Here is a 48,259-nt window from a genome sequence, read left to right as displayed (position 1 = left end):
GCCCAACATCCCGCTGCTCTATGGGTTATGAAATAAGCAAGTTTCGATTGTTGGGTATTATTTTAAGAACTCTATAAAAAAGGCCGGACAGCAGTGTAAATCAATCCCAAATTTTATATAAGTAAGTCAAGTTCACTTGGGACTTGACCCACCAGTTGAATAGGTCAAACCTCAAGTAGGCTTGACCTACTGGGCAATGAATCGGTACCATTCTTAACGTTAAATGTTCAAAATAATTCCGAATATTTTTTATATATTTGTAATTCTACTGCAAAATACGGGTTAGTAGTCGAGCTTTTTAACCTCGCCGCGAACATAGAAAACTCGATTATTAATTTTGAATTATAAAAAGGAGATATTTTAGTAAAAACTCTATAAGAATTTGCATTGACTTTGTAATTCTTAATCAATATTTTCAGGCCAGATTATTATGAGTATGGATACTGATTTAATATTTAAGCCAATAGCTAATCATATCGAAAGATATGACGCGCTGCTAAAAGAGATGCTTGAAACCGACTCGGAGTTTATTTTCAAGATTACCAAGCATCTGTTTTCTCGAACCGGCAAGCGTTTGAGACCAGCTCTGCTTTTTCTTTCGGTTGGCCGCACGGATAACCCCGCCGCAGTTTATGCGGCTGTGGCTATTGAACTTATCCATGCCGCAACCCTTTTGCATGATGATGTTATCGATGAATCTGATGCCAGACGCGGTATTGAAACAGTTAATCATCGTTGGGATAATTTAGTTTCCGTTTTAATGGGCGATTATTTATTTTCGAAATCTTTCAAACTTCTCGTCAAATCAGGTTTTCAGAAGCTTCTTGAGGGATTTGCGGCGGCAACTGAAAGAGTATCTATCGGCGAACTAAACCAGGTTTATTTAACCGGCAATTTTGATATTGATGAAGACCAATATTTAAGAGTTCTCGCTGATAAAACCGCCTCATTATTTGCTTGCGCCTGTGAGTCTGGGGTTATTTGCAATGGCGGCGATGAGGAAAGAATGAAAAACATGCGTGAGTTCGGAGAAAACTTAGGCATTGCCTTCCAAATCACTGATGATATTCTTGATTTGGTTGGCGAACCGACTAAAACCGGCAAAAAGCTTGGTTCCGATATCCGTGAGGGATGGGTTACTTTGCCGATGATTCATTCTCTTAGAAATAGCGACGGTTCATATAAAGATAAGATTATCAAGCTGTACAATAGCGAATTTACCAATGATGGTTTCGAAAAGGTTATAAAATTCATCAGTGATAACGACGGGATTGATTATGCCGACCAGAAAGCCCGCATGTTTAGCGAAAGAGCCAAAGAAGCATTAGCCAAAGCTGATGGACTCGATTATAAAGAAAATCTTCTAAAACTCGCTGATTTTGCTGTTGTTAGAGACAAATAGAACAAAATTGTATTTCGGAAGTATCAATAACCAAGCTGGTTTAGAATATGAATGATGTTTTCACTTTAAGTTTTCAGAGCGGTAATATTATTTTTTATATACTTTTGGGACTGTTATCGATGTTAATGGCCTGGAGGAGTTATACCAATGTTGCTCCTCAAATATCACCTTTGAAAAAATATCTGCTGTTATGTCTTCGAAGCTTGGGCATATTTTTAATTAGTATTTTGTTATTAGAACCTTTAATTACGGTATTCTCCGAAAAAATTACAGGCTCTAAACTTGGTGTGATAGTCGATGTCTCATCAAGCATGAATATTAATGAGGAAAGCGGTCAAAGACGGCAAATAGCAGAAACCGAGATTGAAAAGCATCTTCCCCGTAATATTCCCGCTAAGTATTGCGGTTTTTCTGATACCCTGATAGAATTAGATGGCTTTCCCGATTCAGCGATATTTAACGGACAGGCAACTGACATTACGAAAGCTTTAAGCTTACCGCTTGCTGATGCTTATAATTTTGGTGGATTATTAATAGTTACCGATGGCGCCGGCAATATTGGTTTGGACCCTCTTCAAGCCGCCTCGAAAATTGATATGCCGGTTTATTCATTGGTAACTGGAGGCGGCGTCAGTCTAAAAGATGTAAATATTTCCGGTATAGAATATCCGGCGGTTGAGTATATAAATACCGAGTTTGCCATTGAAGTTGAAATCGGAGCAACCGGCTACCAGGGGCAGGGCGGGCAGCTGGAAATCAAGGATGGTAAAAAGACGATTGGTTCAAAAAAAATAACTTTCCCGCCGGATGGCGCATATACTTCTGCCGAATTCAAGTTTTCGATTGCCGATGATGGCGTTAAGAATTTGCGGGCTGTGCTATCGGGTTTTGATGATGAGACTTATGATGACAACAATATCAGAAATTTCAGTATAAAGCTTCTTAAAGATAAGATCAATGTGCTGATATTGTCATCCTCCCTTAACTGGGAATTTACCTATTTAAAAAAAGCGCTGGATAATGACTGGCGTCTTAATATCACCACGGCTATTGCAAATCGTAAGGGCGGCTTCAGAGCCAATGAACTGCCGGCAAATCTTGAAGCCTGGCAAAAGCTTGAATTGGTGATAGCTATCGACCTTAACTCACGGGTTCTTGGTTTACAGCTTAATAACCTGATTTCGGCGGTTGAGGCTGGCACAGGTTTTCTGTATATATCCGGTGATAGAAGCATGACTGTAAATCTTGACGGCTGGGAAAATATCCTACCGGTTGAATCCGGCTCGAAAGCTAAAACAGAGTTTGGCGAGTTTTTCCCTATTCCGGGAAAACAACCGGGAGCACGTTCCGTTATGAATATCAAGGGCTTGAATTGGGAGGGATTACCGCCGCTGAAAGCTTTTATATCAAACCTGAAGCTAAAAAATGAGGCGTTGATTTTCCTTGATATAATAACCGAACGAGGACAACGTCAGCCGGTCTTGTTTGGGGGACGGTATCAACGCGGCAAAACCGCAGCAATCACTGGTTATCCCTGGTGGCCAAGATATTTCAGGCCAAGCTCCAATCAGGTTGAAATTGGCTATATTGAAAAATTCTGGGGCAACCTTGTTCGATGGCTAGTAGTTCGGGATGATTTGGAAAAATTTAACTTAGCATCAGACAAAACGGTTTACAAACTTGGCGAGCCGGTAAATTTTTTGGCGACAGTTTTCGATGAAAACTATAACCTTGTAAGCGAAGCCAGAGTTGAAGTGGTTATTACCGATACCGAAAGTGCCGAGCGTGAATTTCAGCTAACCGTAAACAAACCTGGGCGTTATTGCGGCAATTTTGGTTCGCCGGCGGCAGGCAAGTATAATTATAAAGCGTATGCTGTTATTAATGGCGATACTGTGTCATCAGTAAACGGAAGCTTTTTCGTTGAATCATTTAGCCTTGAATCAGAAAACACATCCGCAAATTATGCCCTAATGGAGCAGATTGCCTCGATAACCGGAGGCAAAAGCTATACTGTAAATAATTTTGACCAATTCGCTAAAGACCTTAGATTAAAAACGAAAAAGGCAGAGGTTTTTAAGGAATACCGCCCAACAGGCAATACTTATCTGCTTGTTATAATTATTTTGCTATTTACGCTTGAATGGGGAATACGGAAATTCAGCCAATTGGCATAGCAACAAATCCAACTTATGTTATTTTATAATGCTACAGCTTGACTTGTTAATATTATAAATGCTATTTTATAACCTATATTCAATATGATACATATGCAAATAGCCAAGTATTCGTTAGCTCTTAGATGACAAGGACTTATTATTTTCTTTTAAGCAGGTCATCTAATACAATTTCGAAAAGTAAAATTTATACGTAAATTTATTTAGCTGTTGTCAGCTCTTGCTAATACTTCAAATTGCTCATCTTGTTTTTATTCAAATCTAAAAAATGATGCTGTAAATTATTTGGCTAATTAGCCGATGTAATTGTCAATGCTGTTATAGTGAAATATTATTAAATAAAAGGTAAAAAGTATCGATAATATACTATCAGATAAAAGTAATTACCTAAGTATTAGCTAATTGCATAACAAAGGAGGTGGTTATAGCAATAAAAGAATTTTTCAAAATAGAATAGCATGAAACAAATAACTTGTACAAATAATAATCTTTTGGAGGAGTACATGAAGATTTTATTAACCATTTCCTGTGTAATTTTACTTGTCGGTTCAGCATTCGCAATTGATAGTTATGTTCCCTATGAACCGGGAGTATATCTTCAGGGATACCCGACCTACATGACAGCATCAAACTGGTATGATTCTGATGGCGAATCAGCTGATATGGGAGGCACATGGAGTCTTCTGCGGTTTGGTTTTGAGCCTACATATTTCGGTATGATGGGTGATAAGCGTTGGCAGGCAAGCGCGTCTATTCCGTTTATGTCTTACAGCCCGTCACTTGGCGATTCGAAATCGGGCTTGGGCGACCTTCAGTTGTCAGCTGCCTACTGGGTTATTGATGACCATAAGAAAGGAACTTATCTGTCGGTCTGGTTCTGGGCTGACTTGCCGACCGGCGGCGATGGCTTAAGCAATGACCAGATGAATCTTCGTCCCGGACTTGCCTGGGCTATGGAAAAAGCTCCTTATCAGTTTGAGGTTTCCGCCTGGTACAATCTCCGTATGGAAAATTCGGATACCAATTATAAGCCAGGCAATGAAATCTGGGCTAATATGACTTTTGGTTATCATGCCAATGAACAGATGACGCCGGGCTTGGAAATTCAAACCGGCTGGGGCAGCGATGATACATACAGCGATGTTACCTGGCCAGACAGCAAAACGCAATGGTTCAAGGTTGGTCCTTCGCTGGAGTATAATATCAATCCGAAAGCAGCGTTTAAGGTTGAAGGTCTCTACACCGTTATGGGTAAGAATACTACCCAGTCGATTGATATCGGCGCCCGCGTAACTTGGGCTTTCTAAGCTGAAAATATAAAGTAAACTTCAACTCCCGGTCGATTTTGATCGGGAGTTTTTTTATGTTCCAGCTGCAAAATATAAGATTATTTATTAACTGAGGCTTTCCGCTTTGGTTTTTTCTTGCCCATCTTTTTAAATCTTTTCTCAGCAAATTTAAGCAGTTCAAAGGGGCAAGTAAAAGTTAAATCCGGTTCATAAATGCCGTCATATTCGCAGTTGTCATCAGTATGGTCGCGGCAGGCTTGGAAGCGTTTTTCATAGACATCGCATTTATTATCATCATTAAGATAGCGGCATTTGGTATTAATAGCCAAGTACCATTGCTTGCCATCCTTATAAATAGCCAGATTTTCATGAGCTAAATACCAGGCATAATTATCGAAATCGAGCCTGCTTCTGGGAGTCGGCAAATCGACTAAAGTATAACGGCAGCATTTGCCGCTGCAGTGAACGCATTTACCGGAAGTCGAGCTATCTCCGTTATTGTTTGAGCTGTTTTTTTTCATGGGAGTAGAATATATACTTATGTCTATATAAAGTCAAACACTACAAAATTTATCACTATAACTTGCTTCATTGACAGTGGCAGTCGATTTATGATGTGATTCTCTTTTTGAATATGTTATGCCATTTATAATAATAAAACAATCCTCCCCAGATAAGAATAGGTACTAACTGGCCATCCAAGCGGGCTAATATTCTTTTACCGTATACAAGCGTTTTCCAGACAATAGCAGGATATAGCCGCTCACCGCTGGCTATCCTCATGTTTTGGCCATAGTAATTAAAGACATAAATTGCCAACCTCAATATCTGAATTGGGAATAATAAAATTAAGCCGATTAATAATATTTTTATACGTAATTTATATTTGATGCCCGGAACAGCCATAATCAAGGCGATTAGAAAAACAGTATTGAAAGTATAAATATTATATTTGGTAACCCGGGGTTTGCCATCAGGCGAAGGAGCATAGTTTACCACTATATATTTACCTTTAGCTGTCATTGATTTGGTAAAGTTGTTAGCATCAAAAAGCATAACAACTTTCTCGCCGGTGAAAGTGAATATCTTATTGGCAATTGGCGCGCTGTAAGACCAAATCAAATAGGCTAAAATGAAAAATAATGGAAACCTGAGAAAAAACAGCCATCTGTCAGAGATTTTTCGCCGTGATTTTTCGCGACCAGAAGTCCCAGATGAAGATCGCCCAGAGGATGATGATCGGCTGCCAGACATAAACATGAACCTCCTGAAATATGTCAGGGAAATATTGACCTAAGTAAAACAGGCTTATTACTCTTATTAGGTTAAGAACAAATATCGCAAACGTTCCAAGCAATATGCCATAAAGACGGTGTATAATTTTCGACGGGTAGGCAATTACACCCGATATCAGTATTGCTGTGGCATAGATTCCATTGCAGCCATCCACGACATTTATTCTGAAATTAACGGTAAAGAGATTATTATCTGTTACCTGTGCGCCGGCTCCTAAGGCATTCATTAACAGGCTGGAGCAGATGGCAACGAATTCTGTAAACGGCACGACTACAGCATGATGAACCGCTTTGATATGAAAAGCGATGACGAAAAGAATAATCATCCCGCCAAAGCTCAAGTATAATTTGATTAGTGATTTTATTACCGGCTTTTTAATCTTCATAAATTCGCCTTATATTTCGGCTAAAGGGCTAATTACAGGATATCCCGAAAAAGTTGCTTCAATTTAGTATTAATTATAAAAAAATATAGTATGTTTGCAAGACATTATTGTTTTTATATAAGAAGAATTATAAGCTTTATTATTTACTTTCCGGCTCAATATGTACTATAACATCTATCACGCGTTTATCTTTATTTTTTATCATATATTTGATTCCGGCGGCGATTTCATGTCCTTCCCTAACTGATATGTCGGGATCAACCTCAATATGTACTTCCATATAAATAGTATTGCCGATATATCTCATTTTCAGATTGTGGGGGTTTTTAACGCCGGGATATTCTTTTATCAAAGTTAGCGTTTTATCAACATATTTAGCAGGCGGCGCGGTATCAATGATTTTTCGGCAGCCTTCCAAAGCGATTTGCCCGCCAACTTTGAAAATCAACAGAGATACAACCAAGCTGACGATAATATCCATAAAAGCAAGGCGAGGCGATATCTGAGTAAATACTAAGCCTATTAGCACGGCCACTGATGAGTAAGCATCGCTTCGATGATGCCAGGCATTTGCTATTATAATCCGGCTATCGCATTTCTTGCCAACCCGTTTTGTCCATTGAAACAGTCCTTCTTTCAACAGGATTGATATTACAGCCGCTATTAATGTTATCCTTGTGGGGTGGTTTATTTTATTTAGCCATATTGCCGCGCCCGAGTCATAAGCTAATTTTATAGCAACTCCTATTAAAATCATGCCCAGGATAATTTCAGTAGCCGTTTCGATTTTTTTATGACCATAATGATGGTTTTCATCAGGGGGTTGTTCTCCGAAATGAAGCCCTAAGATAACAACAATATCAGAGGCAAGGTCGGAAGCAGAATGAACAGCATCGGCTATAAGCGCTCGGCTATTGCCGATAATTCCGATAACGAATTTCAATATCGCCAGAAAAATATTGATTGCCGCGCCAAATATTGTAACTCTCATTCCGGGCGACAGCTTTTTCATATAACTACTCATTACATCATATATTTGCTATATTTCCCTGAAATCCACAACTATTTTAATATAAAAATTATCACTACATCATAATTATTAATTTTTCATTATTAGTTATTGCACCCATTCCGGCATGACTGCGCTATAGCCCCATGACGGCAAAACGAAATAATAAACAAAGCAGCCAACTATAAAAGCAACAACTAAATTCAAAATCAACCCGGCGCGAACCATCTGCGACATTTTAATTTGTCCCGAGGAAAATACTATAGCATTAGGCGGTGTCGCCACGGGAAGCATAAACGCCATAGAGGCCGAGATAGTAGCCGGTATCATCAGTAAAAGCGGATTGAGATTCAGGGCAATCGCTGTACCTTTCATGATAGGAAGCAAAGCAGCGGTAGTAGCAGTATTTGATGTCAGCTCCGTTAAGAATGTTAACAGCAAACATATTATAAAGACAATAATTAAGGGATGAAAAACCAAGTATGGTTTCAAAATCATGCCTATCTGCTGGTCTAATCCCGATATTGTAAATCCGCCGGCTATTGCGAAACCGCCGCCAAAAAGAAGTAATATGCCCCAGGGCAATTTTATGGCAGTTGGCCAATCCATTAGAAATTGTCCGGGATATTTTTTACCGGCGGGAATTCCAAATAGTAATATTGCCATTATTATAGCCACAGTAGCATCATGAAAATACTTGGGATTCGAGAATAAATTTGACCACCCGGGAATAGTAAAGAACCCCAGCTTAATATCGGATCTGAATATCCAGAGAAGGGCAGTAGTTATAAATACTATTAAAATTCTTTTCTCAGCAGTGCTCATCGGACCAAGTTTCTTTAATTCATCATTAATTAAATTTCTGCCTGTAGTTGTCTTATGAGATATTGGAAATACCACTTTAGTAATGATAACCCAAGCTAAAGGAAGCAGTATTAAAGCTAACGGGAAAAAGACTTTTATCCAGTTAAAAAAGCTGATTTCCGGAGCGCCGGGGAAACCTCTTCCATACTGTCCTAAAAACTCAATATTCGGCGGTGTACCAATCGGAGTGGCAATTCCGCCAATCGAGGCGCCATAGGCGATTCCCAGCATCAAAGCAACAGCGAATTTGTTTTCCTTGACGGTTGTTCTAACTGTTTCGGAAATAACCGCCATACCAATCGGGAGCATCATCATGGTGGTGGCTGTATTAGAAATCCACATCGATAAAAATGCGGTGCCGCACATAAAACCCATAACTATTCTACTTTGTGATGTTCCCAGAAGCGAAGTGATAAAAAGCGCAATACGCCGATGCAAACCCCATTTTTCGATAGCTAAGGCGACAATAAAGCCGCCCATAAACAGGTAAATATTATTGTTAGCGTAGTATTTGATTATAGTACCTGAGCTTGCTACTCCCAGTAACGGAAACAACGCTATCGGCAGCAGAGAAGTTACCGGTATCGGCAGGCATAAAGATACCCAGAAGCAAGCCATTAACAGAACGATACCGGCAGTAACAGCGGCTGGCGGGGATATATTAAGGTTAAAGAGGTTAAAGGCAAAGATTATAAATAAGACAATACCCAGAATTAAGCCAATCAGCTTACCTTTATCAAATTTACTATTTGAATTTGAAGCCAATGCCGCCATGAGAATATCTTATCACATTTTTATTTTGATGTAAATATATTTGATTTTTTTCAGATGTAATTCATATATTACCTGTATGATTGATATGCCGCCGCTAAAAGCAGATTACCGTCTGGCAAAATGCTGTAAACCGGTAGTTGATGACGAAATTGTCGGTTTCTTAAAAATCGATTCGCCTATAATATCGGTTCATCGGGCAGACTGTATAAATCTCGCCAAAGTAGCTAAAGAGAGGCTGGTTACTCTAACCTGGAATGAGATTATCGAGGAAAATAGCAAACCGGATTTGTTGCTCAACCCCGAATACACTGCGCTGGATGATATTGATTTTAAAGTATTGAATCATCATCAGGTTATGGGCAATGACTACGCGGCAGTAACAGCCCAAATGACTCGCATTCCTCGGGCAACGGTATTCGAACGCTATAAGAAACTTCGCGATTTAAAATTATTAAAGCGCGTTCAACCGGTTATGATTCGGTATCGCAAAAACATAGTAAACAACAAATGGATAAAGCATCGCAACCATACCTACTATGAAATAACACCGAAGGGGTCTGAATTCTTAGAACATTATGAAGACAACGAATAATTGATAATGGCTAATTTAATGAAGCAGAATAGTATAACAGCAGGATAAATATTATGATTCTAAGAATTGTTCTTATCATAACGATTGTATTTTTGGTGATTTGGGCAATACAGAAGGTTTTACTTGGGTTTATTCGCACCAAGTTATTATCGCGCGTGGAAAAACGTTTTATAGGCCAGCGGATAATTATTTCTGATTTAGGCGCCAGCTTTTTCGGACAGGAATCGAAAGGCTTGAAGCAAATTAGAGGCAATGGGGCTTTGATACTAACAGAGATGGAACTCTGGTTCGGTCTGGCGATGCCGGAACGAGAGCTTGTAATTCCGACTGCTAATATTAAATCGGTAAGGCTTACACGAAGACATCTTGGCAAAACAGTTTTCCGCCCTTTGCTTTGTGTCGATATTTCATCCCGGTCCGGCGAGGATACAATTGCCTGGCATGTAAAAAATCCTAAGAAATGGCAAGCTGAAATCGAGCGCATAGTTTCAGCCTGAATACCCTTGATATTATATCTCGTATAGTTATATTCATTTACAAGGAGAAGCTATGATAGATACTCATGCACACCTCGATTTTCCGAATTATGACAAAGACCGTCAGCAGGTTATTTCCGAATGCCGCGATAATGGGCTGAAATTTATAGTAAATATTGGCGTCGAACTCGAATCATCAAAAGCCTCAATCAAACTGGCAGAACAATATGATTTTATTTATGCGACCGTTGGCTATCACCCGCATGATTCAAAGGACCTGACAGACTCTACGTTTGCCGAATTGAAGAAGCTGGCGAAACATCCGAAAGTAGTGGCTATCGGCGAAATCGGCCTTGATTTTTACCGTAATTTGTCGCCGCCTGAAATTCAGCAGAAAGCCTTTATAAAACAACTCGACCTTGCCGATGAGCTTAACCTGCCGGTTGTCCTGCATATCCGTCAGGCGCTCGACCAAGCCTATGAAATACTGAGCCGCAGAGAAAATAATCGCGGTATTCTTCATGCTTTTCCCGGGGATGAATTATATGCGGCTAAGGGAATTGATATGGGCTATTATCTCGGTTTTGGCGGACCGATTACCTATCCCAAGGCAAAAGGGCCAAGAGCAGCCGGGTCGGTGTCAATCTCACGGCTGGTTACCGAAACCGATTGCCCCTATCTGCCGCCTCAGCCATTTCGCGGCAAACGCAATCGGCCTGATTATATCAAGTATGTTATCGAAAAGCTAACAGGGGTATTCCCTAAGTATTCATATGAGGATATCGAAAGGATTACCGAATATAATGCCGGCAAAGTTTTGAAAATCCCTGTTGACGATTCGCCAAAGATAGTCTATAAAATCGGCGGCAGCCTGTATATCAACCTTACCATGCGCTGCACCAACAATTGCTATTTCTGCCCGAAGAACAGCAATTATCATGTTGCCGGCCATAATTTGCTTTTGAACCAAGAGCCGGAAGAAAAAGAAATCCTTCGTGGTATCGATAAACATAACGATTATAAGGAAATCGTTTTCTGCGGGCTTGGCGAACCATCAATCAGGGGAGAGCTATTGCTGTCTCTGGCAAATAAAATCAAAGGCAAAGGCATACCGTTGAGGCTTAATACTAATGGTCAGGGGAATCTGATTAATAAAACTGACTTTGCCAAGAAATTATCCGGCGTGATTGATTCTGTTAATATCAGCCTGAATGCTCACGATAAAGCTGTTTATAATGATATATGCCGGCCGCAATTTGGCGAAAATGTTTACCCGGAGATTATAAATTTCGCCAAGCGATGCCGGGCTGAAAATATAAAAGTCGTTTTCAGCGTTGTGGATTTGCCGGAAGTTGACATCTCAGCCTGCAAAGCTATTTCCGACAAGCATGGTATTCCTCTGAAAGTGAGGAAATATGTCCCGAATTAAGGCGAAAAAGAATCTGGGGCAGCATTTCCTGACCGATATAATAATAGCTCACAAGATTGTAAATTCAATTGACCCAAAGCCTGAAGATAATATTGTCGAAATAGGGTCTGGCAAGGGAGCGCTTACTGAAATATTGCTAACACATGAGTGTCAAGTAACCGCAATTGAATTTGATCGGGATTTACTGCCTGCTCTTGAAATAAAATTTGGCGATTTGAATAATTTTACTTTAATCGCAAGAAATTTTTTAGATATTGAACCCGGCGATATGCCGGCTAAGATGAAATTGATAGGCAACATTCCATATAATATTACAACTGCCATTTTGGAGAAGCTGTTTGAGTTTAAAAAGTCGGTATCATGCGCGGTTTTTATGGTTCAGTCCGAGGTTGCCGACAGGCTGACAGCCTCCCCCGGCACAAGGGCTAACGGCTCGTTTACTATGATTATGGCTGCCGGATTCGATATTAAGATATTATTTACCGTTAAGCCTGAGTCATTTAAGCCAATACCAAGAGTGGTTTCAAAAGTTATAAAATTAATACCCGTTAGTCGCGAACCTGATAATTTCGATAATTTCAAAACCTTTGTGCGGGGTTGTTTTAGCCATAAGAGAAAAACACTGGCTAATTCTATGCAAATGGGTTTGAAATTGCCGAAAGAGTATTGTGAGGCTTTGATAACGAGAATTAGCAAACATGTTAGTGTGAGACCGGAACAGTTATCTTTTGATAACTACCTGAAACTTTACGAGATGCGATGCAAGTTAGAGCAATAATATTATATTGTGTGATATGGCTGTTTATTGGTATGGCAAGCATGCTGGCAGCTGGTCCTTCATCGCTTGTTTTCGATTATTCGCAGAATAACAATACCTATAACTGGGAAAACAGCTTTAAAAGGCATTTCGATTTTGGCAGATTAAATTGCGATCTTGATGTTAATACCAACTCGACGCTTTTAAAAAATCAATATAAACGCTGGCAGGAACATCTCTGGACAACTTTTAGGGCCGACTATAGAATCATCAAGGGTTTATCGCTGGCGCCATATATGTATCATTCGAGAAGCGCTCTTCAGGAAAGAATAGTTTATACCTCGGAAATTAAATTATCTATGCCTTTCGCAAAAATAAAATATTTGAATATTAACCCTTTTATTGCCAATAGGGCGATAAAGAGAATTGGCGATGAACCTTCCGGTATCGACAAGGGGCTTGGCTATGGCGCTGCGGCAAATTCGAAACCCCTTAAAGTGTTGGGTAATAGTATAGAATCCATGGTTTCATATCATTATTATGATTTAAGTAGAATCCCTTACAGCGAGTTCAATGCCAGGCTTGGCGGATTAATTATCTGGAGTAAAGCTGATACTATTCAATGGAACCTGCGCAACTTGGAAAGCGCTAAAAGGTATTATTCAAAACCGAGTAAAACATCAAACAAGGAGGCGGCAGTTTATGAAGTTGTTCGACAGGTCAAAGTTGATCGCGGCGCTGATTACTATTTTGCAGTTGCATTACCCGGCGATATTGTCTCCAGAATGATAGGCGGCTTAGATTATATAAGTTATAAATATAATTACAATCAGGAGGCAATATTGTTGTCTCAGACTGATAATTATACGCAAAACAGAAATTTTAATCTGATGTTAGAGCGGATATTTTTCAATAAAATCAAAGTCATTACCGGCTACCGCTACAACTGGGGCGAGGAGGATTACGGCAGAAAACAGTTGGACCAGTGGCTTGAGATGGGAGAACTTTCTTTAAAAGCCTCAGCGGAAATAAGTCTTGATGACAGCGTTTTTTTTGACGGCATAGTTGGCGTAACCTCTTATTTCAAGCTCAATCAGAGTTCGATTTTTGAACGGGACCTGAAAACCCAGATTTATAATTTTCGCTGCAAGCATACTTTCAACCGATATTTTTCAGGCGAGGCAAGAGTTGGCTATAGCAATTTTTATCAGATTTACACCAGCGGTTTGAACTCGGCTAATAATAATCAAAATGAAACCTATCTTCTAAGGTCGACCTTCGATTGGTCTTTAGCCTCTTATTTTAATATCGTTCAGAGTTTTGAAATCAGGGCAAATTATATTATTTTTGATTATATTCCAAATCCGCTGGAGACACCCAGCAGGATTTTCCGAAGGGGAGCCTCTGAAACCGGTTTTAGACTTTCGCTTTCCGATAGATTTGTTGTTTCCCCGACATATATTTATCGTTATGAGGATTATGGCAAGCTTATTTGGGAAGAGTCAAACTGGCAGCAGGCAACCGGTTGGGATAGAAATTATCATAACCTTAATATAAAGATAAGCTATTGTCCATTTAGTAAAATTTGTATAGAACCTGAGTATTCATGGGAATCTAAGAAGGAATATAATCATAAACTTGGCAGTGAAATAATATTCGATAATAAACAGATTGTCCGTGAAATAAAGCTGGATGATTTTAAACAAATTGCCGCGGTCAATATTACCTGGCAATTCTCTCCTAATGAATATCTGACAGCTGGTTATAGCCGACGCAAATGGGAATATTTAGGGCAGGAGACAGATATTACCGAATTTGTAAATGTTTCAGTGAGGTATACATTTTGAAACGCATATCATTTTTGTTAGTATTAATATTGCTTGGTTTTGCCGGATGTTTGAAAAACCCGATACATACCAGAGACAGCCAAGAACCTGCCGGCAGTTCGGGAACCTGGGAGACGCCTGCTATGCCGGAAGTGGTTCTTAGCAACTTGATGTTTGCCTATAATGAGAAACATGTTCAAAACTACCAGTTGTGTTTTGGTCAGGATTTCCTTTTTTCCTCACCGGAGGACTCGATTGAGGCAGAGGCTCAAGGTTTCGGGTATCTTTATTATTTATGGAACAAGGATGTGGAGATAACAGTTACCGAGAATATATTTTCAAAATTTACTGAGGATAATAATAGCCTTGATTTAATTCTCAGCTACTCAAGCAATTATCCCGACAGTATTGGTGATACGTTAGCGGTAATCAATAGAGATTATACATTACGAGTTATTCAACCTGATTCACTTCAATCTGACACCATCCTAATTGAGGGAACAGCCGCCTTTCATCTAAGCCAACCCTCATATAATCTCTGGAGCATTTACCTATGGGAAGAAATAATTACCAGCAGAAGCGGAGACAGTTGGGCGAATTTTAAGGCTGAATACAGGAACCGTTAATGAGCATCAAACTGAAAATACTGATTTTTGCGATACTATCAATCGCCGGAGCCATACTTGTCAATTCCTGTTTTAATCCTTTTGCGCCTACTCAGGCCGAATCGAAATTTTTAGCGCCCATTTTAGACCAAAGCGATCCGGATGATTCTATTGCGGCTGCCAATGTGCTGGCTAATTTTAAATATGCTTATGAGCATAACGATATAGATGTATATGAGAATTGCCTTGATGATGATTTCGTTTTCATATATACAGACCAGGATAGATACGGTGAAATCGAAATTGTAGAGATTCCTCGCGATGGCATATCGGGCGATATTTACCGAACCAGGCGGCTTTTCGAGATATTTGATGAAATCCGGCTCGATACATGGGTGCCTATTGATAGAACACAGGAACCGGAAACCTACTCCGAACATCCGGGCGAAATCTGGGAAATATGGTATTTCAGTTTCCATTTATCTTTAAGAGATATAACCGGCAATTACAACTATGCCCGTTTTGAGGCGAACGGCTGGGCGAAATTCAAGTTGCGAAGGTCATCCGGGGGGGTCATGCGGATTCGGGTTTGGGAGGATCAATCCATTTCCAACTAATAGCTATGACTTGGATAACAAGAAATCAAAGACCCAAACAGCACACATTATGGTTAAGGCTGTTGCTTATAGTTTTAATTATTATCGCTGTTGGTTTGGTTTTGGCAAGATTTTATCCCGCCGCGTTTGAAATATTCAATTCTTCGGAAAAATTTTGTAATGGCGGCAATATCAATAATACTGATGAAATTGAAACATTTTACCTGAATATTTTAACAGAATTAAATCTTGACCAAAATGAAATTCACCATCAGCCATTGAATTTCAATAGTCAAACAAGGGATTATCCCTGCTATAGCATCCTGTGGCCAAAAGAACTGCCGTTTGTATGGTTTACATCGGAGTTGGCAAAAGCATGCCGCAGAAATAGCAGCATTATATATGAAGCCATTGAGATAAATAAGGACGGCAATCTGGCAGCTTGGCTGATTTCTCCATCGTTGAATGATACAATATCGGAGTTAGTGCTAATCTCAAGCTTTAAAGCGCAAACGAGAGTCTCATCAATATCGTTTATTTTCAAGGACTTTGTCGAGCTAAAACAGAAAAAGGCGCTGGAACTTGTTTGGCAAAATATTGCCTTTGGTTTTATACTCTATCCCGATCAGGCGCCGGGCAAAAAACTTAATCGAGCGTTAAAATCAAGCAGCGGACAGTGTATATTGGAATTGCCAAGCGCCCGGGAAGATTGGGAGATAGTTTTAAATAGCCACCGCTTGCTAAAAAATATCAAAGATAAAGAGTTGAATATGGAAAATATTTTAGCTATATTTAAAAGCTATCCTGCCTTAGATGCTTTCTATTTGCAGGCTGATACAAATTATAATCGCGAACTGGTTCGAATGATAATAGATGCAACCGAGAAACTTCACTTAACTTATATCTATCAAAACAACAATCCGAATTATATCGATTCGCTGGCCTATGCAAAGGGTTTGAAAATAAAAAGACTGATTAATACTATAGATTGCTCATATATAGCCAGCGATGAATTCAGGATGCTGGTAATTGCTCACACAAATGAATTTACAGAATTAAATAAGGGAACTTATCTAATAAGCAGCAATCCCGACAATGTAGATATTCTAATCTCCCTATTTCCGCTTTTTCAGAAAATGAATATAAAAATTGTTCCTCCCTTGCGGCATACGGAATCAGTGGAAAAATTATAAGAGTTGAGATTGGACAAATTTTAATGGGGGTCTATTGAAAGCAGACATTGGCTGGCTTGGTTCAAATCGGGGAGTTTGTTTTTTACAAATTCATCATCATAAAGCCACTGGTTAAACCGTCCAGCCAGCTGAACAGAGGTTAGCTCCTCACACCATTTTAGTTCAAAAAAATCGACAGATTTTCCCGAAATTACGCCATTCTTTATTGCCAAACGAAAATAAACTTTCATATTTTTTTCTATCGTCAAACAAAAATATTACTTGACATGTATATTTGCGTTGTTTATATTGGTATTGGCTTAGTAAAATTGTTGTAACTTCTTGGGGTTCTTCTGGAATCAGGTATGTCAAAGCAAAGCATTGGCATTCCCCAAGGCAAAGAAAATTAAAATAATAAATTTTTAACCGAACCTTTAAGGTTTAGGGAATTTATATTTAGTGTTTTGTATTTGTTTGTGTTATGTCAATAAAATTATTCTGTCGATTGCAGGAAAGTTTTCAATATTTTTACCATCATTATACAGATATATAGTCGCTTTATTATCATTGTATAGTCTATTATATAAAATCATGAATATCAGCTCGATTATTACAAATTATAATGAAAATGTTAAATATTTTAAAATTAGGGGTTCAATAATTACCGTTTAGTTGAAATTTAAGCATATAAACTGGAGACTTAAAAGTCATTTTTCAAATACTAAGATAAAAAAATATTACAATAAATGGAGTTGGAGAGCGGCTATGAAAAAATTGTTAATGTACCTTGTCATTGTTTTCCCGCTGATGTTAACAATATCAGCATTTGCAGATCCAAATGATATTAATCAACCGGATGATCCATATTATGGGGGCATAACACTTGGTGAAAGAAATAATTATCCCGATTATTTGCCTTCCACTTATTGTACTCCGACTGACACTGTAATAATATCACAGCTTGATTGCGGAGCGTTTCCTTACATCTGCGCCTATGTTGATGTGCTTGATTCACTTGGAAATCCTATAAGCGGCTTAGTTGCTGATAGTTTTTGTGTTTTTCAAGATGACAGCCCTATTGCTCCGGGGTCATTTACTGTTGAGGAAATGAACCTTGATTCATGCATAAGCTCGGTATGCCTTGTTATCGATGTTAGCGGCAGTATGGGCAGCAGTAAGATGAATGCCGCTAAAGCCGCGGCGAACACTTTTGTTGATGAAATGGATATTTATGATAGAGTAGCGATTGTTACATTCGGCAATTGTTTTAATGTTGTTCAGGATTTTACCAGCGATAAAACCCTTTTACATTCAAAAATCAATTCTATAACCTCTGGCGGTTGGACTGCGGTTTTTGACGGTATATGGAAAGGCGTAGAGCTTACTACTACCGAATTAGGCAGCAAGGCCGTAATTGCTATTTCTGACGGTATGGAGAACTATAGCCAGTTATGCGGCGGTTCGGAAACTCCGGATGGTCTCTGGATTGGTCCGCCTCCATATTGGTGGTGGCAGCATGGTACGCCTGACCCCGATGGCTGGGAGGACGACTCAACTATAATATGCGATTTGGCAAACACATCGGGTATACCTGTTTATACTATCAGTCTTGGCAGCAGTTTTGACCCGCAATACCTTATTCATATTTCAGCGGCTACCGGCGGTTCATATTATCATGCTCCTACCGGTGATGATATTGAATTTATTTATGAAGATATTAAGTACCGCATGTGCAGCCGGTATTATATTTGCTATGATAGCCCGGATACCATTCAGAACGGCGATTGGCATACTATGACAGTATGTCGTATGGATGAGTTCGGAGCTTGCAATCATTGCGATTCAAGTTCATGCCAAGAATCCGCAACTCCGGAAATTGTTAGGACACCGGAAACTGTAAACCTTGACAATACATGCCAGCAGTGGGGTACAGATGTTGAAATCTGCGCCTATGTAACTGATTTGGATACTCCTCAGGAAGATTTGGATGTAAAACTCTTTTATCGCAATTCATATATAGCCAGCTTTACCTCTGTTAATATGACACGAACTGACAGTGTCTATTGTTGCGATGTGCCAGCCAGCGAGCTTGAATGCGGCACTGACAGCATCCAGTACTATGTAACTGCATCCGATGGACAGGTAGCGGTCTCGAGTCCGCCATCAGCCGGTCCCGGCGCCCATCATGCTTTTCCAGTATGTGTGAATCACCCGCCTGTGGCTCATTGCCCTTGGGGCGCCAAATGTGATACTACATACTTTGTCTGCGATTTAAGCGAAATATGCATACCCGGATTTTACTGTACCGATCCCGATGATAATCTGGCATCCTGTGAAGCAATCGGCGGCACATTGAGCGGAGATTCCGTATGCATTACGCCTGTTGTGGGACTGAATTATATCAAATTTATCGCAACGGATGATTGCGGTTTAGCTGATACGTGTATAATCGACGTACGAGTTATTTTAAACAGGCCGCCCCAAGCTTCATGCCCTGATGATACTTCGCTGTTTATGTGTGATTTGGACGAGATATGTTTGACCGGTTTTAACGCTAGTGATCCTGATAATAACATAGTATCACAAATTGTTAGTATCGGTACCTTAAACTGTAATACGGTTTGTTTTACTCCGACTGTGGGATTAAATACTATTACCTTTACTGTTATTGATGCTTGCGGCGATTCTGCCGAATGCAGCACTGACGTAACAGTTTCCTTAAATAGCCCGCCTCAAGTAAGCTGTCCGAATGACACTTCATTATTCGTATGTGATCTAAGCGAAATATGCTTGCCCGGGTTTACGGTAAGTGATAATGATGATAATATAAATTCAATTGATGTTAGCCTTGGGACTTACGATAATGGAACTGTCTGCTTTACGCCAGCTGCCGGATTAAACACTATTACTCTTACTGCAGTTGATGAGTGCGGCGATAGCGTTGTTTGTGAAACCGATGTTAATATCACTCTTAACAGCCCGCCTTCAGCTAACTGCACATGGGGCGGTTCTAAACCGGGCGTAGGGGATACGACAGTATTTGTCTGCAATCTTAATGATATCTGTTTGTCCGGTTTCTCGTGCACCGATCCCGATGACAACCTGGCTTCCTGCACCGCAATCGGCGGTACATTAGACGGCAATTCTATCTGTTTTACGCCTTCAGAGGGAATTAACACCATTAAGTTAGTTGCCTTAGATGAATGCGGCGAGGCAGATACTCTTACCAGAACCGTAAATGTCGGATTAAACAGCGCGCCATCGGCAGCTTGTCCTGGTGATACTTCGCTGTTTGTTTGCGATTTAAACGAGCTTTGCCTGCCCGGTTTCAACGTCAGCGATAATGATGATAATATATCATCCGTAAATGTATCCTTGGGTGTTCTCGATAACGGAACAGTCTGTTTTACACCTGCTGAGGGTCTAAATACAATCGCCTTAACTGTAACCGATGAATGCGGCGAGACAGACCAATGCACAACAGATGTTGCAGTCGCTCTAAATAGCGCGCCGGTGGTTTCATGTCCGAATGATACATCGCTGTTTGTTTGTGATGACAGTGAAATCTGCTTACCGGGATTTTCCTATTCGGATACCGATAACAATATTGCCTCGGCTACTGCTGTTGGCGGTACCTTAAACGGCAATTCAATATGCTTTACTCCAGCATCCGGCAATAACACGCTTAAGCTTATTGTAGCTGATGAATGCGGTGAAATCGATTCTTGCCAAACAAATGTTAATATCACTTTTAATACTGCCCCTGTTTGCGATATACCAAATGATACAACTTTTCTTGTTTTTGGCGATACAACTTTCAGCTTCCCCGTTTCGGCTACTGATGCTGACGGCAACTTAGATGGCTGTGCTAAAACAAGCGGGGTCGGCAGTTTCGATGGTTCTGATTGGACTTTCACCACTTCCGGTCAAGGTGTATATTCGGCAACATTCGAATGTACGGATGATTGCGGCGCCTCATGTTCCGGCACATTAAATATTACAGTAAACTACAATAGCGCCCCGGTTTGTAATCTGCCTGATGATTCCACATATTTTGTCTGCGATGATACTACTTTTAGCTTCATAGTTTCGGCGACCGATGATGATGAAAACTTGGTTGGCTGTACTAAGACTTCAGGACCAGGCACATTGGTTGATACGGTTTGGACATTCACGACAACTGGTCCGGGTGTATATACTGCCGAATTCGAATGTGAGGATATAGGCGGCGCCACATGTTATGGCATGGTCAATATTACAGTCAATTACAACAGCGCGCCGGTTTGCATCGTCCCTGATGATGAGACTTATTTAGTTTGCGGCGACTCTGCCTTTAGTTTCTCAATCTCGGCCAGTGATGTTGACAACAATCTTGACGGCTGCGCAAAAACATCCGGTGATGGCAGCTTTGACGGCTCAACCTGGAGCTTCACATCAACCGGAGCCGGTATTTATTCCGCAGTGTTTGAGTGTGAGGATGAATGCGGCGAAACATGTTCAGAAACCGTGAGTATTACCGTTGATTATAATAGCGCGCCGGCTGCCTCATGCCCGAATGATACCTCGATATTTGTCTGTACTCTTGACCAGATTTGTCTTGCCGGCTTTACCGCCAGCGACGCTGATGATAATATTACTTCTAAGGTAGTGGATAACGGCACATTAACTACTGGCACGGTTTGTTTCACACCGGCAGCGGGTCTTAACACGATTACCTACACGGTAACCGATGCCTGCGGCGAAACAGATCAATGCGTTACTAATGTTACGGTAACCCTGAATAGTCCGCCGGCGGCGTCATGTCCGAATGATACCTCGATATTTGCCTGTGATTTAAGCGATATCTGCCTGCCGGGCTTTAGTTCCAGTGATGCAGATGGCAATATCACCTCGGAGGTTGTCGATAATGGCACGTTGAATGCCGGTACAGTATGTTTCACACCGACAGCGGGTCTTAACGCGATAACCTACACGGTAACGGATGCCTGCGGCGATTATGATGACTGCACGGTTAACGTTACGGTAACAGTCAACAGCCCGCCGGAAGCTTCCTGTCCGTGGGATGCCCGCCCCGGATTTGCCGACACGACAATCTTTGTTTGTGTTTTAGATGAGATTTGCATATCGGGCTTCTCATGCAGCGACCCTGATGGCAACCTTGCCTCGTGCAGTGCGATAGGCGGAACGCTGGTTGGCAATTCGATATGTTTCACGCCGGTGGAGGGCAATAACACTATCAAACTGGTGGCAATTGATGATTGCGGCGAGGCTGATACCTGTGATGCGGTAATAGGCATAGTATTAAACAGTCCGCCGTCAGCATCGTGTCCGAATGATACATCGTTGTTTGTCTGCGACCTGAGTGATATTTGTCTATCCGGATTCAGCGCCAGCGACCCTGATGATAATATTTTATCAACGGAGGTTGATTTAGGTGTTCTGGATAATGGCACGGTATGTTTTACTCCGGTTGCTGGTTTGAACACGATAACTTATACGGTAACGGATTCTTGTAATGAGACAGATGAGTGTACGGTTAATGTTACGGCAGTGCTTAACAGTCCGCCGTCAGCCTCATGTCCGAATGACACCTCGATGTTTGTTTGTGATTTGAATGAGATATGCTTGCCGGGCTTTACGGCCAGCGATGCTGACGATAACATAACATCGATTGTGGTCGATAATGGCACTCTAACCGGCAATTCGGTATGCTTCGATCCAACGGCAGGGCTAAATACTATCAACTATATCGTTACCGATGCTTGCGGCGAAAGCGATACTTGCACAACTAATATTAGCATTACTTTAAACAGCCCGCCATCAGCTAACTGCACATGGGGCGGCGGAAGACCCGGAGCAGGTGATACATTATTGTTTGTTTGCGAGCTTGATGAAATATGTTTAGGTGGATTTTCATGCACTGATCCCGATAACAACCTCTTGTCTTGCGAAGCAATAGGTGGAACCTTAAGCGGTGATGCAATCTGTTTCACGCCGGTTGAGGGAATCAATGTAATCGAATTGGTTGCTCTTGATGAATGCGGCGAAGCTGATACTTTGAGCCGAACGGTTAATGTAACATTAAATAGCCCGCCGATAGCCGCCTGCCCCGATGACACAACTATGTTAGTTTGCGATCTTAGCGAAATATGTTTATCAGGTTTCGTTAGCAGCGATGTTGATGATAATATCATCTCAAAGAGCGTAAGTTTCGGCACTCTAAATGGCACATCCGCCTGCTTTATTCCAACAGAGGGTTTAAATACTATTATGTTTATCGTAACCGATGAATGCGGCGAAGCAGATACCTGTTCTACTGATATTACTGTAAATGTTAATAATCCGCCAACTGCCGAATGTCCTGGCGATTCGACAATATTCGTATGTAATATTCATGATATTTATTTGCCGGGATTCACATGTAGTGACCCTGATGGCAATCTCGATAACTGCGAAGTTATAGGCGGCACATTAAGCGGTAATATTGTTCATTTCACCCCTGTTGAAGGCTTAAATACTATCAAGTTGGTTGCTGCCGATGAATGCGGCGAAACCGATACATGCGAAACTAATGTTACGGTAATTCAAAATAGCGCTCCGGTGGCAGCATGTCCGAATGATACTACTTTAGCTGTTTGCAGCTTAAGCAGTATCTGCATACCGGGATTTTCTGACAGTGATGCTGATAATAATATAACTTCAAGAACTGTCAGCTTAGGTACTTTGGATGCCGGCACGGTTTGTTTCACACCGGCAGCGGGTCTTAACACGATTACCTACACGGTAACCGATGCCTGCGGCGAAACAGATCAATGCGTTACTAATGTTACGGTAACCCTGAATAGTCCGCCGGCGGCGTCATGTCCGAATGATACCTCGATATTTGCCTGTGATTTAAGCGATATCTGCCTGCCGGGCTTTAGTTCCAGTGATGCAGATGGCAATATCACCTCGGAGGTTGTCGATAATGGCACGTTGAATGCCGGTACAGTATGTTTCACACCGACAGCGGGTCTTAACGCGATAACCTACACGGTAACGGATGCCTGCGGCGATTATGATGACTGCACGGTTAACGTTACGGTAACAGTCAACAGCCCGCCGGAAGCTTCCTGTCCGTGGGATGCCCGCCCCGGATTTGCCGACACGACAATCTTTGTTTGTGTTTTAGATGAGATTTGCATATCGGGCTTCTCATGCAGCGACCCTGATGGCAACCTTGCCTCGTGCAGTGCGATAGGCGGAACGCTGGTTGGCAATTCGATATGTTTCACGCCGGTGGAGGGCAATAACACTATCAAACTGGTGGCAATTGATGATTGCGGCGAGGCTGATACCTGTGATGCGGTAATAGGCATAGTATTAAACAGTCCGCCGTCAGCATCGTGTCCGAATGATACATCGTTGTTTGTCTGCGACCTGAGTGATATTTGTCTATCCGGATTCAGCGCCAGCGACCCTGATGATAATATTTTATCAACGGAGGTTGATTTAGGTGTTCTGGATAATGGCACGGTATGTTTTACTCCGGTTGCTGGTTTGAACACGATAACTTATACGGTAACGGATTCTTGTAATGAGACAGATGAGTGTACGGTTAATGTTACGGCAGTGCTTAACAGTCCGCCGTCAGCCTCATGTCCGAATGACACCTCGATGTTTGTTTGTGATTTGAATGAGATATGCTTGCCGGGCTTTACGGCCAGCGATGCTGACGATAACATAACATCGATTGTGGTCGATAATGGCACTCTAACCGGCAATTCGGTATGCTTTACACCTTCAATAGGACTTAATACGATAACTTATACCGTTACTGATGCTTGTAGTGAAGTTGATCAATGTGCCACGAATATAACGATATCTCTTAATAGCGATCCGGTTTGCAATCTGCCATCTGATGAAAGCCATCATATTTATGGTGATTCAACTTTCAGCTACCCTGTATCAGCAACTGATGTTGATGACAATCTCGTTGGTTGTTCAATGATTTCGGGAGCTGGCAGTTTCGATGGTTCGACGTGGACTTTCACGGCAACAAGCTCGGGTATATATTCCGCTGCTTTCGAATGTACCGATGAGTGCGGCGCTGCTTGCTCGGGCACTGTTAATATAACAATTACAATGAACAATGCTCCCGAATGTCACTTGCCGGATGATGCTTATTTCTTTATATGTAACGACTCGACTTTTAGCTTCCCTGTTTATGCAACCGATGATGACAGCGATTTAGTTGGCTGTACTCTTACCGGTGGTATGGGCAGCTATGACGGTACTAATTGGACATTTACTACTTCAGGCTCCGGCATTTACTGGGCATCATTCGAATGTGAAGATGCTGGCGGTGAATCTTGTATCGGTACTGTCAACATGACGATTGACCTTAATGATGCGCCTGTGTGTCAGGTGCCTGATGATGCCTCCTATCTTGTCTGCGATGATACAACATTCAGCATCCCGATTACAGCCGTCGATGATGACGATAACCTGAGCGGCTGCATTAAAGTTCTGGGCGATGGTAATTTTGACGGTTCCAGTTGGACATTCAATACAACCGGTCAGGGGGCTTTCTCGGCGATATTTGAATGCGAGGATGAATGCGGCGAAACCTGCGCCGATAGCATTACTATAATAATTAACTACAATACTCCTCCAGTATGCGATATCCCTGATAACCAATCATTCTTTGTTTGTGATGACACTACATTCGGTTTTGCTATCTCGGCAACCGATATTGATAATAACCTCGTTGGCTGTTCTAAGACATCCGGTCCGGGTAGTTTTGACGGCTCAACCTGGACTTTCACAACTGACAGCGAAGGTGTTTATACGGGAATATTCGAATGTGAGGATGCTTGCGGAGAGACCTGCATAGATACGCTCGAAATTACTGTCGATTACAACAGCCCGCCTGAATGCAGCATGCCGGATGATAATAGCTACTTCATCTGCTTCGATTCCACATTCAGCTTCCCTGTTTCGGCAGCCGATGAGGATGATAATCTCGTTGGCTGTTCAATGCTTCCGGGCGGCGATGGTAATTTTGACGGTTCAAATTGGACTTTTACAACTTCAGGTTCGGGTGTTTATTCCGCTGTATTCGAATGCGAGGATGAATGCGGAGCTGTTTGTGCCGCAAATAAATCGCGTTCGACAACTGTGAATATCACTGTAACTGTAAATAGCGCTCCCGAGGTAACCTGCGTTGATGATACAACCATAGCGGTATGCGACTTGAGCGAGCTATGTATTTCAGGTTTCAACTATAACGATGTTGATAACAACATCAATAACGTTAATGTCAATACAGGCACTATCGTCGGCAGTACGGTATGCTTTACTCCAGTTGAGGGATTAAATACCCTTATACTTACTGTTATCGATGATTGCGGACTTGCGGCTGTTTGCACAACAGACGTAACAATAAATCTCAATACTCCTCCGCTGGTAAATTGTCCTCCGGATGATCAGATAAGATTGGGCAGTATTGATACTGTTTGTCTGTCAGAATTCTATGTACACGATTATGAAGATAACCTTGATACAGCGTTTTCCAACATTGGTATATTCTATCCGAATGAAGAGATGGTCTGCTTCTTACCTGATACCGGAATAAATACAATCATTCTTACGGCCATTGATGACTGCGGTGAAGTTAGCGTCTGCACTACTCTGATAGATATTGAAATCGAAAATTGTCCCGAATTCTTAAATGACTCGCTTACCGTAATGTGTATATACGAAAACTTCTGCGATACTCTGGAGGCTATAGATGTCGACGGCGACTATATTGTCGTTACCGCTAACTATGGAGAAATCACAACATTAGTGGATGAACCGGGATATTGGCTTGGCGTTTACTGTTTCACGGTACCTGATTCTGCCTGCGGCGAGCATATGGAATTCGATGTAGTTATAACCGCCTGTGATGGAATTTGCGATGATAACATCGGCTACAATCTTACTATTCTTGGCTATATTGATTACTACATAGATGAAGATGTGATGATTGCGCCGGGTCTATCAGGAACTGTCGGTATTTATCTTAATACGTATGATTGCGTGTGTATCGGCGGCTTAACGATGGTGATTCACTGGGATCCATCAGTGTTAGTATTGCAAAACGCATTGATTACTGAAAATCTCGATTTTGGCAATGAGTATAATCACTTTACGTATGATATTTTTGGCCCTGGTACTATCAAGTTTAGTTATATAGCTGATCTAAACGATCAGGTTTATCATGGACCGTTGTGCGATATCGATCCCAATGAACCAATATTAAACTTGCAATTCTTGCTGGTTCCGCAGGAATACCCGGATGACATCAGCATACCGATTTGTTTCTTTCATGAAGAAAGTATCAATGATAATGCTGTTGCCGATTCAACAGGGTATCATGTCTGGTATGGCGATGGCTGCAGTGATGCTCCCGACAGCAGCCAGTTTGGAACATTCCTGCTAAATCTCTATTGCGGTTCGGTACGAGTATTGGACGATTGTAATCCTATTATCGGCGATATAAATATGAATCGCTACCCATTCGAATTAGGTGATGCTATGACTATGGCAAACCACCTTATCGATCCTATCGGTTATCCATTTACCGAAAACCAGATGTGGGCATCCGATGTTAACCAAGACGGCTATAGGGCAACAGTAGCTGACTTAATTTTTATGATTAATGTGGTAAATGGCAGTAACAGCAACCCGAAATTAGTACCGGTTGAAACCAGGCCAGTTGAACTTATTATCGAGCAAAATGAAAATGACGAGACCATTATTAAATTCAACTCCGAATTTAATATTGGCGGTTTGCTCCTCGAATTGCCGATTTCGGAAGACATTGATTGCAATCTACAATTAAACAACGACCTTGATATGGAAGTTGAACTTAAGCAATACGATGAGTCAATGCGCTTATGCGTTTATGATCTCGAAAGCAAAGTAATACAATCCGGAACCACCGAACTTATGAGAATGATGCTGCCTAAGGGCGTTAAGCTTACGCCATCTCTTATGTCATTTTCTGATGGTAATGGCTGTCTGATTAATACTTTGCTTAAACGCGAAGTTCCGCTGCCGGAACAATTCAGTATTGTATGTTGTTATCCTAATCCATTTAATCCGACAACCACAATTGAGTTTGCGCTTCCTGTTGCCGATAATGTTACTTTAAATATCTACGATATCAGCGGTCGATTAGTTAAGGAACTTGCTTCCGGTCAGCTCAAGGCTGGTTATCATTATATAAGCTGGAACGGAATTAACGACGCTGGCAAGAATACAGCCTCGGGAATTTATTTCGCCAAGCTTAAATCAAATAATGAAATCCAAAATGTAAGCATTAAAAAACTCGTATTACTAAAATAGAGTATTTGGAGAGCTTAGAAGGCAACCCAAACTAAGCAAAGATTAATAGAGGGAAATATTGTTATTTCCCTCTATAATAAAAACACTTTCAAACCCCTTTTACCGGAAGGGGTATTTTCTAAAATCTATCGTTTGCTTTTATTTTATTTTATCTAAGAAGTTGCGAACTTTTGTATCAGATGGTTTTATATCAAGATACTTTTCCAGATAGATACAGGCATTAGCAGTATCATTTAGTATTTGACTAAAAATCAGACCGATGTTAAGCATCAAGTCAGTATTATCAGGGTCATAATTCAATGCCCTTATATAGCTGCCAATAGCGTTATGATAGTCTTTCGAAGCAAGATGGTTATTGCCTCTATCCTTATAGAGATTTGAGATATTAAAAGTTATATCCTGCCGTGTGGAAGCTGTAATTATCGGTTTCTCAAGCGCTTTTATATATGTTCTATGAGCCAATTCCAGATAACCGCCGCTTCGGAAATAAATGCCGAGGTTGTTTAAAACCACTGCCCTCGGTTCATTTTCCAGGCGGTTAAGAGCCAGGTTAAAGGCGGCAAAAGCGGCAGTCGTGTCGTATGGTTCTTCGGTTAAACATTTCTCACCTCGGGCAAGATCGAGATTAACAAGCAATTGGCGCGATAAAACATCCCCCGGTTTATAATCAATCGGATATTTTGAAATATTTGGAGAATTAGCCTGCTTGTTGTTTATGGAATATAAAATCCCATAAGAATAAAATGGTTCGGAAATATTCAGCCACTCTGGTTCATAAGCATAATGGTTTTTAACCAGATACTTGTTTTCAGCGGCGTTATTTATTATGGCTAACCTGGCATTGTAATAATCAGTATACTTAATGCCGGTTAACTGCGAAGCATCATTTAAAAGAGCGCTGAGCCTTATAGAACGATCATATACCTTTACCTGCTTCCTATAGCCCTCAACATAACGCAAGTAAAGCGTACCAAAAGAATTAATATCGCCGGCTGTAAACAAGATACCGCTTTCGGCGCTATCGAGAATATATTTGGAGTAATCCTCATAAAGAGTATAATCAGATTTGTTCTGCGTATTGTAATTAATAACAAGCAGTATCAAACAAGCAATTGAACATGCTGAGTATATGCTATACCGCACAAGCGACGACAAAGAAAAGCTTTCAAGCCAGACGAAAACATTGCTCATCAACAGCAAAGCAGCAAATAATGCAGGAATATTATACGGCTCATAATTGACCTCCAGAAGTGATGACGATAAAAACAATAGCGCCGCCAGCATTAACAAGACACCGATGGTTTGAGTTCTGCTTTTTATTAGGCCGATAATTGTTCCGATTACCGACATTACCAGCCCGATCCACCACCATGATTTAATAATCGAAATGAAAAACAGCTTTATACTAATTAAAATATTATCCCATGAGTATCCCAACCAGCCGCTGTATTGGCTTAAGGTCATATGATGAATCAACGCTTTAATATTACTCGGATTTCCCCAGTTGGAAAGCGGATCGCATGATGAGCGAACCAGCAAGTACAAATAGATACTGCCGGTAATAATGAGTATGCAAATTAAATAAGGGTATATATTCCATCGCTTATATATTTTTTCTTTTATAAAAAGGTAGATTAATACCGGTAAAATCGCCAAAGCGGAGGGATGATTAGTCATTGCCAAACCGAATAAATAGACTATTATAAGCCATCTTCTTTTATGATTGCTTTCAATTGCCAGAAAGATTAAAGCAATTAACAGCATATTGAAAGTATAAATCTCAACCCCGGCAGTTTCAGACCAAAACAGCGGAGTAAATGCCCATATCAGGCTCAATATCATCGCTGGCCATTGATTTAGATAACGTCTAAAAAGGTAGTATATTGTTGTTGCAACCGCCGCTGCAATCAGCGTATTAAACAGATTGGCGGCATACATTGGACGTAAAAATGATGTGAATATTAAGAATGATTTGCCAAGTATCGTAAACAATGGATAGCCGGGAGGATGACAAATACCGAGAGTTTTCAAAGCCAGTGAAAATTCCCCCGAATCGCCAATCCAGATAGAACGGCAGGTAGTTGTATAATATACTATCAGCGCTATTAGTCCGGGTATAAGGCCGGCATATTTTTTCATTATCATATTTCCGGTGAATCAACGTTATTCATCATTTGATATTATATATGGAATATGATATTGAGAGCAAGAAGAAAGAGATAAGGATTTCCCCAAAAATGTTTAGTTCATCATAAGTCAGTCATACGGCATATCTGAGACAGTAGGCTCCTCTGGATTTTACGACCTGTCTGGGTCATACGACCCCCAGTCTGAGTTCTATGCTATTATTCCTCTCTTGAGAGGGGTTAGGGGTGTGCTATTAATGCTAAATGTTCAATATAATTCCGAATATTTTTATAATTTATTTGCCGCTCTGCATCTGTCAATTTTCATTCCGCTATGAACTAACACAACTTGAAATCACAGCTGTTTAAAATCTGAATATTGTAGATGCACTCAATGCCCAATTATAAAATACGCCGGGTATAATGCACATTATCAAAACAACTATAACGCTTATGCCAAGGCTAACCTTAACCATACCCGAAAGAGAAATGGCCGTATTTTCTTCAGGTTGATGAAACATCATTACTCTAACGACATTCATATAATAAAACAGCGATATTACGGATGTTATAACAGCTATGACAACCAGCCAATACAAGCCTTCTTTAACGGCGGCGGCAAAAAGCCAGTACTTTGCGAAAAAACCGGCTGTTGGTGGTATACCAGACAGCGAGAGCATAAATATTGACATAATAATTGCGGCAACTGGCGAACGTTTCATAAGGCCGCAATAATCCTTAATCTGGTCGGAACCGGTATCATTTGAAAAGGCAATCACGATAATAAAAGCGCCAATATTAGCGAACAGGTAAGCAATTAAGAATATCATCATGGAACCAACCGATAAATCAATTCCAGCCGCTAAAGCAACTAAAACATACCCCACCTGAGCAATTGATGAATAAGCCAGCATTCGCTTGATATTTTTCTGCAAAAGGGCAACAACATTACCAATCACCATTGCCAGTATCGCTACAACCTCGAGGATAATCACCCATTCGGATTTGGCAATTAACAGCGACTCGAAGAATAATCTTACAAAAGCGGTTAAACCGGCGGCTTTTGATGCTACCGACAGGAAAGCAGTAACCGGTGTCGGCGCACCCTCGTAAACATCCGGTGCCCACATATGGAAAGGCGCGGCGGCAAGCTTGAACCCAAAGCCAGCCATAAACATTATTATAGCAAAATAGGTCGCCAGATTTGTATCCGGGCCAAGGAACAGACGTTTGCCGATTTCGCTCATGACAGTCGTTCCGGTCAAGCCATAGATAAGCGAAAGTCCGTATAGTAAAATTCCGGAAGAGACAGCTCCCAAAATCAGATATTTAAGGCCTGCTTCGGTTGATTTTAAGTCTTTCTTCCTGTATGCCGCCAGAATATATAGAGAAATTGTCGACAGTTCTAAGGCAACATACATTGAAATCAGCTCGCCTGCAGATGATAAAAACATCATACCAGTTGTGCATAATAATAGAAGGGAGAAAAACTCGCCCTGGTGAATCAGCCTTTTAGCGATGTAATCAATCGAACCCATTATAGTAAGCGCGGCTGACAGGATAAAAATAAGCTTGAATGCTCGCGCATAATCATCGACAATAAATGTTTGTCCGAAGAAAGTGCCGCTTGAAGTATTCATTGAAAGAGCTAAGGCTGCTAACAATCCAATAATAGATAATATCCCCAATGTTCGAGGGCTTTTATCCTGCTTTTTTATACCGAGAAATAGAATCAATAACGACCATAAAAATAAAAATACTTCCGGCGCTATCAGTCTGAAATTAATATCTGCAAAGTCCATTTTAACATCCTGCCTTTATTACAATTGCAATCTATCTGTGCTCTAATACTCTATCATATATTTCAGCCTGCTGATTAACAATCGTCTCGACTGAAAAACGTTTATGCGCATCCTTATATGCCGTTTCAACAAGTTTATCACTGAACTCTTTATCAGTTAAAACTTTCTTAATTGAGACAGCTAAACCATCGACATCTTTTTCCTGAAGAAGAATGCCATTATAGCCATCAATAACAACCTCGCTTACGCCGCCATTATCGAAAGCTATTACAGGCAGTTTAAAATGCATCGACTCTAACAGCACCAGCCCCAAGCCTTCTTTTTCGCCTTGTTCATCTGTAATCGAGGGCAGAACGAAAACATCGGCGTTCTTATATTCTTGTTCAAGCTGTTCATCGCTTATAATAAGTTCCAAGCGAAAATCCAAGCCCTTGGCTCTTTCTCTCAGCCGGTTTTCCTCGGGGCCAATACCGATAATAACCAGCTTCAAATCCATGCCCTCATCAACTAGCTTACGCATCGCATCTATAAGATAAATCTGTCCTTTGCGCGGCACTAACCGCCCTACGGTTAAAACAGTCGATTGCATGGGTAAACAACCTCGGCGTCGGGATAAATTAAATCAACATATTCTTTGATTGACTTCGATATGGCTATAACCGATTTAGCCCGATTAAAAATTATCCGGGCAACCAAACGTAAAATCGGATTTGTTTTAATTAAAAAACCATCGCTGTATACTGAAACAACATGGGGTATGCCAGTAAATACGGATGTTATATGGCCAACTAAGCCAGCCGGGACAAACCAGTGGCTATGAATAATATCGGGTTTCATGTCTCTGGCGATAATCAGGCATTTGTAGGTGTAGCTAATAAAATAAAATATTGCTAATAATTGATACAATATATTAAATTTCCGTACTTTGGCAAAAAGACTTGATGTATATGAAAATTTCTCTAACGATTTAAAAAAATATCCAAAATATACCAACTTAACACCGTTTCTTTCAGGCAAAGCCTTTTCGTGACGGGGTACCAGTATTATCATATTATATTGTTTAGCCAAATTTTCCGCCCATATTCCCAGAAAAGGAGCCATCGTGCAGCCTTCAAACCGCGGATAAAGATGAGTGATAACCAAAATGGTTCTCTTCCTCTGCTGGCTCGACATAGCTTATTAACCTATAATCAGCTTAACCAGATTTTCCACTGTAGCCTTTAAAAACATATTCAAGCTTGTGGGATATACGCCAATCAGAATAGTTAATATTGCCAGCGGAACTATAGTGAAAATTTCGCGGCCGTTGATCTCTGTTAAACCATCCCAGCGAGTATTGAACTTGCCCAGGAATACATGTTGAATCATCCTTAAAATATATGCAGCGCCCAAAATAACGCCGAGCACGGATACTATAACCATCCAAGTGGGAACATATACCGAGGTAAACGAACCAACAAATATCATAAACTCGGAAACAAACCCGGACATGCTTGGCAAGCCAAGCGCTGCCATGCCAAACAAAACGAATATGCCTGTGTAAACCGGAAGCTTTGCGCCAAGCCCTCCGAAAGCGGCAATCTCACGAGTATGGGCTCTATCATAAATTACGCCCACTAAAATAAATAGGGCGCCTGTAATTACGCCATGCGAAAACATCTGAAATAAGCAGCCGGATATTCCCACCGTATTGATGGCGGCCATGCCCAGTAAGCAAAACCCCATGTGCGAAACCGACGAATATGCCACCAGCTTCTTCAAATCTTTCTGTGCCATCGATACTAAAGCGCCATATATAATGCCTATCATGCCCAAAACCGCAATCCATTTCGCAAAATAAACCGTTGCCTCGGGAAACATTGGATAGCTGATGCGCAGAATGCCGTATGTTCCCATTTTCAGAAGGATACCAGCCAGAATCACCGAAACAGCGGTTGGCGCCTCAACGTGAGCATCCGGAAGCCATGTATGGAACGGCCAGACAGGAACCTTAATTGCAAAACCGATAAAGAAGGCGGCAAAAATCCAGAGCTGGAAAGTGCGTGTATACAGGTAGTTGTTGGCTATTAATTCCATCATATCAAGCGTGCCGGTTGTGAAATACAACGCCAGAATACCAATCAGCATGAAAACCGACCCAAATAACGTATATAAAAAGAACTTAATAGCCGCATATTCTCGTCTTGGACCACCCCAAACACCGATAAGAAAGTACATCGGCACCAACATGATTTCCCAGAATAAATAGAAAAGGAAAAAGTCGAGCGCGCAAAACACGCCCATCATGCCAACCTCTAAAAGTAAAAACCAGGCGAAATACTCTTTCACTCGCTCTTTGATGCCGAACGAGACTATTATCGATATAAATGATAGTAAAGCTGTTAGAAACAGCATCGGCACAGATAAACCATCAGCACCCATAAAATAATTAATGTTGACCTGAGGAAACCAAGTGTATCTTTCAATGAATTGTATTGTCGAAACCGTGTAATCATAATTTGCTACAAGAAAAACGGAGGCAACCAAAGGAACAAACGAAAAGAATACGGCAGTCCATTTGACTGAACGGTCGCTGTTTTTTGGCAAAAGCATTACTGCTATCATGCCCAAAAGCGGGAAAAAGGTTAAAAAAGTAAGTATTGGAAAATCCACTTGATTCCTCCTCTATCAAACATATTTCATGAAAATCAATATTATTGCGCCCAAAAATATCACCAGAGCATAAGTTTGAAGCTGACCGGTCTGGGTTTTTCTGATAATCCTGCCCATAGCCAGCGATAAATAACCTGCTCCATTGACGGCGCCATCTATTACATATGTATCAAAACGCTCTTTAGCCCGTGACCATAAGAGCGTTAATTTGCCTACGCCATTTACAGCGCCATCAATAACCAACACATCGAATCTGAATACTTTCTCCATAATGTAATAGACGGGATTAATGATGGTTGCCATGTAAAGCTCATCGAAATAATATTTATTGTATAATAATATATAAATCGTTTTGAATCTTGCGCCCATTGCCTCATAAGAAATGGATTTCTTGTAATACATCATATACGCAAGCCATATACCGGAAAGAGCTAAAACTAACGAGAATCCCATAAGAAGCAGATTCGGAACCGCATGATGGGGATGGCCAAAAAACACGAAGCTGGCGTAATTTGCATTTAGCCAGGGAATACCCCACCAGCCGGCAAATACCGCTAAGAAAGCCAATATCATCAGCGGCACAGTCATGCTGTATGGCGATTCGTGAGCATGGTCATAAGCATGCTGGTCTCGCGGCTTGCCGGTAAAGGTCATAAAATAGAGACGGAACATATAAAAGGCTGTCATGAAAGCCGCCGCTAAACCTACGGCCAAGAAAATATAATGGCCGCCTTCGAAAGCCACTGCGAATATTTCATCTTTAGACCAGAAACCCGATAGCGGGAAAATTCCTGAAATCGACAAAGAAGCGATTAAAAACGTTATCGATGTAATCTTCATTTTGCTATGAAGACCGCCCATTTCCTGAATACTATTAGTATGCACGGCATGAATGACCGAACCGGCAGCTAAAAACAGCAAGGATTTGAAAAAGGCATGAGTGAAAAGATGGAAAGTGCCGGCAGCATAACCGCCAAGACCAAGCGCCATCATCATGTAGCCAAGCTGAGAAACTGTCGAGAACGCCAGCACGCGTTTGATGTCGTTTTGAACTAAGCCGATAGAAGCCGCCATAAAAGCCGTGATTGCGCCTATTGTCGCCACTACCATAGCCATAGTTTCAAATGCCAGTATTATCCCCATTAATCGCGCGGTTAAATACACACCGGCGGCGACCATTGTAGCGGCATGAATCAATGCGGAAACAGGTGTCGGACCCTCCATAGCATCCGGAAGCCAGACATGGAACGGGAATTGCGCCGATTTGCCGCAAGCGCCCATAAACATCAGCAATCCGGCGATGCCGATTAACCAAAGAGTATGGTTGGCTTCTTCCTTGGTCATCGATTCATCGATAGTTGCAGCGGTATGAGGAGTATCTTCAATCTCATGCTCTACGGTCTCAGAACCATGATGGCCATGGTCAGCTTTTTCAAAACCCGGAACGAGAGTGTCTCTAACTATATTTTCAGGTTCATTGTTAGTATTTTCCTCGCCATAATGCTCAACTTCGGCGGCATTAACAACTCCGCTATTATGAGCCGCTTCACTCGAACCGTGATGGCCGGAGCTTTCATCAACAATTCCGGCGGCAACTTTGAGGCTTTCTATTTTCTGATTCACTTCAGGCAATGTAGCGGTGCCAATTGCGAATATCATAAGCACTAAACCAACAGTGAAGCCAAGATCGGCTAATTTAGTTGTAATAAATGCTTTCTTGCCAGCATTGGCGGCTGAATCTTTCTCGAAATAGAAGCCAATCAATAAATAAGATGTAAGGCCCACTAATTCCCAGAAAACTAACACTAAGACATACGAACCGGCAATTACCAAGCCAAGCATCGAGAATGTGAACAACCCAAGATAAGCAAAGAATCTGGCAAACCGCGGGTCGCCGTGCATATAGCCGACTGAGTATATATGAACCAGCGATGATACAACAGTTACGACAATCAGCATCACCGCCGCTAACGGGTCGATATATATGCCCATTGGCAGAATAAAATCGCTCCAGACAAGCCAGTCGACAAACATCATATAAGGGGTAGGATGAGCTAAAACCTCAAATAATACTTTTACCGATAGGATAAATGATATCAAAACCATAGCGATGCTGAAATAACTTGATAGCTTATTGTTGCGATTCAGGAAAAATATAATCATTATGAACCCGAATAGGGGGAATAACGGTATCAGCCAACTGTATTCTGTCATTTTCAGCCTACCATTTCATGAAATTAATTTTGTCTACTTCAATGCCTTTAAAATTACGATAAACTAACATCACAATCGCCAAGCCAACAGCGGCCTCAGCGGCAGCGATAGTAATAATAAAAACAGTAAACACATGCCCCGCGATACCCTCCGGGGCTATAAACTTTGTAAATGCCACAAAATTGATTCCTGCGGCATTGAACAATAATTCAATCGCCATCAATATACCAATAGCATTGCGGCGAGTAAGAATTCCAAATATCCCCAATGCGAAGAGAACTGCGCCCAATACTAAGAAATGAGTCAAGGTCGGTTCCATTATCAATTCTCCTTCTGTTTATCCTGACGGGCGATAATTATCGCCCCGATTAGCGCCACGAGAAGGACTATCGAAACAACCTCAAAAGGGACCACATATGTTGATAGCAACTGCCTGCCAAGCTCGAATGTATTACGTTCAGGCAAACTTCCATCGCCGACCGACCAGCCTGTTTTGAATAATGTAAATAAGGACATCCCAAAAAATATCAAAACAATCAGACTTGCCGGTACAACCTGCTCATTTACCTGTTTTATGCTTTTATTGTTAATCTGATAAGTCAGCATAATAGCAAATATCATTAATATTGTAATCGCGCCCACATATATCAAAACCTGAACACCGGCTAAGAACTCGGCGCCCAAAAGCACATATATCCCAGCCACCGAAAAAAGGGTCAACACTAAAAACAAGGCCGAATGAAATATATTTTTCAATGTTACAACCATAAGTGCGGAAACGCCGGCCATAATTGCTAAAACATAAAAGATTGCGAGGTTCATTGCTTATCCTCCGGATTTTGAGGTTTATCCGGTTTTGTGTCTTTAGCATCATCAGGTGTAGGTTCGGATTTAGCTTCTGGTTTCTTGTCGGTTTTATCAGCTGGTTTTCTTGCCGGACGTTTTTTCTTAGGCGTGTATTTCACATCACGACCGACTTCCTGAAGCTTTTTCATGTCGTAAAACAATTCTTCCTTATTAGTAGTGGCAAACTCATATTTGCCAGACATCTTTATCGCATCGAAATTGCAGGCTTCCTCGCATAATCCGCAGAAACAGCATATTAGCGTATTCAACTCAAAACGCACAGGGTAGCGTTTGCCGGTATCCGGATCTTTGTCCTCAGCCTGTTTTATCGTAATCGCGCCAACCGGGCAGGCTTTCTGGCAAAGCAAGCAGGCATTGCAGTTAAGCTTGCCGGTTTCAAGATTTGACAGCAATACCGGCATCCCCCGGAAACGCTCGAACATCTCCATCTTTTCTTTGGGATACTGAATGGTAATCGCTCGTCCCGGCAGATATTTAAGGGTGGTTTTCAACCCCAAATACAGGTTGTATATTCCGCTGAAAAATTCTCCTACAAATGCCATAACTAAAAGAAATAAACTCCCAAAGCTGTAAGAATTATATTAACAAACGCTAAGGGCAATAGAATCTTCCAGGCGAATGCCATCAGATGGTCAACCCTTAAACGAGGATAAGTCCACTTAAACCACATAATTACAAAAACTAAAAACAATGATTTGCCTATAAACCATAAATATGACGGGATAAAATCCAGTCCCGGTAATGGCGGCTGCCAGCCTCCTAAAAATAAAGTAGTGGCAATCGCCGAAGCGGTAAACATATTCAAAAATTCGGCAAGGAAGAACATGGCGAACTTCATGCCCGAATACTCGATATTAAAGCCGGCAACTAATTCCTGTTCAGCTTCGGGAAGGTCGAACGGTGTTCGGTTCAATTCGGCCGTAGCCGCGCTAATATATATGAAAAATCCGAGAAGCTGAGGCCAGATATACCAGTTCCAGAAACAATCAGTCTGAACTTCAACAAAATGATACATCGAAAGCGAACCCGACATCAAGACAACGCCAAGCACCGAAAGAGTAAGCGGCACCTCATAGGAAACTATCTGCGCTGCAGAACGCATACCGCCAAGAAGAGCATATTTATTATTGGAGCCCCAGCCCGCCATCAGCAGGGCGATAACAGTAAAGCTTGTAATAGCAAGTATATATAATAAGCCGATGCTCACATCAGAGGCGATTAATCCTTTGCCGAATGGTATAACAGCATAAGCCGCCAAACAAACAGTGAAAACTATTACCGGTGCCCAGAAATGCACTTTTCTATCTGCCGATTTAACGATTATATCTTCTTTTTGCAATAGTTTAAGGGCATCCGCGATAGTCTGATACCAACCATGCCAGCCAGCCATCATTGGTCCTAATCTATCCTGAATATGAGCCGAAACTTTTCGTTCCCACCAGACCAAGAATAAGCACATTATCAATAAGAATACAACAATCGCAACAATAGTTAGGAGCATCAACACTATATCAGATACAATAGCCGGCAAGCCCAATGATTCGGAGATGCCGACAACAATACTAACAACCCATTGCAGAATCCCAGTTAATTCCAGCATTAACGGTCAACCTCCGGCAGAACAATATCCAGCGAACCGAAAATCGCCACCAAGTCGGCTATTTTCCAGCCCTTGCATAGATAATTCATAAGCTGAACATGGGCAAATGAGGCTGTGCGGATTTTCACCCGGTATGGCTTTGTTGTGCCATCCGAGATAATATAATAGCCCATCTCGCCGCGCGGAGCTTCGATTCGCGAATATACCTCGTTTGGCTTGGGCTTAAACATTTTCGGCACTCTCGCCATTATCGGACCTTCAGGCAATCCCTCTAATGCCTGATCGATAATATCACAGCATATACGCATCTCGCGGATGCGAACTAAATATCTATCCCAAACATCGCCGGTTTTTCCGGTCGGGATTTCAAAATTAAATTTATCATAAGATGAATATGGATGAGTCTTTCGCAGGTCCCAATCATGTCCGGATGCCCTTATTGTTGGTCCGCTGGCACCATAATTAAGAGCATCATCAACAGGTAAAATAGCGACATTTTTGGTGCGGGTTAAGAATATCGGGTTATATGTTAAAAGAGCCTCATAATCATCAACTTTCTTGCGAAAATCTACAGTGAAGTCTTTACATCTTTTATAAAATTTAGGCGGCACATCCTTGGATACTCCGCCGATTCTCATATAATTATATGTAAGCCTCTGACCGCAAGTCATCTCGAACATATCCAGAATCTGTTCCCGTTCGCGGAAAGCATACAGAAACGGAGTAAACGCGCCTAAATCGAGCGACATTGTGCCAAGCCAAACAAGATGCGAGGCAATTCGATTCAACTCAGCCATAATAACCCGCAAATACTGCGCTCTGTCGGGTATCTCGATTTCAGCAAGCTTCTCCACTGCAACCGCCCAGGCAAAATTGCAGGGTATGGAGGCGCAATAGTCAACTCGGTCGGTAAACGGCATAAACTGAGCATAAGTGCGGTTCTCAGCTATTTTTTCCAATGAACGATGAAGAAACCCAACATCAGGAATTAAATCCATAATGAATTCGCCCTTCATCTTAAGGATAAGACGCAGCACACCATGAGTGGAGGGGTGCTGTGGCCCCATATTGATTATAAATTCATCTTCATTATGCTGTATATCTTTAATTAGATCACTCATTCTGCGCTCTTGGATTTATCAGGCATTGGAATAAAATCAGGTCCTGTCCAGCCTTTCCTCATCGGATAACCATAATCCCATTCCTCAATTAATAACAGATGACGGGGATTAGGATGATCTACAACCATGATGCCAAACAGTTCCATTACCTCAAGTTCAAAGAAATCAGCAACCCGCCATATATTTATAACTGAATTTATTTCCGGATTATCAGCCGGCAATTTTACTTTCACAACAATTTCATGCCGATGTTTATGAGAACTAAGACAGAGAAAGACCTCGAACCTATCCTCAAAATGAGAGCCGCCAAGCTGAAAAAGGAACTCGAATGACAAGTCGGTATCATTTTTAAGATATTGGCAGAATTCTATATATTTATCTTTGGAAATATAAACAAACGGCTCTGGTTGGTTGGTCTCCTGAATTTCAACGCGGTCTTTGAAATCCAGCGTTATTTTTTTTTCAATCTCTTCTTTAGTCATTTATTATTGCTATGATTGCATCGGTTTATCGCCGAGGAAATCTTTGATTTTCTGGTTCTTGATAACTTCTCTCATTTTCAATGTGCCCTGCATAAGCGCTTCCGGGCGAGGAGGACAGCCGGGAATGTAAACATCAACAGGTATTACCTTATCTACACCTTTTAACACTGAGTAGCAATCATAATAAAACGGGCCGCCATTGCTGGCGCATCCGCCCATAGCTAAAACATATTTCGGGTCGGACATCTGATCATAAAGGATTTTAACCCGCTTGCCCATTTTATGAGTTACAGTACCGCAAACCATCATTAAATCAGCTTGGCGGGGTGAGGCACGAAAAATCATGCCCAGACGGTCAAAATCGTAGCGGGAAGCGCCGGTAGCCATCATCTCAATAGCGCAGCAAGCCAAGCCAAACAGCAAATACCATTGAGAATGCGCCCTTGAATTATTGAGAACCGACTCAACCGAAGCAACTACTATCCCTCCGCCTGGTATTTTTTCGAGATATGTTGGAACCTTTTCAATTATACCCATTTTAAGGCTCCTTTTTTCCAAGCGTAGATTAGACCAACAATTAGAATAAATATGAAAATAAATGCCTCTACCAACATAAAAAGACCAAGTTGGTTGGGCTGGGAGAGTTGTTTAAAGGCAACCGCCCAGGGGAATAAAAAAACTACCTCAACATCAAATATCACGAATATTAAGGCAAAAATATAAAAACCGGAATTGTATTGAATCCATGCACCATCAATTGGACGTTCGCCACACTCATAATTCTCTAATTTATTCTTATTGGGACGCTTGGGACGTAAAAGACTGGCAAAGAAAACAACAACTAATACAAACAGTATCCCAACCAAGATAAATAAAGCGATTATGCCATAACCGAAACCCATCTAACCTCTCAACTCAGCTTGTGATGATTTTCACTTAATAGCCAAACATCACTTTGGGAGATAATTAATTACAAAATAAATGTCAAGGCTTTATTGTAAATATTTTTCCTTGCATTATATTTTTTAGACAGAATTATTTATAAAATCAATTTTGTTATTAGAAATCAGTTTTTAATCTCAAAGACAATAATATGATAGAAACAATATCAGTAACCAATTATAAATACAGAGTGTTTTTGTGCTATCGGAAGTTACTTCCGACAGTTCTGGCAGAAAAAGCACAGATTAGGATTTGTGAATAATATGGTTTAGTTGTCTTAAACAGCCTGATTGTTAAGCATTTCCCCAAAATAAAAGCATCAGTTAAATGCGGCAATTAGCGATAAGTTGTTGATATTTCATAAATATTGCCGATAAATTATAAGCAGTTATTATCATACGGGAGGTATTTTTTGAGAGTTGTTATTGTGGGAGCATCAAAAATAGCAAGCGAGTTGGCACATGATCTGGAGATAGAAGGTCATGAAATTATTGTAATAGATTTAGAAGAGAGCGGCTTTAGAAGGCTCAGGAATGCATTCAAAGGTCAGAAAATTGTCGGTTCGGGTACCGATTTAGAAATCTATAAGAAAATAAATTTCTCAAGCGAGGATGCCTTTATTGCGGCTACAAATTCTGATAATGTCAATTTATCTACAGCTAAACTTATACAAGAAACTTTCAACTGCAAACGCGTTGGCAAAGTTATCCGCGATCCTTTCAGAGCCAGGGCATTTAAACAAACCGAAAAGGGCATCGGCTGTCCCATTATTGATGCGGCTAATCATCTCAAAGAAACCGTTATCGATAAATAAAATCGAAGCTTGCATTTAACAACAATACTGTCATACAGCTTATAGCACGTTATATAAATATATCAGTTTTTCAACTGCCAATTCTTGGATAATAATCCCTTTTTTATTCAACCTAATCTAATACTTCCTCATCATCGAACCGCCAAGCCGGATCGACAATGCAAATAAAGATAAGATCAGTTGAACCAGTGTTTGTTATTTTCTGATTCGAATCAGGAGGGATATAAATTGCCTGCCCGGAAGCTACTTTTTCCACCTCGTCATCAATATACATTTCACCCTCGCCTTCAAGAATATAGTACAACTCAGATGATTTTAATCTGTGGGCTAAAGTGGTATTGCCGGGTTTTACGACAGCTTGGGCTAAACTGTATCTGATATTTACATTATCGTTTAATGGATTTAGAAGTTCTCTTAATTGCGTATTATCGCCGGCGATTATCTCCGGGCAGTTTTTCAGGTCTTTTATTAGCATGTAGTTCTCCGTGAAGAATTAATAAAAAAAACGCCATCCCTCTATATTAAGAGATGGCGTTAGAATATTCAAATCAATAAATTAACTTAATACTGTTCAATCAATTTAATTAGACTATCCTCCGGATAAATATCCAGCTCAAGCATCCAATCTTTAAGCTTGTTTACGCGGGTCTTAGCATCGGCAGGAAGGTTAAACGGGCGACCGCGGCCATCAAGAATTATGCCAACCACGCCGCCTGATAGCTGCCCCTCAATTTTGTTGCCCTTGCCATTGCCCAAATCAAAGCCGCGAGCAGGCGTCAACTCGGCTTTCGCTTTTAACGGAATGCCGTCATCGCCGATACCCAGCTTAATTAATTTCATCTGACCGAATGCAATATCGCCTTTTTCAACTTTGCCGTCAGGGAGTTCAATATTGTAACTTAATATCTCTTTCCCCTCTTTGCCCTCGCCAACCGGAGCGACAACAGTACCAAGATGAATTAGGCAATCTTTATTAAACACCTCGGTTGCGGCTTTCTCATGCAGGCTCGAAAGCACGCCAAGCTGAGGCATCATAAATATTGAATCGACTGCCAAGCGGGTAATGCCCATAGGTAAAAATGCGTCAATAGTCATCAGCGCTGCCTGTTGACGGCGAGGGGCATGCGACAACACGCCGCCGGAACCAACCAACATATCAAGGCTCATCATGTTTACCAAGGAAGCGCCGGATGTCGATTGCTCGAAAGCATCAGCAATAGTTCGCTGCTGCTGGACGCCTTTAAGCACGGTAGCAAATGATCTATGTTGAATAAACGCCAGCCGTAATGCCTCCTTAGCAATAGCCTGTTCAATAATCAATTCCTCTAATGATTGCGGAATAGTCGTCGGCCTAATCATCTTGTTTTTAATTCTATTGCGGATTTCACGCTCATCCACATCAAACGGCACCCAGCGCATGACATTAGGCAGTGTCGCTTCAGCAAAAACATTTGAAACCGAGTAACTCATACCGAGGTTAGCCGAAACAGTTCGGTTAAATATTCCCTCTTTACCATCCGGGCGAAAAACGCTGAAAATATCTGTGGTTGCGCCGCCAATATCAACGCCCACAACTTCAATATTCTCAATGTCAGCGATTGTTTTAATAATCAATCCAACCGCGCCAGGTGTGGGCATAATCGGAGCATCAGTCCAAGTCATAAGCTTGGAATATCCCGGAGCTTGAGCCATAACGTGTTCCATGAACAAGTCATGAATTTTTTCGCGCGCCGGCAGAAGATTTTCACGTTCGAGAACAGGACGCAGATTATCGACAATATCAAGCGCGGTTTTATCCTTGAGAGTTTCAGTAACCGCCCTACGGGCATCAACATTGCCGGCATAAATAACAGGCAAATTATAACCTGAGCCGAGACGGGGTTTTGGGTCGGCCGCGCTTATAAGTTCAGCTAATTCGGCTACATGAGTCGTAGTGCCGCCATCGATGCCGCCTGATAGCAGTATCATATCGGGGCGAAGGTGGCGTATTCGTTCTATCTGCTGATGAGGCAATCGTTTATCATTGGAGGCAATAACATCCATGACAATAGCGCCGGCGGTCATAGCAGCCCTTTCAGCAGACTCGGCTGTCATCGACCGAACAACACCGGCAACCATCATCTGCAAACCACCGCCGGCAGAAGATGTTGATATATAAATATCCGTACCGATATTTCCTTTGGCGGGAGAAGTAATCTTGTTGTCTTTACCAAGAATTTTTCTGCCTGAAAGTTCCTCGACTTCGCCAATAGCATTTAATGCTCCCATTGTAACATCCTCGAAAGGAGCTTCCACTGTTGTTGGAGCTTCGCCGCGTACTATAAGACGATATTCGCCATCGCGGTATTCAATTAAAATCGCTTTTGTAGTTGTAGAACCACAATCGGTGGCAACAATTACTTTTATGTCTTCCGGTTTAAGACCTTTCATTTTCAACCTCTATCGTTAAATTTAACATTCAACCATAATGTTGAAATATTATAAATAATTATTTCAAAGTCAATTAAAATCATGCTTGACCCGATAGTCGAATAAAGCGATATTTAAACGGGAGGAATATAGTGAGGAATTCTTTAGAATCTCGCCAGGCTCAATATATAACCATCAATGGTAAAAAGCTTATAATATTTTCCAGTAATGACTATTTAGGCTTATCGCATCACCCGGAGGTTATAAAAACATTTACAGAGGCTGCCCAAAATTATGGAATCGGCACCGGCGGCGCGCCCTTGACCTCGGGTACAACAATTATTCATGATAAACTTGCGGATGAGATTGCGGATTTTAAACATCGTGAAAAGGCTGTGATTTTCCCCTCGGGCTATGCCGCCAATACGGCTTTGCATCAAAGTTTGAGTGATAATGATACTATATTTTTCAGCGATGAGAGCAATCATCCCTCTATTATTGATGGCATCAGACTGTCAGGTTGTCCGGTGAATATATATCGTCATCTTGATTTGACACACCTCGAGGCTTTATTAAAAAAGAGCGGTAAATCCCGAAAAATAGCAGCCAGCTGCTCGGCGTTTACGGTTAATGGCGATATTCTGCCCCTGGATAAGATTGCCCGTTTAAAAAGCAAGTATCATTTTCACCTGATTCTCGATGAGGCGCATGCTACCGGCTGTATTGGAAAAACCGGCAGAGGGCTTGAGGAGCTATATTCTCTTACCGGAACCGCTGATTTTATAATGGGCACATTTTCCAAGGCGCTGGGTTCTCAGGGAGGGTTTCTGACATTTTCTGAGGAGGCTGGCAAGATGTTGTCCGGACCGCTGAGAGCATATAAGTATTCAACATCGATTGCTGCGCCAATCGCCGCCGCTTCTTTATCGAGTTTAAAGATTCTCAAACGAGAACCTGAATTGGTTGCGCGAATGAGAAAAAACATCCAACAAATATATATAAACTTGAAACGCTCCGGGTTTGAGATTAATTCTTCCGGCAGTCATATTATAAATGTATATTTTAGCAGTAAGGAAAAGACAAGTCTGATTATAGATGAACTTCACCGGCGAGGATATTTTGTGGTGCCGGTAAGTCCCGATAAGCGATGGGGGATACGTATTACGGCGATGGCCACTCATACCGATGTGGAAATTGATGCTTTCTGTCGATGTCTAACTGAAATCAGGGATGATTTGCAAATATAGAATCAGGAAATTAAAGTATTATTTATTTCCCTCGATATAGCCAGTAGGGATAAATGCCGCATCAGCGAATTAGTCCGTCGAATGGCGGACTTTTTTTATGCGGTAATAAATTGTGGTTGGCATACGTCCTCGTGCGCCATTTTTGTGGTTGGCATACGTCCTCGTGCGCCAATTTGCATTGACACATTTTTTACCTTGAATCAATAAATATAATATGCTATCCTTACCCCATGGCCAAGATACGCACTTTTATCGCGGTAAAAATCCCGGATGCTCTCAAGCGTGAGGTCGATAAGCTAATCGTGGGTTTAAAACCGCATGCTGACGGCGTACGCTGGGTAAAAGCGGCTAACCTGCATTTTACCATTCGCTTTTTAGGCGATATTGAAAGTGATTCGATAAGTAATCTCGAAAACATACTTGCGGAAAATCTGAAGAATATCAAACCGTTTTCAATTAAATTATCCAGCTTGGGATGTTTCCCGAATATAAGAAGACCGCGCGTTGTCTGGGTTGGCGCGGCTGGCGACATGGATGATCTTAAAGAGCTGGCTTATCAGGTGGAGTCTGCCTGCCGTCAGGGCGGTTTTGGCAAGAGCGATAAGCCATTCTCAGCGCATTTGACTATCGGCAGAATCAAATATCCGAAAGGTTTGGAGGCATTTATCGATGAGCTTCAGGAGACCGAATTTGAGTCGGATGTTTTTGAGGTTAGCGAGGTTGTTGTATTCAAGTCCGACCTATCGCGGCGAGGACCAACATATACGCCGATGATTGTTGTTGGGTTGTAATGCTAAGCGGTGGACGAGACCTGCCAATTCAGCACCTGCAAAATATCAGATCATTTACATAATCATTATCTATCCCGGTAAGATTGCCAAACCCTCAGGATGTCACTCCGTTCCATCCTGATTGATAGATAAATTTTTTATCCACCTGTTAAGTGAAGTGCCAATGTACTACCCTTAAGGAAGCCATTGAATTCAGTTAATTTTGTCATATCAAACCTCAGCTTATCTATAAAAATCATTGGGAAGGCAGTAAACGTCGGAGTACGCTTTTTATCGTTAGACCCTGTACTAAAATCGAGAATACAACAATTATATAAGTAATCGATACAATCAAGTCTCTTGCCTGGCCTGCAGATAATGATAATGCCAACGCAATAGAAATACCGCCGCGCAATCCTCCCCAGGTTAAAATCAGAACAACGTTTCGGGTAAATTCCCGTTTGAATTTCAATACCGTTATTGCTAACCATACGCTGATAAACCGGGCGGCAAGCGTTACCGGAATAGCGATTAATCCGACAATGAAATAATCCATAGTGAACGAAAGCACCAAAACCTCAAAACCAATTAAAATGAACAGCACCGCATTGAGGATTTCATCGATTAGCTCCCAGAATTTATCCAAATGGTCGCGGGTAGAATCAGACATAGCAAACTGTCGTCCGTAATTGCCAATCAGCAGTCCCGCTACTACTATCGCAATAGGGCCGGAGATATGCAGGCTCATCGCCAGCGCATACCCGCCGCATACTAAAGCCAGCGTTAAAAGAACTTCCACCGAGTGGTCATCAACGCTTTTTAGCAGACGGTAAACAATCCATCCCAGCAACAATCCAAACACAACGCCGCCCAACGCCTCTTGAACAAGCAGTAAGGCAACATGCCCGGCTGAAACCGAACCGCCGCTGGCCGCAATACCAGCCATCACGATAAATACAACAACACCAATGCCGTCATTAAACAACGATTCGCCGGCTATCTTAGTCGCTAAGGATTTTGGCACTTTTACCGTCTTGAGTATAGCCAGCACGGCCACCGGGTCGGTCGGGGAAATTAACGCTCCAAATACTAAGCAGTATGAATAGGGGATGGCTAAGTTAATCAATTTCAATATAAAAAATAGCGCAGTTCCGATTATAAATGTAGCGGCGACCACTCCAAAAGTTGCCA

The 48,259-nt window shown here is 41.4% G+C and carries 38 protein-coding genes (1 of these 38 running past the window's edge); 15 read left to right on the top strand and 23 right to left on the bottom strand.

Annotated elements, in window-relative coordinates; all coding sequences use genetic code 11:
* Nucleotides 1-430 precede the first annotated feature (430 nt).
* From J7K40_13635 to J7K40_13625, 3 genes are all read left to right on the top strand, one after another.
* Nucleotides 431-1,402, top strand: a complete 972-nt coding sequence (locus tag J7K40_13635; protein MCD6163437.1) for a polyprenyl synthetase family protein — start codon at nucleotides 431-433, stop codon at nucleotides 1,400-1,402.
* A 227-nt stretch (nucleotides 1,403-1,629) separates the two neighbouring features.
* Complete coding sequence (locus J7K40_13630) at nucleotides 1,630-3,579, top strand: hypothetical protein (protein ID MCD6163436.1); 1,950 nt, start codon at nucleotides 1,630-1,632, stop codon at nucleotides 3,577-3,579.
* A 503-nt stretch (nucleotides 3,580-4,082) separates the two neighbouring features.
* Nucleotides 4,083-4,886, top strand: a complete 804-nt coding sequence (locus tag J7K40_13625) for a transporter (GenBank protein MCD6163435.1) — start codon at nucleotides 4,083-4,085, stop codon at nucleotides 4,884-4,886.
* A gap of 80 nt (nucleotides 4,887-4,966) precedes the next feature.
* Here J7K40_13625 and J7K40_13620 read toward each other — a convergent pair whose 3' ends face one another.
* From J7K40_13620 to J7K40_13600, 5 genes are all read right to left on the bottom strand, one after another.
* A complete protein-coding gene (locus tag J7K40_13620; protein ID MCD6163434.1) occupies nucleotides 4,967-5,389 on the bottom strand; it encodes a YkgJ family cysteine cluster protein in 423 nt (140 codons plus the stop codon).
* 88 nt (nucleotides 5,390-5,477) lie between these two features.
* Nucleotides 5,478-6,122, bottom strand: a complete 645-nt coding sequence (locus tag J7K40_13615; protein MCD6163433.1) for a hypothetical protein — start codon at nucleotides 6,120-6,122, stop codon at nucleotides 5,478-5,480.
* A complete protein-coding gene (gene xrtH, locus J7K40_13610) occupies nucleotides 6,040-6,549 on the bottom strand; it encodes an exosortase H (GenBank protein MCD6163432.1) in 510 nt (169 codons plus the stop codon). The genes J7K40_13615 and xrtH overlap by 83 nt, the downstream gene beginning before the upstream one ends.
* A 139-nt stretch (nucleotides 6,550-6,688) precedes the next feature.
* The gene (locus tag J7K40_13605) at nucleotides 6,689-7,573 is read right to left on the bottom strand and encodes a cation transporter (GenBank protein MCD6163431.1); all 885 of its coding nucleotides are present in this window, start codon (nucleotides 7,571-7,573) and stop codon (nucleotides 6,689-6,691) included.
* A gap of 93 nt (nucleotides 7,574-7,666) precedes the next feature.
* Nucleotides 7,667-9,196, bottom strand: a complete 1,530-nt coding sequence (locus tag J7K40_13600; protein ID MCD6163430.1) for an SLC13/DASS family transporter — start codon at nucleotides 9,194-9,196, stop codon at nucleotides 7,667-7,669.
* Between the two features lie 76 nt (nucleotides 9,197-9,272).
* Here J7K40_13600 and J7K40_13595 point away from each other — a divergent pair, with 76 nt between their 5' ends.
* Genes J7K40_13595 through J7K40_13560 form a run of 8 tightly spaced genes read left to right on the top strand, consistent with a single transcriptional unit; the run spans nucleotide 9,273 to nucleotide 16,670 of the window.
* Entirely contained in the window at nucleotides 9,273-9,788 is a 516-nt protein-coding gene (locus tag J7K40_13595) for a DUF2250 domain-containing protein (GenBank protein ID MCD6163429.1), read from the top strand.
* Between the two features lie 53 nt (nucleotides 9,789-9,841).
* Nucleotides 9,842-10,285 (top strand): hypothetical protein, encoded by a 444-nt coding sequence (locus J7K40_13590; protein ID MCD6163428.1) that lies wholly within the window; start codon nucleotides 9,842-9,844, stop codon nucleotides 10,283-10,285.
* A 52-nt stretch (nucleotides 10,286-10,337) separates the two neighbouring features.
* Nucleotides 10,338-11,693 (top strand): YchF/TatD family DNA exonuclease, encoded by a 1,356-nt coding sequence (locus J7K40_13585; GenBank protein ID MCD6163427.1) that lies wholly within the window; start codon nucleotides 10,338-10,340, stop codon nucleotides 11,691-11,693.
* Nucleotides 11,680-12,471: a ribosomal RNA small subunit methyltransferase A gene (gene rsmA, locus J7K40_13580; protein ID MCD6163426.1), complete on the top strand. Its 792-nt coding sequence runs from the start codon at nucleotides 11,680-11,682 to the stop codon at nucleotides 12,469-12,471. Before J7K40_13585 ends, rsmA begins: the two co-directional genes overlap by 14 nt.
* Entirely contained in the window at nucleotides 12,453-14,297 is a 1,845-nt protein-coding gene (locus J7K40_13575) for a hypothetical protein (GenBank protein ID MCD6163425.1), read from the top strand. Before rsmA ends, J7K40_13575 begins: the two co-directional genes overlap by 19 nt.
* Nucleotides 14,294-14,902: a hypothetical protein gene (locus J7K40_13570; protein ID MCD6163424.1), complete on the top strand. Its 609-nt coding sequence runs from the start codon at nucleotides 14,294-14,296 to the stop codon at nucleotides 14,900-14,902. The genes J7K40_13575 and J7K40_13570 overlap by 4 nt, the downstream gene beginning before the upstream one ends.
* Nucleotides 14,902-15,498 (top strand): hypothetical protein, encoded by a 597-nt coding sequence (locus J7K40_13565; protein MCD6163423.1) that lies wholly within the window; start codon nucleotides 14,902-14,904, stop codon nucleotides 15,496-15,498. The genes J7K40_13570 and J7K40_13565 overlap by 1 nt, the downstream gene beginning before the upstream one ends.
* A 5-nt stretch (nucleotides 15,499-15,503) precedes the next feature.
* Complete coding sequence (locus tag J7K40_13560; GenBank protein MCD6163422.1) at nucleotides 15,504-16,670, top strand: hypothetical protein; 1,167 nt, start codon at nucleotides 15,504-15,506, stop codon at nucleotides 16,668-16,670.
* Nucleotides 16,671-16,690: 20 nt separating this feature from the next.
* On the opposite strand, the gene J7K40_13555 is transcribed toward J7K40_13560, so the two are convergent.
* Nucleotides 16,691-16,900: a hypothetical protein gene (locus tag J7K40_13555; protein ID MCD6163421.1), complete on the bottom strand. Its 210-nt coding sequence runs from the start codon at nucleotides 16,898-16,900 to the stop codon at nucleotides 16,691-16,693.
* A gap of 514 nt (nucleotides 16,901-17,414) precedes the next feature.
* Here J7K40_13555 and J7K40_13550 point away from each other — a divergent pair.
* Nucleotides 17,415-28,022 carry a VWA domain-containing protein gene (locus J7K40_13550; GenBank protein MCD6163420.1) on the top strand — a complete coding sequence of 3,536 codons (10,608 nt, stop codon included), beginning with the start codon at nucleotides 17,415-17,417 and terminating at the stop codon, nucleotides 28,020-28,022.
* A 138-nt stretch (nucleotides 28,023-28,160) separates the two neighbouring features.
* On the opposite strand, the gene J7K40_13545 is transcribed toward J7K40_13550, so the two are convergent.
* The 14 genes from J7K40_13545 to J7K40_13480 form a co-directional block, all read right to left on the bottom strand.
* The gene (locus J7K40_13545) at nucleotides 28,161-30,161 is read right to left on the bottom strand and encodes a DUF2723 domain-containing protein (protein ID MCD6163419.1); all 2,001 of its coding nucleotides are present in this window, start codon (nucleotides 30,159-30,161) and stop codon (nucleotides 28,161-28,163) included.
* A 352-nt stretch (nucleotides 30,162-30,513) separates the two neighbouring features.
* The gene (locus J7K40_13540; protein MCD6163418.1) at nucleotides 30,514-31,950 is read right to left on the bottom strand and encodes an NADH-quinone oxidoreductase subunit N; all 1,437 of its coding nucleotides are present in this window, start codon (nucleotides 31,948-31,950) and stop codon (nucleotides 30,514-30,516) included.
* 31 nt (nucleotides 31,951-31,981) lie between these two features.
* Nucleotides 31,982-32,539 (bottom strand): glycosyltransferase family 4 protein, encoded by a 558-nt coding sequence (locus J7K40_13535; protein ID MCD6163417.1) that lies wholly within the window; start codon nucleotides 32,537-32,539, stop codon nucleotides 31,982-31,984.
* Nucleotides 32,521-33,123, bottom strand: a complete 603-nt coding sequence (locus tag J7K40_13530) for a glycosyltransferase (protein ID MCD6163416.1) — start codon at nucleotides 33,121-33,123, stop codon at nucleotides 32,521-32,523. Before J7K40_13530 ends, J7K40_13535 begins: the two co-directional genes overlap by 19 nt.
* A gap of 6 nt (nucleotides 33,124-33,129) precedes the next feature.
* A complete protein-coding gene (locus tag J7K40_13525; GenBank protein ID MCD6163415.1) occupies nucleotides 33,130-34,602 on the bottom strand; it encodes an NADH-quinone oxidoreductase subunit M in 1,473 nt (490 codons plus the stop codon).
* A 15-nt stretch (nucleotides 34,603-34,617) separates the two neighbouring features.
* On the bottom strand, nucleotides 34,618-36,765 hold the full coding sequence (locus tag J7K40_13520; GenBank protein ID MCD6163414.1) for an NADH-quinone oxidoreductase subunit L: 2,148 nt from the start codon (nucleotides 36,763-36,765) through the stop codon (nucleotides 34,618-34,620).
* 58 nt (nucleotides 36,766-36,823) lie between these two features.
* Nucleotides 36,824-37,135: an NADH-quinone oxidoreductase subunit NuoK gene (nuoK, locus tag J7K40_13515; protein MCD6163413.1), complete on the bottom strand. Its 312-nt coding sequence runs from the start codon at nucleotides 37,133-37,135 to the stop codon at nucleotides 36,824-36,826.
* 2 nt (nucleotides 37,136-37,137) lie between these two features.
* On the bottom strand, nucleotides 37,138-37,638 hold the full coding sequence (locus J7K40_13510; GenBank protein ID MCD6163412.1) for an NADH-quinone oxidoreductase subunit J: 501 nt from the start codon (nucleotides 37,636-37,638) through the stop codon (nucleotides 37,138-37,140).
* On the bottom strand, nucleotides 37,635-38,225 hold the full coding sequence (locus J7K40_13505) for a 4Fe-4S binding protein (GenBank protein ID MCD6163411.1): 591 nt from the start codon (nucleotides 38,223-38,225) through the stop codon (nucleotides 37,635-37,637). The genes J7K40_13510 and J7K40_13505 overlap by 4 nt, the downstream gene beginning before the upstream one ends.
* A gap of 2 nt (nucleotides 38,226-38,227) precedes the next feature.
* Complete coding sequence (gene nuoH, locus J7K40_13500) at nucleotides 38,228-39,283, bottom strand: NADH-quinone oxidoreductase subunit NuoH (GenBank protein MCD6163410.1); 1,056 nt, start codon at nucleotides 39,281-39,283, stop codon at nucleotides 38,228-38,230.
* On the bottom strand, nucleotides 39,283-40,404 hold the full coding sequence (locus J7K40_13495) for an NADH-quinone oxidoreductase subunit D (protein ID MCD6163409.1): 1,122 nt from the start codon (nucleotides 40,402-40,404) through the stop codon (nucleotides 39,283-39,285). Before J7K40_13495 ends, nuoH begins: the two co-directional genes overlap by 1 nt.
* A complete protein-coding gene (locus tag J7K40_13490; GenBank protein ID MCD6163408.1) occupies nucleotides 40,401-40,886 on the bottom strand; it encodes an NADH-quinone oxidoreductase subunit C in 486 nt (161 codons plus the stop codon). Before J7K40_13490 ends, J7K40_13495 begins: the two co-directional genes overlap by 4 nt.
* A gap of 9 nt (nucleotides 40,887-40,895) precedes the next feature.
* Entirely contained in the window at nucleotides 40,896-41,423 is a 528-nt protein-coding gene (locus J7K40_13485) for an NADH-quinone oxidoreductase subunit B (GenBank protein MCD6163407.1), read from the bottom strand.
* Nucleotides 41,414-41,788: an NADH-quinone oxidoreductase subunit A gene (locus J7K40_13480; protein MCD6163406.1), complete on the bottom strand. Its 375-nt coding sequence runs from the start codon at nucleotides 41,786-41,788 to the stop codon at nucleotides 41,414-41,416. Before J7K40_13480 ends, J7K40_13485 begins: the two co-directional genes overlap by 10 nt.
* Nucleotides 41,789-42,240: 452 nt before the next feature.
* On the opposite strand from J7K40_13480, the gene J7K40_13475 reads away from it, so the two are divergent.
* Nucleotides 42,241-42,642, top strand: coding sequence for a TrkA family potassium uptake protein (locus J7K40_13475; protein ID MCD6163405.1), 402 nt, complete (start codon nucleotides 42,241-42,243; stop codon nucleotides 42,640-42,642).
* Between the two features lie 112 nt (nucleotides 42,643-42,754).
* Here J7K40_13475 and J7K40_13470 read toward each other — a convergent pair whose 3' ends face one another.
* Both J7K40_13470 and J7K40_13465 read right to left on the bottom strand, forming a co-directional pair.
* A complete protein-coding gene (locus tag J7K40_13470; GenBank protein MCD6163404.1) occupies nucleotides 42,755-43,117 on the bottom strand; it encodes a cupin domain-containing protein in 363 nt (120 codons plus the stop codon).
* Nucleotides 43,118-43,203: 86 nt separating this feature from the next.
* Nucleotides 43,204-45,072 (bottom strand): glutamate mutase L, encoded by a 1,869-nt coding sequence (locus J7K40_13465; GenBank protein MCD6163403.1) that lies wholly within the window; start codon nucleotides 45,070-45,072, stop codon nucleotides 43,204-43,206.
* Nucleotides 45,073-45,203: 131 nt separating this feature from the next.
* Between J7K40_13465 and J7K40_13460 the strand changes: the two genes are divergently transcribed.
* On the top strand, nucleotides 45,204-46,298 hold the full coding sequence (locus J7K40_13460; protein MCD6163402.1) for a pyridoxal phosphate-dependent aminotransferase family protein: 1,095 nt from the start codon (nucleotides 45,204-45,206) through the stop codon (nucleotides 46,296-46,298).
* Nucleotides 46,299-46,528: 230 nt separating this feature from the next.
* On the top strand, nucleotides 46,529-47,089 hold the full coding sequence (thpR, locus tag J7K40_13455) for an RNA 2',3'-cyclic phosphodiesterase (GenBank protein ID MCD6163401.1): 561 nt from the start codon (nucleotides 46,529-46,531) through the stop codon (nucleotides 47,087-47,089).
* A 235-nt stretch (nucleotides 47,090-47,324) separates the two neighbouring features.
* Here thpR and J7K40_13450 read toward each other — a convergent pair whose 3' ends face one another.
* On the bottom strand, nucleotides 47,325-48,259 hold the 3' portion of the coding sequence (locus tag J7K40_13450) for a sodium:proton antiporter (GenBank protein MCD6163400.1). It continues 298 nt past the right edge of the window; the window shows 935 of its 1,233 coding nt (coding positions 299-1,233); its start codon lies beyond the right edge, outside the window — the gene reads right to left on this strand; it ends in the stop codon at nucleotides 47,325-47,327.

The organism is Candidatus Zixiibacteriota bacterium (assembly GCA_021159005.1).
Classification (GTDB): Bacteria; Zixibacteria; MSB-5A5; order UBA10806; family 4484-95; genus JAGGSN01.
This window is presented reverse-complemented; position numbering and strand designations above follow the sequence as displayed.

Bases quoted from the DNA above. Each gene is read 5' to 3' on its own strand.
- J7K40_13635 (MCD6163437.1), top strand. From the start codon at position 431: ATGAGTATGGATACTGATTTAATATTTAAGCCAATAGCTAATCATATC.
- J7K40_13625 (MCD6163435.1), top strand. From the start codon at position 4,083: ATGAAGATTTTATTAACCATTTCCTGTGTAATTTTACTTGTCGGTTCA.
- J7K40_13620 (MCD6163434.1), bottom strand. From the start codon at position 5,389: ATGAAAAAAAACAGCTCAAACAATAACGGAGATAGCTCGACTTCCGGT.
- J7K40_13615 (MCD6163433.1), bottom strand. From the start codon at position 6,122: ATGTCTGGCAGCCGATCATCATCCTCTGGGCGATCTTCATCTGGGACT.
- xrtH (MCD6163432.1), bottom strand. From the start codon at position 6,549: ATGAAGATTAAAAAGCCGGTAATAAAATCACTAATCAAATTATACTTG.
- J7K40_13605 (MCD6163431.1), bottom strand. From the start codon at position 7,573: ATGAGTAGTTATATGAAAAAGCTGTCGCCCGGAATGAGAGTTACAATA.
- J7K40_13600 (MCD6163430.1), bottom strand. From the start codon at position 9,196: ATGGCGGCATTGGCTTCAAATTCAAATAGTAAATTTGATAAAGGTAAG.
- J7K40_13595 (MCD6163429.1), top strand. From the start codon at position 9,273: ATGATTGATATGCCGCCGCTAAAAGCAGATTACCGTCTGGCAAAATGC.
- J7K40_13590 (MCD6163428.1), top strand. From the start codon at position 9,842: ATGATTCTAAGAATTGTTCTTATCATAACGATTGTATTTTTGGTGATT.
- J7K40_13585 (MCD6163427.1), top strand. From the start codon at position 10,338: ATGATAGATACTCATGCACACCTCGATTTTCCGAATTATGACAAAGAC.
- rsmA (MCD6163426.1), top strand. From the start codon at position 11,680: ATGTCCCGAATTAAGGCGAAAAAGAATCTGGGGCAGCATTTCCTGACC.
- J7K40_13575 (MCD6163425.1), top strand. From the start codon at position 12,453: ATGCAAGTTAGAGCAATAATATTATATTGTGTGATATGGCTGTTTATT.
- J7K40_13565 (MCD6163423.1), top strand. From the start codon at position 14,902: ATGAGCATCAAACTGAAAATACTGATTTTTGCGATACTATCAATCGCC.
- J7K40_13560 (MCD6163422.1), top strand. From the start codon at position 15,504: ATGACTTGGATAACAAGAAATCAAAGACCCAAACAGCACACATTATGG.
- J7K40_13555 (MCD6163421.1), bottom strand. From the start codon at position 16,900: ATGAAAGTTTATTTTCGTTTGGCAATAAAGAATGGCGTAATTTCGGGA.
- J7K40_13550 (MCD6163420.1), top strand. From the start codon at position 17,415: ATGAAAAAATTGTTAATGTACCTTGTCATTGTTTTCCCGCTGATGTTA.
- J7K40_13545 (MCD6163419.1), bottom strand. From the start codon at position 30,161: ATGAAAAAATATGCCGGCCTTATACCCGGACTAATAGCGCTGATAGTA.
- J7K40_13540 (MCD6163418.1), bottom strand. From the start codon at position 31,950: ATGGACTTTGCAGATATTAATTTCAGACTGATAGCGCCGGAAGTATTT.
- J7K40_13535 (MCD6163417.1), bottom strand. From the start codon at position 32,539: ATGCAATCGACTGTTTTAACCGTAGGGCGGTTAGTGCCGCGCAAAGGA.
- J7K40_13530 (MCD6163416.1), bottom strand. From the start codon at position 33,123: ATGTCGAGCCAGCAGAGGAAGAGAACCATTTTGGTTATCACTCATCTT.
- J7K40_13520 (MCD6163414.1), bottom strand. From the start codon at position 36,765: ATGATTATATTTTTCCTGAATCGCAACAATAAGCTATCAAGTTATTTC.
- nuoK (MCD6163413.1), bottom strand. From the start codon at position 37,135: ATGGAACCGACCTTGACTCATTTCTTAGTATTGGGCGCAGTTCTCTTC.
- J7K40_13510 (MCD6163412.1), bottom strand. From the start codon at position 37,638: ATGAACCTCGCAATCTTTTATGTTTTAGCAATTATGGCCGGCGTTTCC.
- J7K40_13505 (MCD6163411.1), bottom strand. From the start codon at position 38,225: ATGGCATTTGTAGGAGAATTTTTCAGCGGAATATACAACCTGTATTTG.
- nuoH (MCD6163410.1), bottom strand. From the start codon at position 39,283: ATGCTGGAATTAACTGGGATTCTGCAATGGGTTGTTAGTATTGTTGTC.
- J7K40_13495 (MCD6163409.1), bottom strand. From the start codon at position 40,404: ATGAGTGATCTAATTAAAGATATACAGCATAATGAAGATGAATTTATA.
- J7K40_13490 (MCD6163408.1), bottom strand. From the start codon at position 40,886: ATGACTAAAGAAGAGATTGAAAAAAAAATAACGCTGGATTTCAAAGAC.
- J7K40_13485 (MCD6163407.1), bottom strand. From the start codon at position 41,423: ATGGGTATAATTGAAAAGGTTCCAACATATCTCGAAAAAATACCAGGC.
- J7K40_13480 (MCD6163406.1), bottom strand. From the start codon at position 41,788: ATGGGTTTCGGTTATGGCATAATCGCTTTATTTATCTTGGTTGGGATA.
- J7K40_13470 (MCD6163404.1), bottom strand. From the start codon at position 43,117: ATGCTAATAAAAGACCTGAAAAACTGCCCGGAGATAATCGCCGGCGAT.
- J7K40_13465 (MCD6163403.1), bottom strand. From the start codon at position 45,072: ATGAAAGGTCTTAAACCGGAAGACATAAAAGTAATTGTTGCCACCGAT.
- thpR (MCD6163401.1), top strand. From the start codon at position 46,529: ATGGCCAAGATACGCACTTTTATCGCGGTAAAAATCCCGGATGCTCTC.